This window comes from Collinsella acetigenes (assembly GCF_012844445.1).
Taxonomy (GTDB): domain Bacteria; phylum Actinomycetota; class Coriobacteriia; order Coriobacteriales; family Coriobacteriaceae; genus Collinsella; species Collinsella acetigenes.
On record NZ_JABBCP010000002.1, the window covers coordinates 1 to 57671 of the forward strand.

42 protein-coding genes and 6 tRNA genes are annotated in these 57671 nt (G+C 58.2%); 41 read left to right on the forward strand and 7 right to left on the reverse strand.

Annotated elements, in window-relative coordinates; genetic code table 11:
- Nucleotides 1-1083 precede the first annotated feature (1083 nt).
- The 8 genes from HF320_RS03035 to HF320_RS03070 all read left to right on the forward strand — a co-directional run bounded on the left by HF320_RS03035 (nt 1084) and on the right by HF320_RS03070 (nt 10502).
- The gene (locus HF320_RS03035; RefSeq protein ID WP_169277018.1) at nt 1084-2352 is read left to right on the forward strand and encodes a CD0519/CD1768 family membrane protein; all 1269 of its coding nucleotides are present in this window, start codon (nt 1084-1086) and stop codon (nt 2350-2352) included.
- An 18-nt stretch (nt 2353-2370) separates the two neighbouring features.
- Nucleotides 2371-3288, forward strand: coding sequence for a glycyl-radical enzyme activating protein (locus HF320_RS03040; protein WP_169277019.1), 918 nt, complete (start codon nt 2371-2373; stop codon nt 3286-3288).
- 26 nt (nt 3289-3314) lie between these two features.
- Entirely contained in the window at nt 3315-5783 is a 2469-nt protein-coding gene (hypD, locus tag HF320_RS03045) for a trans-4-hydroxy-L-proline dehydratase (protein WP_211158933.1), read from the forward strand.
- A 102-nt stretch (nt 5784-5885) separates the two neighbouring features.
- Nucleotides 5886-6689, forward strand: a complete 804-nt coding sequence (gene proC / locus HF320_RS03050) for a pyrroline-5-carboxylate reductase (RefSeq protein ID WP_169277020.1) — start codon at nt 5886-5888, stop codon at nt 6687-6689.
- Between the two features lie 93 nt (nt 6690-6782).
- Nucleotides 6783-7415: a dephospho-CoA kinase gene (gene coaE, locus HF320_RS03055; protein WP_169277021.1), complete on the forward strand. Its 633-nt coding sequence runs from the start codon at nt 6783-6785 to the stop codon at nt 7413-7415.
- Nucleotides 7408-7992, forward strand: a complete 585-nt coding sequence (locus HF320_RS03060; RefSeq protein WP_169277022.1) for a lytic transglycosylase domain-containing protein — start codon at nt 7408-7410, stop codon at nt 7990-7992. The genes coaE and HF320_RS03060 overlap by 8 nt, the downstream gene beginning before the upstream one ends.
- A gap of 22 nt (nt 7993-8014) precedes the next feature.
- Nucleotides 8015-10255: an excinuclease ABC subunit UvrB gene (gene uvrB / locus HF320_RS03065; RefSeq protein ID WP_169277023.1), complete on the forward strand. Its 2241-nt coding sequence runs from the start codon at nt 8015-8017 to the stop codon at nt 10253-10255.
- 22 nt (nt 10256-10277) lie between these two features.
- A complete protein-coding gene (locus tag HF320_RS03070) occupies nt 10278-10502 on the forward strand; it encodes an AIR carboxylase family protein (RefSeq protein ID WP_248276589.1) in 225 nt (74 codons plus the stop codon).
- A gap of 3 nt (nt 10503-10505) precedes the next feature.
- Here HF320_RS03070 and HF320_RS03075 read toward each other — a convergent pair whose 3' ends face one another.
- From HF320_RS03075 to HF320_RS03090, 4 genes are all read right to left on the reverse strand, one after another.
- Entirely contained in the window at nt 10506-12164 is a 1659-nt protein-coding gene (locus HF320_RS03075) for an NAD(P)/FAD-dependent oxidoreductase (protein WP_169277024.1), read from the reverse strand.
- A 14-nt stretch (nt 12165-12178) separates the two neighbouring features.
- Nucleotides 12179-13474, reverse strand: coding sequence for an NAD(P)/FAD-dependent oxidoreductase (locus HF320_RS03080; protein ID WP_349290693.1), 1296 nt, complete (start codon nt 13472-13474; stop codon nt 12179-12181).
- Nucleotides 13475-14059: 585 nt separating this feature from the next.
- Complete coding sequence (locus HF320_RS03085) at nt 14060-14878, reverse strand: Mrp/NBP35 family ATP-binding protein (RefSeq protein ID WP_169277025.1); 819 nt, start codon at nt 14876-14878, stop codon at nt 14060-14062.
- Between the two features lie 109 nt (nt 14879-14987).
- The gene (locus HF320_RS03090) at nt 14988-17120 is read right to left on the reverse strand and encodes an LTA synthase family protein (RefSeq protein ID WP_169277026.1); all 2133 of its coding nucleotides are present in this window, start codon (nt 17118-17120) and stop codon (nt 14988-14990) included.
- A gap of 205 nt (nt 17121-17325) precedes the next feature.
- Between HF320_RS03090 and uvrA the strand changes: the two genes are divergently transcribed.
- The 14 genes from uvrA to gpmI all read left to right on the forward strand — a co-directional run bounded on the left by uvrA (nt 17326) and on the right by gpmI (nt 36469).
- The gene (uvrA, locus tag HF320_RS03095; RefSeq protein WP_169277027.1) at nt 17326-20202 is read left to right on the forward strand and encodes an excinuclease ABC subunit UvrA; all 2877 of its coding nucleotides are present in this window, start codon (nt 17326-17328) and stop codon (nt 20200-20202) included.
- Nucleotides 20203-20446: 244 nt separating this feature from the next.
- Complete coding sequence (locus HF320_RS03100) at nt 20447-21715, forward strand: coiled-coil domain-containing protein (protein ID WP_169277028.1); 1269 nt, start codon at nt 20447-20449, stop codon at nt 21713-21715.
- Nucleotides 21716-21794: 79 nt separating this feature from the next.
- Complete coding sequence (ybaK, locus tag HF320_RS03105) at nt 21795-22295, forward strand: Cys-tRNA(Pro) deacylase (RefSeq protein ID WP_169277029.1); 501 nt, start codon at nt 21795-21797, stop codon at nt 22293-22295.
- A gap of 6 nt (nt 22296-22301) precedes the next feature.
- Nucleotides 22302-24023, forward strand: coding sequence for a murein biosynthesis integral membrane protein MurJ (gene murJ / locus HF320_RS03110; RefSeq protein ID WP_169277030.1), 1722 nt, complete (start codon nt 22302-22304; stop codon nt 24021-24023).
- A gap of 11 nt (nt 24024-24034) precedes the next feature.
- Nucleotides 24035-25213: a DegT/DnrJ/EryC1/StrS family aminotransferase gene (locus HF320_RS03115; RefSeq protein WP_169277031.1), complete on the forward strand. Its 1179-nt coding sequence runs from the start codon at nt 24035-24037 to the stop codon at nt 25211-25213.
- Between the two features lie 86 nt (nt 25214-25299).
- Nucleotides 25300-26301: a lipid II:glycine glycyltransferase FemX gene (locus HF320_RS03120; protein ID WP_169277032.1), complete on the forward strand. Its 1002-nt coding sequence runs from the start codon at nt 25300-25302 to the stop codon at nt 26299-26301.
- Between the two features lie 40 nt (nt 26302-26341).
- The gene (locus HF320_RS03125) at nt 26342-27604 is read left to right on the forward strand and encodes a carboxylate--amine ligase (protein ID WP_169277033.1); all 1263 of its coding nucleotides are present in this window, start codon (nt 26342-26344) and stop codon (nt 27602-27604) included.
- A gap of 3 nt (nt 27605-27607) precedes the next feature.
- The gene (gene uvrC, locus HF320_RS03130) at nt 27608-29611 is read left to right on the forward strand and encodes an excinuclease ABC subunit UvrC (protein WP_169277034.1); all 2004 of its coding nucleotides are present in this window, start codon (nt 27608-27610) and stop codon (nt 29609-29611) included.
- Nucleotides 29612-29692: 81 nt separating this feature from the next.
- Nucleotides 29693-30613: an RNase adapter RapZ gene (gene rapZ, locus HF320_RS03135; protein WP_022387113.1), complete on the forward strand. Its 921-nt coding sequence runs from the start codon at nt 29693-29695 to the stop codon at nt 30611-30613.
- 69 nt (nt 30614-30682) lie between these two features.
- On the forward strand, nt 30683-31621 hold the full coding sequence (whiA, locus tag HF320_RS03140; protein WP_169277035.1) for a DNA-binding protein WhiA: 939 nt from the start codon (nt 30683-30685) through the stop codon (nt 31619-31621).
- Nucleotides 31622-31799: 178 nt separating this feature from the next.
- Complete coding sequence (gene gap, locus HF320_RS03145) at nt 31800-32825, forward strand: type I glyceraldehyde-3-phosphate dehydrogenase (RefSeq protein ID WP_169277036.1); 1026 nt, start codon at nt 31800-31802, stop codon at nt 32823-32825.
- Nucleotides 32826-32950: 125 nt separating this feature from the next.
- Nucleotides 32951-34147: a phosphoglycerate kinase gene (locus tag HF320_RS03150; protein ID WP_040219393.1), complete on the forward strand. Its 1197-nt coding sequence runs from the start codon at nt 32951-32953 to the stop codon at nt 34145-34147.
- Nucleotides 34137-34907 carry a triose-phosphate isomerase gene (gene tpiA / locus HF320_RS03155; protein ID WP_169277037.1) on the forward strand — a complete coding sequence of 257 codons (771 nt, stop codon included), beginning with the start codon at nt 34137-34139 and terminating at the stop codon, nt 34905-34907. The genes HF320_RS03150 and tpiA overlap by 11 nt, the downstream gene beginning before the upstream one ends.
- A gap of 5 nt (nt 34908-34912) precedes the next feature.
- Entirely contained in the window at nt 34913-36469 is a 1557-nt protein-coding gene (gene gpmI, locus HF320_RS03160; protein ID WP_169277038.1) for a 2,3-bisphosphoglycerate-independent phosphoglycerate mutase, read from the forward strand.
- A gap of 229 nt (nt 36470-36698) precedes the next feature.
- Here the strand turns inward: gpmI and HF320_RS03165 are convergent, their stop codons facing one another.
- Nucleotides 36699-37910, reverse strand: a complete 1212-nt coding sequence (locus tag HF320_RS03165; protein WP_211158935.1) for a pyridoxal phosphate-dependent aminotransferase — start codon at nt 37908-37910, stop codon at nt 36699-36701.
- Between the two features lie 260 nt (nt 37911-38170).
- Here HF320_RS03165 and secG point away from each other — a divergent pair, with 260 nt between their 5' ends.
- From secG to HF320_RS03240, 15 genes are all read left to right on the forward strand, one after another.
- Nucleotides 38171-38425, forward strand: a complete 255-nt coding sequence (gene secG / locus HF320_RS03170) for a preprotein translocase subunit SecG (protein ID WP_022387120.1) — start codon at nt 38171-38173, stop codon at nt 38423-38425.
- Between the two features lie 248 nt (nt 38426-38673).
- Nucleotides 38674-39012: a TIGR04076 family protein gene (locus HF320_RS03175; RefSeq protein ID WP_022387121.1), complete on the forward strand. Its 339-nt coding sequence runs from the start codon at nt 38674-38676 to the stop codon at nt 39010-39012.
- Nucleotides 39013-39025: 13 nt separating this feature from the next.
- Nucleotides 39026-40108, forward strand: coding sequence for an aldo/keto reductase (locus tag HF320_RS03180; RefSeq protein ID WP_169277039.1), 1083 nt, complete (start codon nt 39026-39028; stop codon nt 40106-40108).
- A 175-nt stretch (nt 40109-40283) separates the two neighbouring features.
- A complete protein-coding gene (locus HF320_RS03185) occupies nt 40284-41945 on the forward strand; it encodes a peptide ABC transporter substrate-binding protein (RefSeq protein WP_169277040.1) in 1662 nt (553 codons plus the stop codon).
- A gap of 96 nt (nt 41946-42041) precedes the next feature.
- A complete protein-coding gene (locus HF320_RS03190) occupies nt 42042-43277 on the forward strand; it encodes a M24 family metallopeptidase (RefSeq protein ID WP_169277041.1) in 1236 nt (411 codons plus the stop codon).
- Between the two features lie 331 nt (nt 43278-43608).
- Entirely contained in the window at nt 43609-45312 is a 1704-nt protein-coding gene (locus HF320_RS03195; protein ID WP_169277042.1) for a peptide ABC transporter substrate-binding protein, read from the forward strand.
- Between the two features lie 148 nt (nt 45313-45460).
- Nucleotides 45461-46477 (forward strand): ABC transporter permease, encoded by a 1017-nt coding sequence (locus HF320_RS03200; protein WP_169277043.1) that lies wholly within the window; start codon nt 45461-45463, stop codon nt 46475-46477.
- Between the two features lie 13 nt (nt 46478-46490).
- Entirely contained in the window at nt 46491-47453 is a 963-nt protein-coding gene (locus HF320_RS03205) for an ABC transporter permease (RefSeq protein ID WP_169277044.1), read from the forward strand.
- Between the two features lie 4 nt (nt 47454-47457).
- Nucleotides 47458-48579: an ABC transporter ATP-binding protein gene (locus tag HF320_RS03210; RefSeq protein ID WP_169277045.1), complete on the forward strand. Its 1122-nt coding sequence runs from the start codon at nt 47458-47460 to the stop codon at nt 48577-48579.
- A 3-nt stretch (nt 48580-48582) separates the two neighbouring features.
- Entirely contained in the window at nt 48583-49602 is a 1020-nt protein-coding gene (locus HF320_RS03215) for an ABC transporter ATP-binding protein (protein WP_169277046.1), read from the forward strand.
- 359 nt (nt 49603-49961) lie between these two features.
- Nucleotides 49962-51605 carry a vWA domain-containing protein gene (locus HF320_RS03220; protein ID WP_169277047.1) on the forward strand — a complete coding sequence of 548 codons (1644 nt, stop codon included), beginning with the start codon at nt 49962-49964 and terminating at the stop codon, nt 51603-51605.
- Between the two features lie 384 nt (nt 51606-51989).
- A tRNA-Leu gene (locus tag HF320_RS03225) sits at nt 51990-52079 on the forward strand.
- Between the two features lie 116 nt (nt 52080-52195).
- On the forward strand, nt 52196-54559 hold the full coding sequence (locus HF320_RS03230) for a SpoIIE family protein phosphatase (RefSeq protein ID WP_169277048.1): 2364 nt from the start codon (nt 52196-52198) through the stop codon (nt 54557-54559).
- 71 nt (nt 54560-54630) lie between these two features.
- Entirely contained in the window at nt 54631-55371 is a 741-nt protein-coding gene (locus HF320_RS03235; protein WP_169277049.1) for an anti-sigma factor antagonist, read from the forward strand.
- Nucleotides 55317-55598, forward strand: a complete 282-nt coding sequence (locus HF320_RS03240; RefSeq protein WP_169277050.1) for a hypothetical protein — start codon at nt 55317-55319, stop codon at nt 55596-55598. The genes HF320_RS03235 and HF320_RS03240 overlap by 55 nt, the downstream gene beginning before the upstream one ends.
- Before the next feature lie 124 nt (nt 55599-55722).
- Here the strand turns inward: HF320_RS03240 and HF320_RS03245 are convergent.
- Together HF320_RS03245 and HF320_RS03250 are read right to left on the reverse strand one after the other, a co-directional pair.
- Nucleotides 55723-55797, reverse strand: a tRNA-Val gene (locus HF320_RS03245).
- 133 nt (nt 55798-55930) lie between these two features.
- On the reverse strand, nt 55931-56854 hold the full coding sequence (locus HF320_RS03250) for a putative ABC transporter permease (RefSeq protein ID WP_169277051.1): 924 nt from the start codon (nt 56852-56854) through the stop codon (nt 55931-55933).
- 130 nt (nt 56855-56984) lie between these two features.
- On the opposite strand from HF320_RS03250, the gene HF320_RS03255 reads away from it, so the two are divergent.
- The 4 genes from HF320_RS03255 to HF320_RS03270 all read left to right on the forward strand — a co-directional run bounded on the left by HF320_RS03255 (nt 56985) and on the right by HF320_RS03270 (nt 57661).
- Nucleotides 56985-57060: transfer RNA gene (locus tag HF320_RS03255), tRNA-Gly, on the forward strand.
- A gap of 46 nt (nt 57061-57106) precedes the next feature.
- Nucleotides 57107-57180: transfer RNA gene (locus tag HF320_RS03260), tRNA-Cys, on the forward strand.
- Between the two features lie 285 nt (nt 57181-57465).
- Nucleotides 57466-57541 (forward strand) — tRNA-Gly (locus HF320_RS03265).
- A gap of 46 nt (nt 57542-57587) precedes the next feature.
- Nucleotides 57588-57661, forward strand: a tRNA-Cys gene (locus HF320_RS03270).
- The last annotated feature ends 10 nt before the right edge of the window (nt 57662-57671 follow it).

Sequence of the window (57671 nt, forward strand, 5' to 3'; positions counted from 1 at the left end):
CGGAAGCTAAGCCGCCGAGCGCCGATGGTACTGCGGGGCCAGCCCGTGGGAGAGCAGGGCGCCGCTGACCGGTGGACGGCGCTCGACCCGTATGTAGCGGGCTCGGGCGCGGGGGCGCCGCGGGGGATTCCCTGCGGCGCCCCCCTCTTTTTTCTCCATATCGTTCAGCCGAGGGCCCCGTGGGGCCCTTTTCCATGCCGGCATTCTGCCTTGTCTGCAGGTCGGCGTGGACGAGCCGCGCGCCCTCCCGGCCCCGCGGCTCTCCTGCTTTGCGGCCGATCCGCCCGGCTTGGGCGCTGGCGGTCCTTTCGGGACCCGGCCCCTTCCTCCTGCTATCGGGCCCCGTCCCGTCCGGTGGGCCCCCGCGCGCTTTCCCTCGCCCGCTGGGAGGGTCATGAGGTTATAGAGCCTCAAAGAGGGGCCTGCTGCCCTTAGAGCGGCTGTGGTCAATCTGGCTTAACTTTGATATAGCTTTTTAACTTCTTTTAGTATTTTGTTTTGTGCACTTGGTTGGCACCTATTTTGGTTAGGAAACGATTTCGTCATCGTTACTGTGGCCACTAAGCCCGCTCCTGGCTTTGATGGCACGTTTTCGGCTATCGGTGCTTGACCATTTATGGAAACGCTTAGGGCTTTTTTCAGAAGCTTCTCCGCAATCCGGCTATTCGTCGTTATGACCTTCGTTTGTTTGATATGAAAGGCAATGCTTTACTTCATAAGATGGCTCGCTTTCGTTAATACCGTTTATCTTATAATTCCTACCTTTAACAGCCTTTGATACGTTTCAATTCTGTTTCGTCTCTCATTTCATCGAAAATAGGCTTGCGAAACAACGAATTTGTTTTTGCCTGCTACCGAGCGCAATAGCGCCCATAGATGGTCACTCTATGGGTGGAGAAGTGCATAAAACAGCACGTACGGACGGTATTGCAGTTTGACTTGGGAGTTTCCATGTCTGCTGCGATACCGTTTTTTTGTTTTTATGCCTACGGACGGTACCGCGTTTTGGCCCAGGTTTCTGGACGTCACTGCGATGCTGTCCGTTTTCTGTCTGTTCGTTTGTCGTGCTCGGAAGGGGTTTAAATGTCCAAGAGCGTGCTAGTTGAAGAGAATATAGCTACTGAAACGCTTCAAAATCTATCGGTAGTCGAGGGTGGATCCTCAGATCAGGGCGTGGCGCCCACGCCCCGCTTTACGAAAGAGTTGAGCCCGGAGTGGATTGGCTGCCTTGTTGGCCTGTGCGTGCTGTTCGTTCCCATGGCTATGGTTATGGGCACCACCAACATGATCTCTACTCTCATGAAGACAGCGTACGCGCTGCTCCTGGACACCTGCTTCTATATTATGGCGATTGCCGTCGTGTGCGGAGCCCTGGGTTCTCTGTTCACTGAGTTTGGCGTCGTCGCTATGCTCAATAAGTTGATCACCCCGCTGATGAAACCGCTTTTTGGTTTGCCTGGTGCAGCTTCCGTAGGTGCTATCGCGACTTTCCTGTCCGATAATCCCGCGATCTGCACCCTTATCCATAACCGCGGTTTTATGCGTTACTTCAAGCGCTATCAGATTCCTGCTCTCGTTAACTTCGGTACCTGTTTTGGCATCGGCATGATTGTTGTGGGTGCTGTCCTGGGTCTTTCTGGTACCAATGGCGTCGACACTATCGTTCCCGCCGGTATTGGCAGCCTCTGTGCCATTCTGGGCGGCGTTCTTTCGACCCGCCTGCTGCTTATCCCTTGCGCCCGTAAGTTGGGTAAAGAGGAGGATGCGGTTGACGCCTATGAGATGGATGACGACGGTGTCGAGCTTCCTGAGGGCAAGCGCGCAATCCGTGAGGGCGGCGTTGCCATGCGCGCGATGTCTTCTTTGATCGATGGCGGTAAGGACGGCGTTCAGCTGGGCCTCGCCATCATTCCGGGTGTTCTTATTATCTGTACGATCGTCATGATGCTTTCTAACGGTGCGGGCGAGGGCGGCGTCTATACGGGTGCTGCCTACGAGGGTGTGTACTTCCTTCCCTGGTTGGCCGGAAAGATTGATTTCATCATCACCCCGCTCTTTGGTTTTACGCACATGGAGGCCTTGAGTGTTGTGGCTACCTCACTGGCCTCTGCCGGCGCTTCTATGAGCCTTGTTGCCGGCCTGCTTCAGGGCGGGCTGCTCGGCGCCAAGGACATCGCGGTACTCACGGCAATCTGCTTTTGCTGGAGCGGCTTCCTCTCCACGCACGTTCCGATGCTCGATGACCTGAAGGGCACCGAGTTCACCGGTTTCGCGATTGTGACGCATCTGGTAGGCGGCCTTGCTGCAGGCGTCTTGGCAAACGTGATCTGCATGCTCATCGGCATTGCGTAGGAACGGGACTGATCTGAGATGAAGTTGCCAGCTGTCATAAATGTTCAGAAGTTCTCGGTGCATGATGGCCATGGAATTCGCACGTCGATCTTTTTTAAGGGCTGTTTGCTGTCATGCTGGTGGTGCCATAACCCCGAGAGCCAGAGCTTTGATCGCGAGCTGATGTTTGATCCCGGCAAGTGCACAGGGTGCGGGCTGTGCGTTAAGGCGTGCCCGCATGACGCGGTGACTGTTGGGGAAGATGGGCATGCGCACACGAGCAAGGGTACCTGTGTAACCTGCGGAGCCTGTCTGGATTGGTGCCCCAACGAATGCCGTGAAATCGTGGGCACCCAGCGCTATGCGGTGGACGAGCTTGTCCAGAAGGCTCTGGAGGACCAGCAGTTCTACGAGCGCTCGGGAGGCGGCGTTACGCTTTCGGGCGGCGAATGCATGATCCAGGACTCCGATTTCATGGAGGAGCTTTGCCGCAAGCTTCACTTTGAGGGCATCGACATCGCCATCGACACGTGCGGCTATGCGCCTTTGGGCACCTATCGTCGTCTGCTTCCTTATGTTGATACTTGGCTGTACGACATTAAGATGATCGACGAAGAGAGGCACATCAAATATATTGGCCGTTCAAACGATGTCGTTCTTCGAAATCTCGAGTTTTTGGCCCATAACGGCGCATCGCTCAACATTCGCATTCCGACCATTGGAACGGTAAACGATGACGATGAGAGTATGCTCGCCATCATTGAGTACCTCAAAAGCCATGTGGGAATGCCGCCGGTGAATCTGCTTCCTTACCACACAACGGGAAGCAGCAAATATACGCGTCTGGGAAGGCCGTATTTAGCTCGTGACTTGCAAGTTCCAAGCGAAGAACGCATGGAGCATCTGAAAGATCTGTTTTTGCAGCATGGGTTCGATAACGTTCAAATTGGAGGGTAACGATGGAAAACGTAAAGGAATTGGAATTGGCAGAGTTCGCCGCGATTGAAGAGGCTCTGAAGGCAGTGTCCTCTCATGCGGCGCCCACGCGTGAGACCAGCCACGCCACATGGCAGGAGGATCGCGGCATGAACGACCGTGTCAAGATGCTCCGTCATCAGAGCGAGACCACGCAGCCGTACATCGATATGGAGCGCGCGCTCATCGAAACCGAGACATACAAGCGCTATGAGGGCTCTCTTTCGATCCCCGAGCTTCGCGGCCAGGTGCTCCATGACTACTTTGAGCGCAAGACCATTCGCATTGAGCCCGGCGAGCTGATTGTGGGCGAGAAGGGTCGCGGTCCCCAGGCTGCCCCGACCTTCCCCGAGCTTTGCTGCCATACGTTCGAGGACATGCACAACATGAACGATCGTGAGCAGGTCAACTTCAAGGTTACCGAGGACGACCTGCGCGTCCAAGAGCAGATCATCATTCCGTATTGGAAGAACCGCGCTTTTCGCGAGAAGATTATGGCTGCCCAGACCGAGCAGTGGCACCTCGCTTTCGAGGCCGGCATCTTCACTGAGTTCTATGAGCAGCGCGCCGGTGGTCATACCTGCCTGGGCTCCGAGCGCGGCGTGACCCATGGCTTTGCCGAGATCAAGCAGGAGATCCAGGATGCCCTTGATGCCATTGACTATCTGAACGACAATCAGGCTCTCGAGAAGCGTGACGAGCTGCGCGGTATGCTCATCGCCGTCGACGCAACCACCGTGCTTGCCAACCGCTATGCCAACCTTGCTGCCAAGATGGCTGAGGAGGAGAGCGATTCCAAGCGTGCTGAGGAGCTGCGCCAGGTCTCTGAGAACTGCCGCGTTGTGGCCAATGAGCGTCCCAAGACCTACTGGCAGTGGATTCAACGCTACTGGTTTATCCACCTCGCTGTCACCAGCGAGACGAACCCGTGGGACGCTTACACCCCGGGCCGTCTCGACCAGCATCTGAACCCGTACTATCAGGCCGACGTTGCCGCTGGCCGTCTTGACCGCGAGCACGCCCTTGAGCTTCTTGAGTGCCTGTGGGTCAAGTTCAACAGCCAGCCCGCACCTCCCAAGGTGGGTGTGACTCTCAAGGAGTCCGGCACCTATTCCGACTTCGCCAACATCAATACCGGCGGTGTCACCCCGGACGGCAAGAATGGCGTGAACGACGTCTCCTACATCATTCTCGACTGCATGGGCGAGATGATGTTCATCCAGCCCAACTCTAACGTGCAGATCAGCCGCAAGACCCCGCGCAAGTTCCTGAAGCGCGCTTGTGAGGTCGCTCGCGCCGGTTGGGGTCAGCCCGCCTTCTACAATACCGAGGAGATCATCGACGAGCAGCTCAATGCCGGCAAGAGCCTGGCCGATGCCCGTCATGGCGGTTCTTCGGGTTTCGTTGAGACCGGCTGCTGGGGCTATGAGGCCTATCCTCTGACCGGTTACTTCAACCTGCCTAAGATTCTCGAGGTTACGCTTAACAACGGTGTTGACCCTCGTTCTGGCAAGATGATTGGTATCGAGACTGGCGACCCGCGCGATTTCGAGACCTTCGAGGAGCTCTTCGACGCCTACAAGAAGCAGGTCAAGTACTTCGAGGATGTTAAGGTCAACGGCTCGAACATCAACACCCAGCTGACCGCCAAGTACAATCCCGTGCCCTACATGTCGCTTCTGACCGAGGACTGCATCGCCCGCGGCGAGGATTACAACGCCGGTGGCGCTCGCTACAACACCACGTACCTCCAGGGCGTGGGCATCGGCTCCATCACCGACGCTCTCTCCTCGCTCAAGTACAACGTCTATGACAAGAAGCGCTTCACCATGGATGAGCTGCTTGAGGCTATCGACCACAACTTTGAGGGCGAGAAGTATCAGCTGATCCGCAATCTCGTGAGCCGCAAGACGCCTAAGTTTGGTAACGACGACGATTACGCCGACGACATCATGCGCGCGGTGTTCCAGTACTTCCACGACACCGTCACCGGTAGGCCCAACATGCGTCGCGGCGAGTGGCGTATCGACATGCTGCCCACCACCTGCCATATCTACTTTGGCGAGGTTACGGGCGCATCTCCTTCTGGCCGTCTCGCTGGCGAGCCTGTTTCCGACGGCATCTCTCCCGAGCGTTCCGCCGACGTCAACGGCCCTACGGCAGTTATCAAGTCTTGCGCCAAGATGGATCACGCGGCAACAGGCGGCACCCTGCTCAACCAGAAGTTCACGCCAAGCTCCATTGCCGGCGACAAGGGTATCGAGAACCTGGCCGACCTGGTGCGCAGCTACTTTGACATGGACGGCCATCACATCCAGTTCAACATCATCGACAAGGAAACGCTGCTGGATGCTCAAAAGCATCCGGAGAACTACAAGGACCTTATCGTCCGCGTGGCGGGCTTCTCCGAGAAGTGGTGCAACCTGGGTACGGAGCTTCAAAACGAAATCATCAATCGTACCGAGCAGTCGTTCTAGATTGTGTTTTAGATTGCTTTGAGGATTCTATAGGTAACGATGCGATGTGACAGAATGGTCCGGTGGACATCTGTCACATCGCCGAATTGAGAGGATAGAGATATGGCTAAGGAACTGGCACTTATCGGTTGCGGGAACATGGGAACTGCGATGCTCAAGGGCATCGTGGGCTCCGGCCTCGTGGCCGCTCAGGACGTTACGGTCGCAGATGTGAGCGAGACGTCGCAGCAGAGGCTCGCAGGCGAGCTTGGCTGCCAGGGAACTTGTGACAACAGCGAGGCCGTGGCTGGCGCCAAGAGCATCATCATCGCTGTGAAGCCGCAGTATCTCGATGGCGTCGTCAAAGCGTTTGCCCCGTCCGTCGATAAGGATGCCGTTATCATCTCCATTGCTGCCGGCGTTTCCCTTGAGCGCCTCGAGGGCCTTTTGGGTGCCGACCATAAGATCGTGCGCGTTATGCCCAACCTGGCCGCAATGGTGGGCGAGTCGATGAGCGCCCTGTGCCCGAACGATAACGTGACCGAGGCGGAGCGCGAGGGCGTTCACGAGCTGTTCTGCGCTTTTGGCAAAGCTGAGTTTATCCCCGAGCATCTGATGGACGCGGTTGTTGCCGTTTCTGGCTCTGCTCCTGCCTATGTGTGCCTCTTCATCGAGGCTATGGCAGACGCTGCGGTCATCGAAGGCATGCCGCGCGCTCAGGCTTACGCTATGGCCGAGCAGGCGGTTTTGGGCACTGCCAAGTATCTGCAGGAGACCGGCACGCATCCCGCTGTGCTCAAGGACATGGTGAGCTCGCCCGCCGGCACGACGATTGCTGCCGTGGCCGAGCTCGAGCGCGGTGGTCTGCGCGCGACCGTGGTCGATGCGATGCTCGCATGCGCCGAGCGCAACCGCGAGTTGGCCTAGCATATAGCGCCTAACGCGAAGATTCGGCATAGGTTTGCCTGAGAGCCAAAGGGACTGTCCCTTTGGCTCTTTATTTATGTTTCAATAAGGCTCATGTTTACGTTATTTCTTTTAGGCAACATAGCATCGGGCAAGTCGTATGCGGCACGCTATCTTGAGCGTGCGGGCGGTTTACGTATCGATTTGGACCAGATGGCAAAAGACCTGTACCAGCCGGGTTCTGCCGTTGTGGCGGAACTTGCCGATTGTTTTGGCTGGGATATTCTGGACGAAACCGGCGGCGTCGTAACGGCTCGCCTGGCAAGCCGTGCGTTTGCGGATGATGAGCAGACGGCAAAACTCAACGGTATCGTGCATCCGGTGCTTGTCGAACGCCTGGCCGATCGTTTGTTGCCCTATGGCTGCTGCGTGGCAACGCAGCCAAATGTTCCTTTTGCCGTGGTCGAGGTTTCTGCCCCTGCATCTTTTTTGGATGCTTTTTCGCTTGCCGACGAGGTGGCGACTGTTTGGGCACCGCTCGATGTGCGTCGTGGGCGCGCCATCGCGCGCGGTATGGCTCCCGACGATTTTGAACGTCGCGCAGCTCTGCAGCCGAGCGACGAACAGCTTAAGGCATGGTCTTCGATTGTCTTTGACAATGCGGCTGCTGATGGCCGCCTCGAGGCGGCGCTTGACGAGTGGCTTGCGTGCCATGGTTTTGATCGGGCGGGAGAGACTGATGACTAAAATCAGAGCCCCTCGTTTGCTTGCGTGGTACCGCGTCGTTCCCTTTTTGTGCATGATGGCCTTTGGCATCGCCGCGCTCGCCTACGCGGCGGCACCCGCACCTTTGCTTCGCTTGTTCTATCCGCTTTCTCACGAGGAGCAGATTGTCGATTCGGCGACGCGGCACGGGGTCGACCCCTATCTTGTTGCAGCGGTGATCGAGACCGAGTCGGGGTGGGATGAAGATGCAAGGTCCGATCGGGGTGCGGAGGGCCTTATGCAGCTCATGCCCGAGACGGCGAGCGATATGATCAGCCTGGGCCTCGTTGATTCTTCCTATGATGTTTCGAACCTGAGCGACCCGGCTACGAATATCGAGTTTGGCTGCGCCTATCTTTCGTATCTTATTTCCTACTTCAACGGTTCGACCGATAAGGCCATTGCCGCGTACAATGCGGGAATGGGCAATGTGGAGCAGTGGGCCCAAGGGGAGACATCGCTGCAGGATGCGATTGCGTTTCCCGAAACTCAGGCCTATCTGGCGCGCGTGACCAATGCGCGCGAGCGCTATCAAGACTTGTATCCTCATAGTTTTTAACGATTGATCGAGGTGATGCACGATGACCGCATTCGAGGTCGAACGTGTGGGCGGAGAGCTCAAACGATTCGGAGTTGCGGGCGAGGACGTGCACTTTAAGGTTGTGGCGCCCTACGAGCCTTCGGGCGACCAGCCGCAGGCAATCGAGTCGCTTAGGGCTGGGGTGGAGGCGGGAGACCGCTACCAAGTCCTTCTGGGCGTAACGGGTTCGGGCAAGACGTTCACCATGGCAAAGACCATCGAGGCGGTGGGCAAGCCGACGCTTGTCATGGCGCCCAATAAGACACTTGCTGCGCAGCTGGCCTCTGAGCTACGCGAGTTTTTCCCTAATAATGCCGTGGTCTACTTTGTGTCGTACTACGACTACTATCAGCCAGAAGCGTATGTTCCGCAAAGCGACACGTATATCGAGAAGGACTCTTCCATTAACGAAGAGGTTGAGATGCTGCGCCATCAGGCGACGGCGTCGCTGCTCTCGCGCCGCGATGTGATTGTGGTTGCGAGCGTCTCGTGCATCTACGGTATCGGCAGCCCGGAGGATTATGCGGGCTTGGCTCCCAATGTGGACAAGAAGGTGCCCCTTGAGCGCGATGATTTTATCCACGCGCTGATTGATATCCAATACGATCGCAATGACTATGACCTTGCACGCGGTACGTTTCGCGTGCGTGGCGATGTGGTTGATGTCTATCCTCCGTATGCGGAGCACCCCTTGCGTTTTGAGTTCTTTGGTGACGAGGTGGAACTCATTGCCGAGATCGATGAGGTCACAGGCGAGCTGCTGCGTGAGTACGACGCCATCCCTGTGTGGCCCGCTTCGCACTACGTGACCGAGAAACCCAAGGTGACGGCTGCTCTCAAGACCATCGAGGAGGAGTGTGAGCAGCGCGTGGCCGAGCTCAAGGCCGAGGACAAGTTGCTCGAGGCGCAGCGCTTGCAGCAACGAACCGATTACGACCTTGAGCTGCTCGAGACGATGGGTTTTTGCACGGGCATCGAGAACTATTCGCGTCACCTCGATGGGCGCCGCCCCGGAGAGCCGCCTTTTACGCTTATCGATTACTTCCCCAAGGACATGCTTTGCATTATCGACGAGAGCCATGTCACGGTGCCGCAGATTCGCGGCATGCACGAGGGCGACCGCTCCCGCAAGGTGACGCTGGTGGAGCACGGCTTTCGTCTGCCCTCGGCGCTCGACAACCGACCCTTGCGTTTCGATGAGTTTGAGGCGCGTATCCCGCAGTTTATCTATGTTTCGGCAACGCCTGGTGATTACGAGCTTCGCGTGTCTCAAAACAACGTGGAGCAGATCATTCGTCCTACGGGTTTGCTCGACCCCAAGATCGACGTGCGACCCGTGCGCGGCCAGATCGACGACCTGCTAGATGAGATTCGCGAGCGCACGGCGCGCCACGAGCGCGTGCTTGTGACCACGCTCACCAAGCGCATGGCGGAGGACCTGACGGACTATCTGCTTGATGCGGGCGTGAAGGTCAACTATATGCACTCGGATACGGCCACGATGGATCGCGTCGAGATCCTGCGCGACCTACGCCGCGGAAAGATCGACGTGCTTGTGGGCATCAACCTGCTGCGCGAGGGTTTGGATTTGCCCGAGGTGTCGCTTGTGGCGATACTCGATGCAGATAAAGAGGGCTTTCTGCGCAATCGCCGCTCCCTTATCCAAACAATCGGTCGCGCGGCGCGAAATGCCGAGGGCGAGGTCATCATGTACGCCGATACCGTCACCGATTCTATGCGCGAAGCCATTGACGAGACGCAACGCCGCCGCGAGATTCAGATGGCGTACAACGAGGAGCACCATATCGAGCCTAAGACGGTGCGCAAGGCCATCAACGACATTTCGAGTTTTATCGCCGAGGCTACGGAGAACGTGGGCAAGCGCGACCGCAGCCGCGGGGATACGCTGGGTCACGGCGAGTTTTTCACGCCGGCGGGCGGGGAGAGCGCTACTGGCGATACGCCCGAACAAACGGGTTCCGAGTTGGTGCAGGAAATGGCCAAGCTGCCCCGCAACGAGTTGCTGCGCGTGATCGCCGCGATGGAAGAGGACATGCGCGCCGCATCCGAAGCGATGGATTTCGAACAGGCGGCTAACCTGCGCGATGCGCTCGTGCAGCTCAAAGCGGTTGCCGAGGGCGGCACCGAGGAAGAGATTATCGAGCGTCTGCGTGCGGGCGCTCGTAAGGGTTCGGCCTTTGGCGGCGGTCGCCGCCGTACCGGGTTCAAGGGAAAGAAGTAACGGGTCCGTGAAGGTGCGATAGATGGAGCGTGGCGAGTTGAACTTAGTGAGCTGCCCGGTGATTGCGATTCCCACAAGCGTGGGATATGGGGCGAGCTTCGAGGGGCTCACGGCTCTGCTGGCTATGCTCAACTCGTGCGCGAGCGGCGTTTCGGCGGTCAACATCGACAACGGCTTTGGTGCCGCTTATCAGGCGAGCCTCATCAATCGCTTGGGACCGCGTGACGACGCGGCCATCGATGTATAAGGTTTAACGAAGGTCTGCGATGAGTGCCTGTGCGCAGCGGATGCCGTCGGTGGCGGCGCTCATGATGCCGCCGGCGTAGCCTGCCCCCTCGCCACAGGGGTAGAGGCCCTCTGCGCCGAGTGCGCGGCATGAGGAGTCGCGCATAATGGTCACGGGCGAGCTCGAGCGCGATTCGATGGCAGTGAGCGCGGCGTCTGGATGGTCGTATCCGCGCAGTTTGCGCCCGAGCGCAGGTATGCCCAGGCGCAGCGTCTCTGCAACGTGGGCGGGAAGACACGGATCGATTTCGGTCCAAGTCACGCCGCGCGGATAGGTGGGGGCGACCGTCGCCGCGCCCGTGCTGGGGCGATGCGCCATGAAGTCGCCGACAAGCTGCGCGGGTGCCCGGTATGCGCCGCCTCCGATCTCGAATGCGCGGCGTTCGCATGAGCGCTGAAGATCGATGCCGGCAAGGGGGTCGTCTCCGGGGAGATCCTGCGGATTGATGTTGACGAGCAGCGCCGCGTTGGCGTTTGCGCCGTCGCGGGCATGCAGACTTGCGCCGTTGGTGACCACGCCGTGTGCCTCAGATGCCGCCGCGACCACTTGGCCTCCGGGGCACATGCAGAACGAAAAGAGGCTGCGACCGTTTTTGGTGTGGGCGACAAGCTTGTAGGGGGCGGCCCCCAGGGCGGGATGCCCTGCGGCGCTTCCGTATTGAGCACGGTCGATATCGCATTGGAGATGCTCGATACGAACGCCCATGGCAAAGGTCTTGCGCTGGAGGGAAAAATCACGCTGGGACAGCAGGGCAAAGACATCGCGGGCAGAATGGCCGCAGGCCAAGATGAGCTGCGAGGTCGCGATGACTTCTTCATGCTTTTGGCCATCTGCGTCCTGGCTGCTTATGGTGATGGACGAGATGGCGCCCGCTGTGGTGCGTGCGATATCGACCATCTGGGTATTGAAGCACACTTCGCCCCCAAGGTTTTCGATCTGGGCGACGATATCGGTGACGACGGCAGGCAGGATATCGGAGCCGATGTGCGGCTTGGCGTCCCAAAGAATCTCGCGCGGGGCTCCGGCTTCCACAAAAGTTTGCAGGATGAGACGATGCAGCGGATTTTTGGTTCCCGTCGTGAGCTTGCCGTCGGAAAACGTTCCAGCGCCGCCCAGGCCAAACTGGATGTTACTGCTCTCGTTGAGCTCGCCTGTGCGATTGAAGTGCTCGACGTCGCGCGTCCGACGTGTGGCATCGGCGCCGCGCTCGATAAGGAGCGGCTCGAGACCGGCATGGGCCAGAGTGAGGGCAGCAAAGAGGCCCGCGCAGCCCGCGCCTACGACGACTGGTCGCAATGCGGGACGGCGGCCGATTGTGTCGGGCTGCGGGAAGTGCGGCTCGTCACTATCGATGAGATGGATGTTCTTGCGAGCGGACTCATTGAGCGTCTCCACGCATGCGAGCTCTTGGGCGTGGTCACATAACTCAATGCGTGCGCTTAGAATGAAATGAACGTTGCTCTTCTTGCGCGCATCGATCGACTTTCGATGCAGCGCGATGTGGGCGATGTCCTGCGACTGGATATTCAGGAGGCGTGTCGCTTCGCGCTTGCAGGCTTTGAGGCACGATTCTTCCGTCGAGCCTTGCTTGAGGCTGGCCTTGATGTTGGTGATCTCGATCATGATGACCTTTCGGGTTATCGAGTCTCTTGGGCTGCACGCACCGCTGCCCTGCCGGCACGGATGCCGGACAGCCACGCCCAGGCAAGGTTGAAGCCGCCGCAATCGGCGTCCATGTCGAGCACCTCACCGCAGGCAAATAATTGTGGTGACTGCGGCAGGTCGATGCCGAGCGTGGCCAGGTTGACGACGTCGAGGGAAATCCCGCCGCGGTGCACTTGAGCGGACTGCTCGTCGGCGGTCCCGGTAACGGCAAGGGGGGCATGCTTGATGGCATGTCCGAGGCTCTCGAGGTCTGCTTGTTCTTGGGCAACTGCGAAGACAAGCGAGGCGACGGGACGTGCGAGTAGGCCGTCGAACCAGCTGGGATTATGTGCGGGGGACGCCGCACACATGGATGCCCGACGTTCGAGTTCCGTATGCAGCGCGGCGTCGGGCAGCTCGGGCAGAAGGTCCAATTCGAGCGTGTCGCCTGCGTGTGCACGGCGAGAGGCGTTGAAAGCGACGATGCCGGAAATGCCGTAAGCGCGAAAAAGTACCTCGCCCGTTTCCGCCCATCCACAGCCGGAAAGCGAGAGCGTTGCATGGATGCGTTGACCGTCAAGCGCCTTAAGAGCGCTGCTTTCGAGCGGTAGCCCCGCGGTATCGCATGGCGTTGCCGCGAGGGGGCACAGGACCGGGCTTGCGGCGAGGTGCGGTAGAGAAAAGATATCGGCAGTGGAGGAGCTTTTGCCGCCGGCGGCGATGATGACGGCACGCGCTTGGAACGCGACGTGTGTCATTCTGGCATCGTGCAAGGCTCTTCGGAGGGCGCGAAGCTTGGCTTTGGCGTCTACGCCCGCCTTGGCCTTGAGCGGTTGGGCGGGGCGCTGGCATTCGAGCGACCAGGTGCGCGCCGTCTTGTCGTATCGTGCGACCACGGGCGCGCACGCGCACTCTATAGCAACGTTCTCGCGTGTGCAGGTACCGAGCAGTACGTCGCGAACCGATTCGGCGCGCCGTGTGATGGGGTAGAGGCGGCCATCGATGGATGTCCTGATGAGGCCGAGGGAGTCAAAGAAGTCGGCGATGCTGCGCTCCGGTGTGGGCCCCATTACGCGAGACGCGATACCGGGATGCAGGTAATGTGCAGGATCCAGGCTCTCGTTGCTCAGGTTGCAACGGCCGTTTCCCGTGGCGAGAAGGGGAAGCCCCGCTTCGACGTCGTGCTCGATTATGAGAACGCGTGCGCCTTCGCGAGCGGCGACGATGGCAGCGGCAAGCCCAGAGGCTCCGCCGCCGATGATGGCGATGTCGTAGATGCTGGAGGGCACAAAAGGGCCTTTCAATGAAACTGAAGTGATTCTGATTGAGTGTGACTATAGCACGCGGCTGACGTTTGCCGACGTTTTGTGGCTCGAGGCGTATTGGCATGAATGCGGGGTATAGGTTTTCGCCGCTCATTCGACGAATGGGTTCTGGACGGATGTCGAGGCGGGCACCGGGAGATTGCCGGAAAACCGCACGCTGTTGTCGACGGCAACCTGGACGGATGTCGAGACAGGTGCCGGTAGATCACTGGCGGGTTTACATACGTTTTGCGTTGCTGTAACGAACGACTGGCGGTTTTCGAACGTTTTCGGAGCTCGTCGCCGTGAATGAGCGGCGGCTTTTCAATCGTTTGCGAATGACTGGCGGCTCGGCATTCGTTTCTTGGATGGATTCGGCCGCAAAACCTGCGAGATTCCGCCAGTCATTTCGATTCGGCTGCAAAACGCGCGGCTTTCCGCCAGTCATTTTGGGAGCGCACAATTACTTGCATTTTAATTGGACGGATATTTGGATGCCCATCTTGGGATGCGCATTGAAAGCCCGACTGAAGGCGCCGCAGGAGACCTCAGTCGGGCTTCGTCTCGGCTCTATGCACGCGCCTCGACTGCCTCGCAGGCGGCTAACGCTTGGGACAGGAACTCTGCGGGGAGGCTCTCCTCAATCTTGCCGGCGTCACATGCGGCAGCAAGGGCGGGATCGATGGGAAGACGGCCCAAGACATCGAGGCTGTATTGTGCGGCGACCTCGTCGAGCTTGCTCTTGCCAAAGACCTCGATTTTCTTGCCGCAGTCGGGGCACTCGATGTAGCTCATGTTCTCGACGACGCCCAGCACGGGCACGTCCATCTTCTGGGCCATGTTGACGGCCTTGGCGACGATCATCGACACGAGGTCCTGCGGACTCGTGACGATCACGATGCCTTCGACCGGCAGGGACTGAAACACGGTGAGTGCCACGTCGCTTGTGCCCGGAGGCATGTCGACCAGCAGGTAGTCGAGCGGGCCCCAGGAGGTCTCACTCCAAAACTGGCGGATGGCGCCGGCGATAACGGGTCCGCGCCAAAGCACGGGGTCGGTCTCGTTTTGCAACACGAGATTGGATGACATGACATGGATGCCGCTCTCGGTGACCTCGGGCAGCAGCAGCTTACCGAGGGCATGTGCGTGGCGGCCGCTCAGGCCGAACATCTTGGGGATAGAGGGGCCGGTGATATCGGCGTCGAGGATGCCTACCTTATAGCCGGCGCGTGTGAGCTGCGTGGCGATGCCGCCGCAGACGAGCGACTTGCCCACGCCTCCCTTGCCGGACAAAACGGCGATGACGTGCTTGACCTCGGAGAGGGCGTTCTCCTCAAACTCCTGCGGCGCGGTTTTCCCGCCGGCTTCGTTAGCGTGTTCGCAACCCATGTGCGCATGCTCCTTTCGTTGTGTACACCCGCCTTTGGGCGGACGCGTCGTGTTCGATTCAACAAGCTTCATTGTACCCGCCTCTTCGAGGGGCGCGCGGCTGTTGTGCCTACAGCTTTCGTGCGAAGTTGAGGTACTGCATACGGCGGATGTGATCGATGGCGGCGGCGTAGGGAGAGTCGCCGTCGAGGACATAAAGCTGGCCGTCGGCGCCTATGTAGCAGACGCCGGAGAATGCTGGCACATCTTGGCGCGTGGCGAGCAAGGCCTTTTGATAGTCGGTAAGTGGGGCGCCGATCAGATCGAACACGCGGGCGGAAAGCTCGCTTGCGCCGATGGCCTCTTGCTGGCTGATTTGCTCTGCGCCCGCGACGTCGTAATTGGCCCAGACGAAATAGTTCGAGCTGTAGATGCGCGCAGTGTGCTCCAGGCTGTTTTCGCCCGCATAGAGCTCGTCGTTCATCGCTGTTGAGACCGTGGGCTGGTGATCGCCAAAGAAGATGAGTACGACGGGCCGGTCGAGTTCGCGCAGCTGCTCCATGAACGCGGACAGTTCCTGATCGGATTTTTCGATGCAGGTGAGGTAGACGTTCATCCGTGCGCAGGTGTCGTCATCAAGTCCCGCGGGCACATAGTGCGTCAAGTCCTCGTCCGGTACGGTTCCGGCATCGTAGCCGCCGTGGTTTTGCATGGTGACATCCAGAATGAACTGAGGGTCGTCGCTTTTGTTCAGCTCCTCAAGGATCTTGTCGTAGGTGGCAGCGTCGGTAACGCCGGAGTGATAGCTCGGAGCCCCCTGGAAATCATCGATGGAGAGGAACTTCGAGAATCCGAGGCTTTGATAGGCGGTGCGACGGTTCCAGTTGTCGGGAAGGTTGGGGTGCATGGCGAGCGTGCGATATCCGGCGTCGCCGAGCTGCTTGGCAAGACTGTCGACATGTTTAAGGCTGTAAAGGCTGTAGGGGTATTTTCCTGAACCGATAAAGCCCAAAGAATTATTGGTGAGATATTCGAACTCGGTGTTTGCCGTTCCTCCGCCGGTGATCGAGGTCATGAGCGAGCCACGAATCAGGGCGTCAGGAATCGAGTTGAAGTACTGCGGTCCGGCGTAGCCCGCATCGCGCAGCGCGGCGAAGAAGGACAGATCGCTGAACGTTTCGTTCATGACTGTGATGACGGTGGGCTTGAGCTCGTTGTACTGGGCTACGGCGGCCTGGCGCTCGGGGCTCGAACCGCGGCCAGCATCGTACTGGGCGGCAAGTTGCGCCTGGATATCCTGCACTTCGATATCGGAGTAATTGTCCGGTCGCTCGATCTCGAAGTTTTGAGCGGTCGCGGTGAAGACGGGGATAAAGCCATACGTCTGATAGCTGCTGATGGGCCACCAACGGTCATAGCTAAAGTCGAGCGCATCCTCGAGTTTGACATTGGCAAATGCACTCGAGACGCATGACCAGGTGATGAGTGCGCACATGATGTTGACACCCACGTTGGCGATGACGTGCGAACGCTTGCTCAACCGTGGCGGGCTTATCAGTGAGAGCATCGCACAAGCGACGGCTGCCCAGGTGAGCGAGGCGACGATGTTGGTGTCGAATGTAAAGTGGTAGCCCTCGCTCACGGCCATGGCAGTTCCCATGGCAAGAAGGTCGCTGGGAAGCAGGGCTGCTCCCTTGAACTCGATGACAAAATGCTCCGCGATGCCAAAGCCGCAACAGATGACGACTGCGATGCAGCACGCACCTCCGTGCCTCTGTCCCGCAAAGTAGAGGATGAGTGTGATGAGGAAGATGATGAGCGCAGAAACATAGAAAAAAGCGCTTGGGATGCTTGCAAGATGCGCGCTGTTGCAGGCGGTTTCAAGCGCGATTACCGATATGACGGATGCTGCCGCCATGAGGAGGGCGTCTCGACCGATGCTGATGACATGCGGCATGATTCCATCTTGCTTGTCGAGCCAATCGAGAAACGGGCGCCGCAGGATGGGTATGACGCCACAGATGAGCGTGGTGACCGCGTGGATGCAGATAGAAGATGCATCCGCCCGACAGATGCCCATGATGCCCCAAGTGGCAACGAGGACCTCGGAAGCGAGGAAGGGGAGAGGCCAAAGGATGGTCGAAGGGTGGATGCGATGTTTCGTCTTCCATTCGTACCAGACGGCTGCTGCTATGGCGGAGACAAGTAGTATGGCGGCAACAATCGGACCGGTTGCGGGGTGCTGAGGGGTGTTTTGAATCATGGCTGCGTGGTTTCTTGAAGGGACTGCAAATCCTGGTTTTATTGGTACCGACTATATCGTAGCTTGACGGCGGATATACCGGCGGGTGTTGAATCGAGGTGCGAATATCGCATGCAAAACACGAACATTTGTCCGAGCGGTACGCTACACTGAGAAGCGAAAGAGGCGCCGAGCGTCAGTATCTATCGTAAGAGGAGCTCGATACATGTCCGATTCGTCCATCGTTATCCGTGGCGCGCGAGAGCATAATCTCCAAAACGTCGATGTCACCATCCCGCGCGATAAGCTTGTGGTCATCACTGGCCTTTCCGGTTCGGGCAAATCGAGCCTCGCGTTCGATACCATCTATGCCGAGGGACAGCGCCGTTACGTGGAGAGCCTGTCGAGCTACGCGCGCCAGTTCCTGGGACAGATGGATAAACCGGATCTCGATTCCATCGACGGCCTATCGCCCGCAGTGTCCATCGATCAGAAAACGACTTCCAAAAACCCGCGTTCAACAGTGGGAACGGTAACAGAGATCTACGACTACCTGCGTTTGCTGTTTGCGCGTATCGGCGTGCCCCACTGCCCCGAGTGCGGGCGCGTGATTGAGCGCCAGACTACCGACCAGGTGGCGGACAAGATTCTGGAGGCGGGACAGGGGCGCCGTGCCTTTATCATGGCGCCGGTGGTTCGCGGCCGTAAGGGTGAGTTTGCCAAGCTGTTTGAAGACCTGCGCCGCGAGGGTTTCTCGCGCGTGCGCGTGGACGGTGAGGTCCGCTCGCTCGACGATTCGATTGAGCTGGACAAAAAATATAAGCATGATATCCAGGTGGTCGTGGACCGCATCGTGATTCGCGAGAACAGCCTGGGCCGTATCGCCGAGGGCGTAGAGCAGGCGACCAAGCTCGCGCATGATAACGTCGAGGTCTACCTGCTGCCCGATCGCGACGCGCCTGAGGGAACAGAAGGGGACCTGTTTTCCTACTCCCTGGCGCTCGCCTGTCCGGAGCACGGCCATTCCATCGACGACCTGCAGCCGCGCGATTTTTCCTTCAATGCTCCCTACGGTGCGTGTCCCGAGTGCGATGGCCTGGGCTTCAAGAAGGTCGTCGATGCCGAGGCCCTTATCGAGGATCCTTCGCTTTCGGTGGATGAGGGCGTGTTCGGCAGCGTCTTTGGCAACGGCAATTACTATCCGCAGATTCTGCATGCGCTATGCTTGCACCTCAAGGTCGATCCCAAGACGCCTTGGAGGGATTTGCCGCCGCGCGTGAAGAAGGTCTTTTTGGATGGCCTGGGAACCAAAAAGATGCGTGTCGATTACCGCAAGCTCAACGGTGACGAGACGCATTGGGATACCACGTTCTCGGGCGTGCGCAACATCCTGTACGAACGCTACATCGAGACGACGAACGAGAACACCAAAGCTCGTTTGGAGAAATATATTCGCGAGGAGCCGTGCCTGACCTGTCATGGTGCGCGTCTGCGCCCCGAGATGCTTGCGGTTACAGTGGGGGACAAGTCCATCTACGACGTCTGCTGCCTGTCTTGCAAGGATTCACTCGAGTTCTTTGAGCAGCTGCAGTTAACAGAGCGTCAGCAGTTCATTGGCGGCCGCATCGTGAAAGAAATCATGGAGCGCCTGCGCTTTCTGGTGGACGTGGGTCTCGATTACCTGACGCTCGACCGTGCTTCCGCCACGCTTTCGGGCGGCGAAGCCCAACGCATCCGTCTGGCGACGCAAATCGGTGCCGGCCTTATGGGCGTGCTCTACATTTTGGACGAGCCTTCGATTGGCCTGCACCAGCGCGATAACGAGCGCTTGATCGCCACGCTGGAGCGTCTGCGCGACATTGGCAATACCGTGATCGTGGTCGAGCATGACGAGGATACGATTCGCGCCGCAGACTACGTGATCGATATGGGCCCTGGTGCTGGCGAGAACGGTGGCAAGGTGGTCTGCGCGGGCACGCCCGAGGAGATCATGGCCTGTCCCGACTCGCTGACCGGCGCTTATCTTACGGGAAGGCGCATGATCTGCCTGCCCCGCGAGCGTCGCCATCCCGAACGCGGCGCGCTTCGCATCACGGGGGCATCCGCCAACAATCTTAAAAAGGTGAATGCCGAGGTCGAGTTTGGCACCCTAACTGTGGTGACGGGCGTCTCGGGCTCGGGCAAGAGCTCTTTGGTTACCGATACCATTGCACCCGCCCTCACCAACGCGGTGCATCATTCGACTCGCCCCGTTGGCCCCTATATGAGCATCGAGGGCATCGATCAGATCGATAAGGTAATCGATATCGACCAATCTCCTATCGGGCGCACGCCGCGTTCGAATCCGGCGACGTATATCGGCCTGTGGGATGATTTGCGTGCCCTCTTTGCTTCCACGCCAGAATCTAAGGCGCGCGGCTATTCGCCCGGGCGCTTCTCGTTCAACGTGAGCGGTGGACGCTGCGAAGCCTGCCGTGGCGACGGACAGATCAAGATCGAGATGCACTTCCTGCCCGATATCTACGTGCCGTGCGAGGTCTGCGGTGGCAAGCGCTATAACCGCGAGACCCTCGAAGTCACCTATCGCGGCAAGTCCATCTCCGATGTGCTCGATATGAGCGTGACGGAGGCGCTGGCGTTCTTTGGGAACATCCCGCAGATCAAGCGCAAGCTTCAGACTTTGTATGACGTGGGCTTAGGGTACGTGCGCTTGGGCCAGCCTGCGACGACCCTTTCGGGCGGCGAGGCGCAGCGCGTGAAACTGGCCAAGGAGCTGCATCGTCGTCAGACGGGCAAGACCTTTTATATCTTGGACGAGCCCACGACGGGTCTTCATTTTGAGGATGTGCGCCAGCTGATTGACGTCTTGCAGCGTTTGGTCGACGCGGGCAATACCGTGCTGGTAATCGAGCATAACCTCGACGTGATCAAGGTGGCCGACCGCCTGATCGACCTAGGCCCCGAGGGTGGCTCGGGCGGCGGGCGCATCGTGGCGACAGGTACACCCGAGCAAGTTGCTAGCTGCAAGAAGAGCTATACAGGCAGGTTCTTAAAGCCTCTCCTCGAGCGAGACCGCGCACGGATGGCGCAGCAGAAGGATTAGCGGCTCTTCTTATGCCGCGAGGGGCGAACAATGAGAGACGGGCGGGCGCGGAGGTGATTATCCCACCGAGCCCGTCTCATATTTTCCTTACCTATGGAGTACGGGTGGAACCTTTTGCGACGCTATCGTGAGGCTGGTACTATGGTGTCTACGCGTTTTGCCGGGCGGGCCTTGTGCCTTCTTGGCATGGTGACCGACACGAGTGGTGGGTATCGCCCTCCACGCCGTTAGGAGATGTTTATACATGGCGCACCTTAAACGTAGCCTTTACGCCATTCCCGCCGTTGGGCTGAGTTTTGTACTCGCCTTAGGGGGTTGTCCCGTTCCTGCCACCGCGGCAACGTCTGCTGAGCTGCAGACGCAACTCGAAGCCGCAACAAAGCAGCTCAATACGCTTGGCGCTGCAGCCGAGCAAGCTGGTAACGACCTTGCTACCGTTACTTCCGAGCTCGAGGATACCAAAGCTCAGATCGAGCAGACGCAAAGCGATATCGAAGAGGAGCAAAAGCAGCTCGAGGTCAATCAAAGTGAGCTCGGTGTCCTTGTTTCCGATCAGTACAAGACGGGCGGTGCGAGCGTAGTCACACTGCTGTTGAGCTCCGGTAGCTTTAGCAGCTTGATTTCCAATGTGCATTACGCCGACAAGGCTGCAGAGCATCAGCAGAATATGATTACGGAGACCCGTGCACTCAAGGAGTCTCTTGAGCAGAAGAAGACCGATCTTGAGGAGCAACAGAAAAAGCAGGAGGAGCTCGTTTCCGAGCAGCAGAAGAAGAGCGACGCTGCAAATGCTGCCGTAGCTGAGGCTCAGAGCTATTACGATCAGCTTTCCACCGAGGTCAAACAGAAGATCGCCGAGGAAGAAGAGGCTGCTCGTAAGAAGGCCGAGGAGGAGGCTCGTGCTCAGGCTGCCGCTATCCAACAGCAGGCTCAGCAATCCGGTAATAACGGCGGCTCCTCTGGCGGCAATGGCGGTTCGACCGGAAATGGCGGAAGCTCTTCTGGAAACAGTTCCTCGGGCAACAACGGATCCGGCGGGAGCTCGAGTGGGTCCGGCAGCAGCACGAGTGGCGGCTCTTCGAGTGGCGGCAGCAGCTCCGGCGGCGGCGCGTCTGTTGCTCCAAGCGGGTCTGCGTCCGCGATGGTTCAGCGTGCTTATAGCGTAATCGGTTCCGGCTATTCGTACACCGGCTATAAGTGGACTGGCAGCACGAGCACCTCTTGGTTTACCTGCTCCGGCCTGGTTGACTATGCGATGGGCTATGGTCCCTGGTCTAACAGCCCCGCGACCTTCCGCAGCAAGGTGCGCTACCTTACGTATGATGTGAACAGCCTCTCTTACGGCGACTTGGTATTTTTTAAGTCCGGCAGCCGCATTTCGCACGTTGGCATCTACATTGGGTCGGGTCGGATGATCGATTCCATCCCTGGTGGCGGCGTCGGTATTCGTAGCATTACGTATATCGCCGGTTCTGACTATAGAGATTTTGCGGGCGGCGGCCCCATCTACTAAGCGCGCGCTTACACGATGCAATTGACCCCAAAGCGCCCCGGGTGGTGCTTTGGGGTTGTTTTATGTCAGGAGCTAACACGTGGCGAAGAAAGAAAAGATCCAGAAGACCAACGCGATGCGCGAGCTTGAGCGGGCGGGCGTCGACTATACCGTTAATACGTACGAGATCGATGTCGAAGGCGACCGTGAGCTGGGCGTGCATATCGCCGAACAGCTTGGAGAAGATCCCGATCAAGGGTTCAAGACGTTGGTGACCACGACGCCGACGGGCGACCATGTGGTCTGCTGCATTCCCGTTGCAGAGGAGCTTGATCTTAAGGCGGCGGCGCTTGCGGCGGGGGAGAAGTCTCTCACTATGATGCACGTTCGCGAGCTCTTGGCCGCTACGGGCTATGTGCGCGGCGGTTGCTCCCCTGTGGGTATGAAGAAGAAGTTCCCAACGCTGATAGACGATACGTGCCTGCTCTATGATGAGATGTTCATCTCGGGAGGCAAGTGTGGCATCCAGCTCAAACTCGCGCCCCAAGATCTTATAGCTCATACCGATGCCATCGTGGCCCCTATCTGTAGGAAAGGCTAAGACCATATGACTAACGCTGATACCGAGATTGCCGACGAGCTTGCTTCGTCCGATTCGGTCGATCTGAATACTCCGTTTGTCGAGCCCGATGTCGTTTCGCCCGCTCTTTCGGAAGAGGGCGCGGCGGCCGATGACGATGAGGCATCTGCTGAGGATGTGGGCAAGTCGGCTGCCCTTATGAGCGGCCTTGTGATCGTGAGCCGCATCACCGGCTTCTTCCGCACGTGGGCTCAGGCGTTTGGCATGGGCACCACGATCACTGCGAGTGCGTTCACCATTGCGAATAACCTTCCCAATGCACTTTACGAACTCGTTATGGGCGGCATGCTCGTTACGGCATTTTTGCCTGTCTACGTTTCAACAAAAAAGAAGGCAGGGCGTGAGGGGGCGAGCGCCTATGCGTCCAATCTTCTCTCGCTCGTCACCCTGCTTATGGGCGTCCTGGCACTGCTTTCCTTTATTTTTGCGGGCCAGATTATCTGGACACAGGCGTTCAATGCATCCTCCGAATTCGATTTTGACCTGGCGACATTCTTCTTCAGGTTCTTTGCGATCGAGATAGTGCTCTATGCGCTCTCGTCGGTTATCTCCAGTGTGCTCAACGCCGAGCGCGATTACCTGTGGAGCACCGCAGCGCCCATTGCAAACAACATCGTGATCACTGCCGCCTTCTTCATCTATGGCGTGCTCGTCGAGACGCAGCCCTTCGCAGCCATCATGGTCCTTGCCATTTCTAACCCTCTTGGCGTGCTCGTTCAGGTGGTCATGCAGATTCCGGCGCTTAGGCGCCATGGCGTAAAGCTCTCGCCGCGTATCGACATTCACGATCCGCTTATTCGCGAGACGCTCTCTATCGGCATTCCTACGCTCATCGTGACCTTTGTCTCGTTCGCCACTACTTCGGTGCAGAGCTCTTGCTCTCTTTCGGTGAATCCGAACGGTGCCTCCATCACGTATTACGCGCGCATCTGGTACATCCTGCCATATTCGGTTTTTGCCATTCCCATTACGACTGCTATGTTTACGGAGCTTTCGTCGTTTGTGGCAAGCGGCAAGATCGCCAAATTCATCGATGGCATCGCCAATGGCTGTGGGCAGATTCTTTTCCTGCTCATCCCGTTCGCCATGTACCTCATCGCCTTCTCTCCATGCTTGTCCAACATGCTCAAGAGCGCGCGCATGTCGAGCGAAGATGTCCAGATGCTTTCGACCTACATCGCCTGGCTCTCGGTTTCGCTTCCGTTTTACGGCGTGTGCACCTATTTGCAAAAGGCGTGCTCCTCGCTTCGCAAGATGTCGCTGTTCGCTATCGCCGAATGCATCGCCGGCGCGATTCAGATCGTTATCTGCCTCGTGTTCACTCCGATCTTTGGCTTCAATATCGTCGGCATCAGCTCGACCTTCTTTTTTGTGGCAATCGATGCGGTGACCTTTGCGATCCTTCGCCACGAGCTTGGCCGTATTGGTTTTAAGTCCATTTTTGCTTCCGGCGTGCGTGCGCTGGTGCTGGGCGCTGCCGGCGCGCTTGTGGGTGCCGGCATCCTGATGCTTCTTCAGATGCTGGTTGGTCCCATCGCGGGCGGCGGTATGATGAGGTCGTTGCTGTATTGCATCGTTGGCGGCGTGCCGGCGCTCATCGTGACGTTTGGCTTTGCCATCTCGCGCCAGATGCCCGAGGTCGCTGTTCTTTCCGCTATGGTCAAGCGCTTTATTCCGCGACGCGCGTAAAGGAGGCCCCGATGGCACGCTCTCAACAGGAAGCATCGATTGCTCAAATCATGGCTTCGCGCACCGGCACCGATCCTGCCGACTGGTTCTTGGTGTTCAAGGCCCGCTATGGCATGCAGGTCGCGTTTGAGGAGATTTACGCCGAGATGGGTCCAGGCGAGGTAGCGACTCAGCTGCTCACCTGCTGCACAGCGGTCGATCCCGTCCTGGTGGCAGGCCTTGTGCCTCGTTATTGCGAGGTGTCTTTTGACACGGCCATGATCGACTCCGAAGCGCTTGATGCTTCGGGCGAGCTGCGCGCCGTGGTGGCCCAGCATACATATGGCATTGTGGACGATGCGGCGACTGCCCGGCTGGCGCAACGCGCTCACGATGCCGGCGCTCTCCTTGTCGAGGATTGCGCCCATTGCGTGGGCAGGATGGCAAAGAGCGAATCGGGCGAGCCGTTGGCAGACATCTCGTTTCACTCCTTTGGCATCGAGAAGATGCTCCATACCCTTTTGGGCGGTGCGGTCTGGGTGAATCCCGCGTCCCCCTTCTCGGCTGTTTTGCGCCGCGTGCGCGATCGTTTGTCCGCTCTGCCCGTATCGGGCGCCCGCCTTGATATGCTCGAGCGTCTTTTTGTAAATGAATGCCGTGTATTCAACCATGTGCCGCGTCCCGTGGCGCGCGGGCTTCGTCACGGTCTGGCGGCTTTGGGGCTTTTTGAGCCCGCGGTGAGCACTGCCGAACAGCGAGGCGAGCTTTCTTACGCGCCCATGCGCCCGAGCGACCATGTTTGTGAACAGGCTCGCGCTGCGTTCGACCGCCTTGATGGCGATGAGTGCCTGCGCATCGAGGCGACGCGGGCATACTGCCGCCTTTTTGCCGATATGCCTGGCGTGGAGGTTCCCGCCTCGACACGGCTCGGCCAGCCGCTCCTCAAGTTTCCCATCGTCGTGCGCGATACCGCCACGGCGGACCGGATTATCGAGGAGTGCTGCGCGGCGGGGCATTATACCAGCTGCTGGTACCGCCCCGAGTTAGGTCCCGGCGTTTTGGACGAGTCCGCCTACCATGTTCCCAGCGATCGCTCGAACCTTGCCGTGTGCGATCGCATGGTGGCCTGTCTGGCGACGCTTCCCACCAATGAGGGCGCGGCGCAGGCGACAGAGGTTGCCGAGGTGGTTAGGCACGTGGTCTCTTCGTAGAAGCTGGCGGGCACCAAGCCGGCGCATGCCGCCAACAGATATACTTAAGCGCTTGAGTATATGAATCCGGATTCAACGGAGCTGTGATGATGCAGGTTAAGAAGCTGTCCCGCGAAGCATATGAAGAGAAACTCGCCGCGCTTGGCGTGGCGATTCCCGTTGAACAGCTTCCCGTTTGGTTGGAATTCGAGTCGACGATTCCTGGCCGCAGTCCATGGGGTTATGCCGTCATCGAGGACGAGGGCATAACCATTGCTGCAATTTGTTTTGCTCAGTACGAGACCCATGGGTATCGCTACCTGCGTGCGCACCATGGCCCCATTTGGGTCGAAGAGCCCACGGCCGAGACGGAGGCAGCTGCGCTTGAAGCCCTGCGCGCGTTTGTTCATGCCGAGGATCGTCACCAGGTGTTTTGCCGTCTTGCGGTGAAGCACGATCTTCCCGCCACGCGACGCTGCCTTTCCACTCTCCCTTACGACACCACGGTGATCATCGACCTCACGGGAGGCGATGACGAGATTCTTGCGCGCATGAAGCCGCGCGGCCGTCGTGATGTGCGCAAGGCCTTGCGCGAGTGCACGCTTACCTTTAGCGATGAGACCGATCGCGCGCAGAAATCCTTTGATGAGTACTATGAGGTTATGGTCGAGACCGGCAAGCGCGACGGGTTCTCGCCCGCCCCAATCGATGATTACCGCAGCATGCTGCGCATCTTGGGCCCTGAGCACTGCCGTCTGTTCGCCGGTCGCGACGGAGACCAGGTCATTACCTGGACCATCGCCACTATTTCCGGCACGCGTGCAACGCGCTATTATGGCGCATCGCGCTCGTGCGACGCGCGTTTCCTCGCAACCGATCGCCTTATCTATTTTGAGTGCTGCGAGCTTTCCCGCATGGGGTGCACGGAGTACGATCAGATGGGCATTGGCAGCGAGTTTGCGCCCGAGACCCTCAATCTCAATACGTTCAAGACGAAGTTTGCCAAGGATGGCGTGCGCATGATCGCGCCCGACCGTGATCTTCCCGTGCGCGGCGGCTTCTATGGTGCGCTCGTCCGCCTTAAGGCGCTGCGTTCGCGCCTTCGCTAATCCTTTCTTGTTCCATCCCGCTCTTTTGATTGGTGCACTCATGATTGATACTTCCCAGCTCACCGAATCCGATCTTTCGGCTCGCCTGGTCCCCGTCGCCCTTGGCGGAGAGATTATGTCCTATGGCTTTGCCCGCTGCTTCCATGAGGCGTATGGCGTGAAGACGATGGTCGTCTCGGCTGTTGACGTCAAAGTCACCTCCTCGAGCAACCTGGTTGATTATCGCGTTGTTCCCGCCATGGGGCAGGGAGACGATGCGATCATGGACTTCCTGCGCAAGCTCGGTGCCGAACTCGCGGCGGCTGGCAAGGTCGCCATCATCTTTGGCAGCGCCGATTGGCATGCGCGCATTCTCTCCCAAAACAAGGAAGAGCTTTCCCAGTGGTTTGCTGTTCCGTATAACGATTTTGAGCTGCTCGACGACATCACGCAGAAGGAACGTTTCTATGCGATTTGCGAGGAGCTGGGTATCGACTACCCCAAAACCTGGACGTTCGATTGCGCAGACCCGGATGTTGTGATCGATGCCGAGTCCTTCACCTATCCGCTTATCGCGAAGCCTTCCAACTCCGCCCGCTATGACCTGATGGATTTCCCGGGCAAGGAGAAGGTCTATGAGGTTCAGACGCCCGATGACCTGCTGCGTATCTTTGACCTGCTGCGCGAAGCGGGCTACGACCGCGAGCTCGTTGTCCAAGATTTTATCCCCGGCGACGACGACGCCTTGCGCTCCCTTACGACTTTTTCCGATGCCTCGGGCGATGTGTGCGTCGTGTCCGGCGGTCGCGTGGTGCTTCAGGACCACTCCCCGGCGCGCATCGGCAACCCGATGTGCATCTTGCCCGAGCGCGTCGATCGCATCATCGAGGACGCCAAGCGCTTTTGCAAGCACGTTGGCTATCGCGGTTTTGGCAACTTCGATATTAAATACGATGCGCGCGACGGCTCCTACAAGTTCTTCGAAATCAATACGCGTCCCGGTCGCAACACGTACTACGTGGCCCAAGGCGGCGCGAACATCGCCCGTCTGCTTGTAGACGAGTACATTTTGCATCGTGAGATTCCTTATCAGGAAGCCTATGGCGATACCCTGTACACCTGCGTGCCCAAAAAGGTCATCGAGCGTCATGTTTCCAACCCGGAGCTGCGTGACAAGGTCTTGGACATGTATCGCAGCGGCCATGCCGGCTATCCGTACGATAATCCCCGCGACACCTTTGCCCATAAGCTCTATGCGCGCGTGACGTTTATGCACCAGGTGCAGAAGTTCGACCGTTTCATGGGTTCCGGCAAGAACGCGTAGCCCATGTCTGAGCCGGATGCCGGCGCGGCGCGTCCGCGTATCTCCTTCTCGCTTGATGTGCGAGCTGCGCATGAGCATGTGAGCGCGTCTGCCAACGGCGCGCCCTCGCTTGCCGAACAGGTGGCGCATGTCCCGACCGATCCAGGTTGCTATCTATGGAAAGATGCTGCTGGCGAAGTCATCTATGTGGGCAAGGCCAAAAACCTTCGCGCGCGCATGAAACAGTACGTGACGCTGAGCGATGATCGCCAGAAGATCCCCCTTATGATGCAGCTCGTAGCATCATTTGACTACGTGGTGGTCCAAAGCGGGCACGAGGCGCTCGTTTTGGAGCGCAACCTTATCGAGCAGTATCACCCGTATTTTAATGTCGACTTCAAGGACGACAAGAGCTACCCCTATATCGCCGTCACGCATGGCGATGTCTTTCCCGCTATCAAGTACACGCGTGAACGCCATCGGGCGGGCACGCGCTACTTTGGCCCCTATACAGATGCGCGTGCCGCACGCGAAATGATCGATACCCTGCGCAAGGTTGTGCCCATCTGCAATGCTTCCTGCGCGGGCTGGAAACATGTGCGCCGTCTGCTCGAGAAGCATCCCGCCGACAGCGATGTTATTGAGCTTGTTTGCGCCGAGAAGGGCCGTCCTTGCTTTGATTGCCATGTGGGCCGCGGCCCGGGTGTCTGCGCAGGCATGATTGGACGCGAGGAGTATGCCAAGAATGTTCGCCGCGTGGAGCGTTTTCTTTCCGGCAAGCGCCGTGAGCTGATCGATGAGCTCAAAGGCGACATGGCAGAAGCCGCTGCCGAGCTCGACTTCGAGCGCGCCGGACGTATCAAACGCCGCCTTGAGGTTATCAATGGCCTTGATGATCGTCAGCAGGTGGTGTTTCCCACAAGCGTGGACATCGACCTGATCGGTTTCTACCGTGAAGAGACTATCGCGGGCGCCTGCGTTTTTGTGGTGCGCGAGGGCCGTACGGTTCGTACGTGCGAATTCATTTTGGATAAGGGCCTTGACGTGGACGAGGAGGAGCTCGTCTCGGGATTCGTCAAGCGCTACTACGACGAGACCTCGGATATTCCCGCAGAGGTCGATGTTGCCTGCGATGTGGAAGACGCCCAGGTTATTAGCGAGTGGTTGAGCCAAAAGCGCGGCCGCAAATGCGCCCTCCATCGTCCTCAGCGTGGCGAGAAGCATCGGCTGATGGAGATGTGCGTGCGCAATGCCCGCCATGCCCTCATGCGCTATATGATGCGCACCGGATATTCCGATGACCGCACCAACCAAGCACTGCTGCAGCTGGAAAGCGCACTTGCGCTCGATGCGCCGCCGCTTCGTATCGAATGCTTCGATATCTCGACTATTCATGGCAAGTTCACGGTGGCATCAATGGTGGTGTTCACTAACGGACACGCCGACAAAAGCCAATATCGACGCTTCAAGATCCGGGCGGAGCTTGAAGAGGCAAACGACTTCGTGTCGATGTCCGAGGTGCTGGGGCGTCGCTACGCGCCCGAGCGTATGGCGGACGAACGCTTTGGGTCACGGCCCGATTTGCTTGTGGTCGACGGCGGAAAGCCGCAGCTCACGGCTGCTATGAATCAGCTCGAAGCGCTGGGTCTCGACATTCCTGTTTGCGGCCTTGCTAAGGCCGACGAAGAGGTCTTCGTGCCTTGGGACGATACGCCGGTGGTGCTTCCCACGGGCTCTGCCTCGCTCTATCTCATTAAGCAGGTGCGCGATGAATCCCATCGCTTTGCCATCACCTTCCATCGCGAGTTGCGCGACAAAGCGATGACGGTTTCGATTCTTGATGAGGTGGAAGGCGTGGGGCCTACGCGCAAAAAGGCCATCATGCGTCACTTTGGCTCCATGAAGCGGCTGCGTGCCGCGAGTGTCGACGAGATTGCCCAGGTGCGAGGCATTCCCGCTGACGTCGCTCAGGCGGTCTATGACACGCTGCGCGCGTGGGGGAGAGACGAGCAAGAACGAGAGGCATAAGCCCGCCGTGCGTAAGCGCCGTTGCTTTTGTGGCACCTTGCTATACTGGTCGATAGTTGGAATCAACAGGGAGGCGCTCTTATGCCCGCGAGAGATGATATTACCGCGCAAGAACTTGCCGATCGCATACCGGACATTGTGATTATCACCGGCATGGCAGGGTCTGGCCGCACGCAGGCGATGCATGTCTTTGAGGATATGGGCTATTTCTGCATCGACAATTTGCCCCCGCGCCTCATTTTGCAATTGGCGGAGCTCGTGGGCATCAACGCGGGCATCGGGCGTCATCTGGCGGTCACCTGCGACCTGCGAAGCCAGGGCTTGTTCGACGAGCTGCTGGATACGATCCGCACGCTCGAGGATCATGAGATGAGCTGCAAGATTGTATTCCTCGACGCTTCCGATGAGGTGCTGATTCGTCGTTACAGCGAGAATCGTCGTCGCCATCCTCTCGTTATGCCCGGCGAATCGACCGTCGACGCCATTCAACGCGAGCGCGTGCAGCTCGAGAGCATCAAAGACCGTGCCGATATGGTGATCGATACAAGCCGCATGCGTACCTCCAGCCTGCGTAACAAGCTGCGCATGGCCTTCTCGGAGATTCCCGACCAGCAGCTTATGGACGTGCATGTCTTTTCCTTTGGGTTCAAGCACGGCCTGCCGGTTGAGGCCGATCTTATGATCGATGTCCGCTTCCTGCCCAACCCCTATTACGATCCCGAGATGCGCACGATGACGGGCCTGGATTCCAAGGTATCTTCCTTCGTGCTCGAGCATCCTAAGACCAAAGAATTTTTAGATGCATGGTTTCGCCTGCTGGATGCCGTGATGCCAGGCTACGTTGCAGAAGGAAAGCCTCAGCTTTCCATCGCCGTCGGCTGCACGGGCGGGCAGCACCGTTCCGTGGCGATTGCCGAGGCGACGGCGCGCTATCTTGAGCGTCAGCAATATCACGTGAGCATTTCCCACCGCGATCTTCCGCGTGCGAACACAGCAAGTTAGGTGTAAGTATCACGATGCACTGTCAAATGGATAGCCCCTGTGTCCCCTCTCTTTTCCAGAGGAGGCACCATGTCGTTTACCGCTGAGGTAAGAGATGAGCTCGCGCGCTGCGAGCCTTCCTGCGAATACTGCGATTTAGCGACGCTTGCCGCGCTTTCGCGCGTGTGCGGAACGCTCGTTGCCGGCTCCGGGGGCTATCGTTTGCAGGTGGCAACCGAAACCGGCGCTGTCGCTCGCACCATGATCGGCCTTACCCATAAGATTTTGAAGCTCAAGACCGAGTTCACGGTGCGTAAGTCCGTTTTGCATCGCGTGCGCAACTACCTCATTGTCCTGCCCGATCAGCCTGATCTAGAAAAGGCCCTCGTTTTGTTGGGTATCCTCGATCGCCAGGGAAATCTTGTGGCGGGCATTCCGCATCATGCGGTGGCGCGCGATTGCTGCCGCCTTGCCTATATTCGCGGTGCACTGATTGCGGGCGGCTTCGTGGCCGATCCTCGCGGTGATTTTCATCTTGAGATCGCCGTGACGGGCGAGCAGTTCGCCCGTGCCCTGGCCGATCTGATCTGCCAGGTGGGTATCCATGCGCGTGTGAACCGTCGCCGATCGAGCTACGCCGTGTATGTCAAGAGCGCCGAGGACGTACGCAACCTTTTGCATATCGTTGGCGCGCGCCGATGCGTCGAGGATATCGAGGACGTACGCGCTATGAAGTCGGTTAAAAACGATGTGAATCGGCTGGTGAATGCCGAGCTTGCCAACCAGGGCAGGAGTGCCGGCGCGGCGCAGCGCCAGCTTGAGCTCATCGAAGACCTTAAGCGACTGGGGCTTCGAGACAATTTGCCGCGCGCGCTTGCCGATTTCTGCGACTTGCGCGAGGCTCATCCCGATCTGTCTCTCCGCGACCTCGGGCAGGCCGCTCGGCCGCCGCTTTCAAAATCGGCGCTGTATCATCGTGTGCTTCGTTTGGAGAAGCTTGTTGCCGATTCATCAGGCAAAACACAGTAGATAGGCGTGCTCTGTATGGATTTCGCGATGTTGAAACGCTTCAAAGTAATGAAAAAAGCGGAATCTCGCCAATGACGCTACTACCGTGATTGAAAAAAGGTATATTCAGTGAGTGGTTAGTTTGTGGGCCCGAGCGGCAGGCAAAAGAGCCTGCGGGGCCTAACGAAAGGAGACACGCATGGCAGTAAAGGTTGCTATCAACGGCTTCGGTCGCATCGGTCGTCTGGCATTCCGTCAGATGTTCGGTCATGAGGGCTCCGAGATCGTTGCTATCAACGACCTCACCTCTCCCGATATGCTCGCTTACCTGCTGAAGTACGATTCCACGCAGGGCAACTACAGCCGCGATCACGAGGTTGTCGCCGGTGAGGATTCCATCACCGTCGATGGCAAGACCATCAAGATCTACAAGGAGGCCGACGCCAACAACCTGCCTTGGGGCGACCTCGACGTCGACGTCGTGCTCGAGTGCACCGGCTTCTACACCAGCAAGGAGAAGGCTCAGGCCCACATCAACGCTGGCGCCAAGAAGGTCGTCATCTCCGCTCCGGCCGGCAAGGACCTTCCCACTATCGTTTACAACGTCAACCATGAGCAGCTCACCGCTGATGACAACATCATCTCCGCTGCTTCCTGCACCACCAACTGCCTCGCTCCGATGGCCAAGGGTCTGAACGACTTCGCTCCCATCGTCTCCGGCATCATGACCACCATCCACGCCTACACCGGCGACCAGATGCCGCTCGACGGTCCGCAGCGCAAGGGCAACAAGCGTCGTTCCCGCGCCTGCGCCGAGAACATCGTTCCTAACTCCACCGGTGCTGCTAAGGCTATCGGCCTGGTTCTCCCCGAGCTCAACGGCAAGCTGATCGGTGCCGCCCAGCGCGTTCCGACCCCGACGGGCTCCCTCACCAACCTCTACGCTGTCGTCGACAAGACCGTCACCGTCGAGGAGGTCAACGCTGCTATGAAGGCTTACGCTGAGACCATCCCCGAGACCTTCGGCTACAACGAGGACGATATCGTCTCCCGCGACATCGTCGGTGAGACCCACGGTTCCATCTTCGACGCCACCCAGACCATGGTTCAGGACCTTGGCAACGGCCAGTCCCTCGTCCAGGTCACCTCTTGGTACGACAACGAGAACTCCTACACCTCTCAGATGGTCCGCACCATCAAGTACTTCGAGAAGTTCGTTGCTTAAGTTGAGCTTCGATACTTTGCGTAAGTAGCGTCAGGTGAGGCGCGGCCCTGTGGCGTCATGCCTCGAGGCCGCGCCTTTTTGCATCGTGCCGACCGGCACGCTTTTAAGAGAAAGGTAGAAGGCACATGGCTTTCACCAAGAAGACTGTTCGCGACGTCGAGGTCGACGGCAAGCGCGTTTTGTGCCGCGTTGACTTCAACGTGCCCCTGAAGGACGGCGTTGTTGGCGACACCACTCGTATCGTCGCTGCTCTGCCCACCATTAAATACCTCGTTGAGCACAACGCCCGCGTTATCCTCATGAGCCACCTCGGTCGTCCCAAGGGCGACGGCCCTCAGCCCGAGCTTTCGCTCGCTCCGGTTGCCGCCAAGCTCGCCGAGCTCTCCGGCTTCGATGTCGCCTTTGTTGACGACACCTATGGCCAGAAGGCCGCCGACGCCGTTGCCGCTCTTGAGCCGGGCAAGATCCTCGTGCTCGAGAACGTCCGCTTCGACAAGCGCGAGAAGAAGAACGATCCCGAGATCGCCAAGACTCTCGCTTCCTATGGCGACATCTTTGTCCTCGACGCCTTTGGCACTGCTCACCGCGCCCAGGGTTCCGTCGTGGGCCCGGCTGCCTACATCCCGGCAGTCGCTGGTTTCCTGCTGGAGAAGGAGGTCTCCACGCTTGGTGGCCTGTTCTCCGAGCCCAAGCGCCCCTTCGTCGCCATCCTCGGCGGCTCCAAGGTTTCCGATAAGATCGGCGTGATCGATCGTCTGCTCGACTCCGCTGACACCGTCATCGTCGGCGGCGGCATGGCTTACACCTTCTCCAAGGCTCAGGGTGGCCACATCGGCAACTCCCTGTGCGAGGACGACTGGTGCGACCGCGCTCTCGAGATGCTCGACAAGGCCAAGAAGAACGGCGTAGAGTTCCTGCTTCCCGTTGACAACGTGACCGCTGACGCCTTCTCCGAGGACGCAAACACCCAGGTTGCCAAGACCGGCGAGATCGCTGACGGCTGGGAGGGCCTTGACATCGGCCCCGAGACCGAGAAGCTCTTTGCAGACGCTATCGCTAAGGCCAAGACGGTCTTCTGGAACGGCCCCTGCGGCGTGTTCGAGATGGACAAGTTCGCCCATGGTACCAAGGCTATTGCCGAGGCCATCGCTGCGAACCAGGACTGCGACTCCGTTATCGGTGGCGGCGACTCCGTGGCTGCTGTCAACAAGTTTGGCCTGGCCGACAAGATGACCTTTATTTCCACCGGCGGCGGTGCTTCCATGCAGCTCGTCGAGGGCAAGCCCCTTCCTGGAGTGGAGGCGCTGAACGATGCCGAGTAACCGTACCACCCTTATCGCCGGCAACTGGAAAATGAATAACGACGTTGCCGCTGCCGCCAAGCTCGCCGACGAGCTGGCCCAGGCTCTGCCCGAGGTTCCCGCTGGCGTCGAGGTCCTCGTCTGCCCGCCGACCATCGACATCACCACCGTGCACGACCGTATCCAGGCCGCTCCGATCGCCCTGGGCGCTCAGAACGTGTACTGGGAGGAGAAGGGCGCCTACACCGGCGAGTCCTCCTGTGACATGCTCAAGTCCGCTGGCTGCACCTACTGCATCATCGGTCACTCCGAGCGTCGCGACTATTTCCACGAGACCGACGAGGACGAGAACAAGAAGGCCAAGGCCCTCGTTGCCGCTGGCATCGTTCCCGTCTTCTGCTGCGGCGAGTCCCTTGAGGTTCGCGAGGCCGGCACCTATGTCGAGCACGTTGTGAACCAGGTCAAGGCCGGTCTCGATGGCCTCGATATCACCGATCCCGCTCAGCTCGTCGTTGCCTATGAGCCCATCTGGGCCATCGGTACCGGCAAGACTGCCACGGCCGACGACGCCCAGGAAGTCTGCGGCGCTATCCGTGAGACTCTCGTCGAGATGTTCGGTGCCGAGCTTGCCGACGGCATCCGCGTGCTGTATGGCGGCTCCGCTAAGCCCGGCAACATTGCCGAGCTTGTGGCAAAGTCCGACGTTGACGGCGCCCTCGTGGGCGGGGCTTCGCTCAAGGCCGAGGATTTCTCCCAGATGGTCATTAAGGCAGGCGAGTAGTGAACATGGCAAATCGTCATCTTCCTGCACTGTTGGTTATCATGGACGGCTGCGGTCTGGCTCCCGCGAACGACGAGAACGCCGTTTCGTGCGCCAAGCATCCCTTCCTCGATTCCCTGTACGAGAAGTACCCTCACACCACACTTGGTGCATCTGGCGAGGACGTGGGTCTTCCCGATGGACAGATGGGTAACTCCGAGGTGGGCCACCTCAACATCGGTGCCGGTCGCATCGTGTTCCAGGAGCTCTCTCGCATTAATAACGCTTGCAAGGACGGCTCGCTCGAGCACAACGAGGTTCTCGTCGCCGCAATGGACGATGTGAAAGCCTCCGGCAAGACCCTGCACCTCATGGGCCTTGTTTCCCCGGGTGGCGTTCACTCCTCTATGGCTCATGCCGAGGCTCTTGTTAAGATGGCCGCCAAGCGCGGTGTCAAGTGCATTCGCGTTCATGCCTTCATGGACGGTCGCGATGTCGACCCCAAGAGCGGTCTGGGCTACATCGATGAGTTCTCCGCTTTCCTGGCCGACGTCTCCGAGAACAACGGCTGCGATGCCCGCGTCGCTACTGTTTCCGGTCGTTATTATGCCATGGACCGCGATAACCGCTGGGAGCGCATCCAGCTCGCCTACGACGTCATCACCAAGCCGTTCGACGGTGAGGCTAGCGCCCATGCTGGCATCGAGGCCTCTTACGCCGCCGACGACCGCGGTGACGAGTTCGTCAAGCCGTTTGCCTGCAAGAACGAGGGCGTGGCCGATGGCGACGCCGTCATCTTCTTCAACTTCCGTCCCGATCGCGCTCGTCAGATGACCCGCGCGTTCACGGAAGCCGACTTCGACGGCTTCACGCGTGAGGTTGCCCCGAAGCTTTCCCACTTCGTGACCCTCACCGAGTACGACCCCACCTTTAACGTCGAGGTCGCATTCCCCAAGACCTTCCCGCAGGAGGTTTTGGCCGATGTCATCGCCGAGAACGGCTTGAAGCAGCTTCATACCGCCGAGACCGAGAAGTACGCTCATGTGACGTTCTTCTTGAACGGCGGCATCGAGGAGCCCAAGTCCGGCGAGGAGCGCGTGCTCGTGCCGAGCCCCAAGGTCGCTACCTACGACCTCAAGCCCGAGATGAGCGCCCCCGAGGTCACCGAGAAGCTCGTCGCTGCCATTAACGAGGATCGCGCTGATTTCTACATCGTGAACTTCGCCAACTGCGACATGGTGGGCCATACCGGTGTCTTTGAGGCTGCTGTCAAGGCTGTCGAGGCTGTTGACGACGCTCTTTCCAAGGTGATTCCGGCAATTCTCGCCAAGGGCGGTTTTGCTCTGATTACCGCCGACCACGGCAACGCCGACCATATGTTTGACGTCGCCGCCGATGGCACCAAGCATCCTTTCACGGCGCACACCACGAACCGCGTGCCGTTCATCATCGTTGATGAGAAGGCTAAGCTTACCGGCATCGAGGATGGCCGTCTTTCCGACATCGCCCCCACGATGCTCACCATGGCCGGTCTCGAGCCCTCCAAGGAGATGACGGGCCGCGTGCTCGCCTGCGAGGAGTAGCTTATAGAACGCGCCTGGTACATGGTGCAACAAGGACCGTCGTTGGATTTCCAGCGGCGGTCCTTTTGCGTTGTGAATCGCGAACACGCGCCTGCGCGCGCATTCCGCAAAAGAGAAAACCCGCGCACAAACGTCTTCTTTTTGCTAAAAATAAGAAAAAGTGAACGTTTGTGCGCGGGTTTTCGTTGAGGTGCGTGCAGGCTTTTTGGGTAGCCGCTGTGCTTGTGGGCTACTTCTTGTAGCGAAGCAGCGCGTCGCGGATGGACTCAAGGGCTGCAAAGACACGTTCGTCGTCGCGGTAGACGCCAAGGACGATGCGCAGATGTCCGGCGCCGCCCTGACCGTAGTTCTTGCCGTCATTGACCGACACGCGCGCCTCGGCGGTGAGATAGGCTGCAATCTCGGTCGAATCGCCAAGTTCGGAGACGTCAACCCAGCACAGGAAGCCAGACTCGGGAAGTATGACATGCACACCGGGCACGCTGTTCAAGATTTCGACGGCGCGATGGCGGCGCTTGTCGTAGGCGGTTTCGAACTGTTTCATGAAGCCGGGGTTTTGAAGTGCGACCGTCGCTGCCTGCTGGGCTGCAGTGGAGGTGGCTCCCACCACGGCTACAGCGGTGGCGAACAGTGGGTCCATAATGCTGTCGCAGCACACGATATAGCCCACGCGCAAGCCCGAGAAGCCCATGCCCTTCGAGAAGGAAAAGACCGTTACCGTGCGCTCGAACATACCGGGCAGTGCGGCGGGTGTGATCATCTCGTTTTCGTATGTGAAGTCCTCAAACGCCTGGTCGCACACGAGCACGAGGTCGTTGTCGATAATGATTTTGGAGAGAGCTTCGAGCGAGGCACGGTTGAAGACCGTGGTGGTGGGGTTATTGGGGTGCGTGAGGAGCACCATCTTGGTTTTGGGCGTAATCGCCGCCTGGAGTGCTTCCGGGTCGAGCTGATAGCCGTTTTCGGCCTTGAGCTCGACGGCCACGGGCACGCCGCCGGCAATGCGGACGTCGAGGAAGTTATTGGGGTAGCTAGGGGAGGGGATGATGACCTCGTCTCCCGGCTGGATGAACGGCAGGATGGCAAAAAACAGACCCGAGTCGGAGCCAGGGGTGATGAGGATGTTGCGCTCGGGATCGACATCGAGCCCGTTTTGACGGCGGAGCTTCTTGGCGATCTCTGCTTTGAGCTCGGGGGAGCCGATGGGGGCGGTGTAGTGCGCGGCAGACTCGCGGCGAGCCGCCTTTGCGTAAGCATCTTCCACAAAATCGGGCATGGAATGGTCGGGCATGAACGGGTCGGCCCAGCCCATGAGAGCGACGCCCTGGCGTTCGAGCTCTTGATAAGAGGCTCCAACGTCGGCTTTTTCGACGCATGAGAACAGGCCTCCCTCGGCGGCGCGGAACACGGGCGCCATCTTTTTCTTTACCGGATGCTGCATGGGAAATCCTTACGTTGCGATGCTTAATCATCAAACCGATGTTTCATTGTATCTGAGTGCGTGTTGCTTGGTGCAAAGGAGTTCTCGGACGAATCGGTAAGCGTTGTGAAGCCGTTGTCCAAGACAAGACGTTTTCGGGTTGTGCGAAGGCGCGGTGAAAATGTGGCACAGATGAGCCTGTCTGTAATGTTTTGAGGGGAAAAGGATGATTTGTGGTAGCATAGCAGACTGTAGTTTTAGCATCTCTAAAGGAGAACCTCGTGGGTCCGTTCCAGATCATCCTCTTCATCGTTTGGGCTATCTCCACTGTTGCCCTTATCGCGCTCGTCCTTATGCATTCCGGCAAGGGCACCGGCGTTTCCGATATGATTGCCAGCTCGCTGTACAATTCCAGCGCTGCAACCGGTGTCATGGAGCAAAACCTTGACAAGCTCACGGTTATCGTCGCTGTGGTCTTTGCAATCTGCGTCGTGCTCGCCATGTTCTTCTTCCCTCAGGGCATCTACGGCATGTAGGCCATCACTTATATAAAATGCGCAAGCGGCCGCTCGGATTTGTCCGGGCGGCCGCTTTTTTATTTCACGGTTCTGCCGGGCCCAGGGGTCGCGGTGCTAAATGCATGCCCGCATCGGGGTCTGAAGGCAAGTCGAGACTCATTTTGTCTCGCTGCCAGGTCGTGCAGAAGACTGCATCGTGCTAAAGTTGCTGCCATACGGTGTGCTGCCGCAAAGCAGTGTCAAAGATGCGTCTGATAGGAGTTGACGTGGCCGACGAGTTTGAGCTGTACGACCTTAAGGTTGAGGTCGTGGCCGGTGAAAAACCCTTTGTCTGTTCGCATCATGTGGGAGACAGCTTCTTGGTAGAAGGGGAGAACCTCGTTTTTCCGCAAGGTGCGTCGTTTTCTATGTATGCCCTTGCGGCGCTTTTGCCCTTGCTGCCGGCAAAGCAACGTCCGCTGCAGGAAGCTGATTGGATGGGAACCGACGCCCTGATAGCCTGTCCCGACCCCAATTGCGGCGCGCAGTTCAAGATTTCGCGCGTGGGCAAGCGCACGCTTCGTCATGGTGACTGCACCGTGGTACCCCTGGATTCAAAACGTTAGGAGTGGGTGGATTATGGACCTCGATTCATTTGAAGGACCCGAACGCGTCGAGTTGGCGCCCGGCTATACCGTAAGCCGCGTGATCAACGGTTGCTGGCAGCTCTCGGAGGGCCACTCCCTGACAAGCCCCATCGATTTTGACGATGTGACGCGGGCTTTTTTCGAGCTTACGGAGCGTGGCTTCACAACCTTCGATTGCGGCGATATCTACACCGGTGTAGAGGAGTTTTTGGGCACTTTCGTCGAGAAGCTCAAGGCGGGGCAAGGAGCTGTTTCTGCCGATGAGATCCAGATCCATACCAAATACGTGCCCGATCTTGATATTCTGGCCGATGTCGACTTTGCGCACACCGAAGCGATCATCGATCGAAGCCTGCGCCGCCTGCATCGTGACACCCTCGACCTTGTGCAGTTCCATTGGTGGGACTATGACGTGCCCGGCTATGTAGAGACTGCGCTGGACCTGGCCGAACTCCAGCGGCGCGGTAAGATTCGCAACATCGGCGTCACCAATTTCGATGCTTCGCACCTCAAAGAGATTGTTGATGCAGGCGTGAATGTCGTTTCGTGCCAAAGCCAGTATTCGATGTTCGATCGTAGGCCCGAAAACGGCTTGTCTGCCTATTGCGAAGGCGCCGGTATTTCGCATGTGTGCTACGGCACGCTTGCGGGTGGTCTTTTGGGATCAAAGTGGCGTGGCATCAAGCGTGCTGTTCCCGAGACGCGTTCGCAGGTTAAATACTTGCAGGTGCTGGAGGACTCCGTGGGCTGGGAGGGGTACCAGAAGCTGCTCGCGCTGCTTACCGAGATTGCCGGTCACTACGGCGTGCAGCCGAGTCATATCGCCACGAAATATATCCTTGGGCAGCCTTCCGTTGCCTGCGCCATTATCGGTGTGCGCAACAGCCGTCATGTAGACGACAACTGTATGATTTTTGAGTTTGAGCTCACTGCCGAGGACGAGGCCGCTATCACGGCATTTTTGAATGAATACCCGCGTCTTGAAGGCGATTGCTACACCCTTGAGCGCACGAGTCCGCGCTATCGCGGCATCATTCACATGAATGTGAATGAAGAGGAGCAGGGGGAGAAATAAATCGCTCACAAAAGAGCCTTCTGCCGAATATGAGACGCCGTTTGTTGGGCAGAAGGCATATACTCTGACTCATTGCGAGCACAGGATGGCAAACCGCGCCCGCGATGCGTGTGCGCCCTTTGGGGCGATTTGGTTTTTGGCTCTTTGGGGCCTTGTTCGAAAGGATTGCAGTCTTATGGCTACCAATCACGTGATGATGGGCCGTCGCGCATTTGTCGGCGGTACGCTTGCAACCGGCGCTCTCGCTGCTCTTGCCGCTTGTGGCAAGAAGGGCGGTTCTGATGCCGGTTCCGGTGCTGCTGGTGACGCCACCATCAACTTCTACATCAACAACCCCGTCTGCATCGACCCCTACAACACGCAGGAGTCCGAGGGCACGCAGGTTGAGTACCAGCTGTTTGACTCGCTGACCACCTACGACTTCGAGGCCAAGGAGCTCAAGGGCCTCGTCGCCGATTCCTGGGAGGCCAACGACGATGCCACCCAGTACACCTTCCACCTCAAGAGCGGCACCAAGTTCCATAACGGCGAGACCGTTACCTCCAAGAGTTTCAAGTATGGCTGGGAACGTATCTGCAATCCCGAGACCAACCCCGGTTCCCCTTCTGTCATCTCCTATCACCTGTCCTTTGTTAAGGGCTACGACGAGATGCTCGATGGCTCCGCAACTGAGCTCTCCGGCGTGACCTGCCCGGACGACGATACCCTCGTGGTCGAGCTCACCTCTGCTCTCGCAGACTTCCCCTATGTGTGCTCGCATCCCGCGCTGGCTCCTGTTCCCGAGGCTGCCAAGGACGACTTCAAGAGCTTCTTCCTGGCGCCGATCGGTAACGGCCCGTTCAAGATGGATGGCAAGTGGGAGGACGGCCAGGAGATTAACCTCACCCGCTTTGACGACTACTATGGTGAGAAGGCAAAGATCTCCGCTGTCCACTTTGCTATCCAGAAGGATATGGAGACGGCATACAAGGAGTTCCAGGGCGGCAACCTCGACGTCTGTGACGTCCCGGTGGCTCAGGTCGACTCCGCCGTGGCCGATCGCGGCAAGTCCGAGGACGGCTACACCATGTCCGATGGCCAGCACATGCTGCTGGGCGAGGAGCTCTCCACGTACTATCTCATCGTCAACAACACGATCGAGCCGTACAACAACCCCGACTTCCGTCGCGCACTCTCCCTGGCCATCAACCGTGAGGCCATTTGCAAAACTCTCTTCAAGGGCACCCGCACCCCTGCCGACGGCATCGTGCCTCCCGCAATCGCCGGTTACGAGAAGAACTCTTGGGCCGACTGCCGCTACGACAAGGACGCTGCTGTCGAGATTCTCGACAAGCTCTATCCTGCGGGCAACGACGGCTCGCGCGGTCTGAAGCTCAAGCTTTCCTACAACCAGGACGGAGGCCACAAGGAGATCATGGAGTCCGTGATCGGTGACCTGAACGCCGTTGGCATCGATGTCGAGTCCGACACCCCCGAGTGGGCTGCCTTCATCAGCTCCCTGGATTCCAAGAGCTATGAGTTTGGCCGCATGGGCTGGAGCGCCGACTATCCTATCCTGGATAACTTCCTGTACCCGATGTTCAACTCCAAGAGCGCCGACAACAAGACCGGCTATGCCGATCCCGAGGTCGACGAGGCTCTCGTGGCTGCTCGCGCCACCGTCGATGACGCAGAGCGCATCAAGGCCCTGCAGGCTATCAACCGCAAGGTTGGCGATGCTATGCCCATCATCCCGCTGATGTTCTACACGCACCAGATCGCCGGTTCCGATCGCGTGAAGCACCTGTACATCGATCCGTCCAAGCACGCTGAACTTGGCACCGCTGAGCTCGCTTAATTCCGAGCTTGACGTATCTATATAGCTTGAAGAGGGGATGCGCTGCCGTGTACGCACCGGTGCGCATCCCTTTTTATGACAAGAAGGGACAAGCACATGATCAAGGTCAGAAGCGTGCGCGAGCGCTATGAGATTCAGGAGCGCTGTCTCAAGGAGCGCCTGGAGCGAATCGTTCCGCAGGCTATGGAGCAAAGTGGCGCCGATATCTGGCTTCATGTATCTCGCGAGTACAACGAGGACCCTACGTTCCGCGCGTTGTTTCCGCCCATGTATCCCACGGCACGCCGCTTGACAATCCTCGCTTTCGTGAAGACGGAGGAGGGCGTGCGCCGTTTTCATGTGGCGATGCCCGACGAGGACCTCGAGCGCTTCTACGAGCGCTATTGGGTTGATTGGCGTGAAGAACCCCAGATGGCTGCCCTTCAGCGTCTCTTTGAGGAATATCAGCCCCGCACGATCGCCGTCGACCGCTCGAAGAACTTTGCCGTGGCCGACGGCCTTTCTGCCGGCTGCGAAGCGCTGCTACTCGAGGGCCTCGATGAAACATGGACGAGCCGGATGTATGCCGATGACGTTTTTCCCATTAAGGTGATGGAGCTGCGCACTCCTACCGAGATGGAGCTTATGCCCGAGGTGGCAGACGTCTCGTACTCGATTCTCGAGGAGATGTATACGTCCGAGGTCGTGAAGCCCGGTATCACCACTACGCAGGACCTCGAGTTCTTCATGCGTCAGCGTGCCGTTGACTTGGGCCTGGAGTATTGGTTCGAGCCCACGATGGATATCGAACGCGCGGGTGTCGACGAATCGCGCATCACCGGTGTGATCGAGCCGGGAGACCTTCTGCACTGCGATTTTGGCATCCGCTACATGAACATGATGACTGACAGCCAGCGCTTGGCCTATGTGGCGCGCCCCGGCGAGACTGAGATTCCCTCCGAGCTTGTGGATGCGCTTGCCGTGAACAATCGCTTCCAGGATATCGTTTGCGAGAACATGTTGCCCGGCCGTACGGGTAACGAGGTTTTCGAAGCCTCGCTTGCCGCTGCGCGCGAGGAGGGCATTGACGCCATGCTGTACTCGCATCCCTGCAATATGTACGGACATGGTCCTGGCCCCACCATCGGCCTGTGGTCAAACCAGGGTTCAATCCCCGTGGTGGGAGATGTGCGCGTGGACGAGAACACCTGCTGGGCGCTGGAGCTCAACGTCAAAGCGCCGGCTCAGGGTCGCGACAAGTGCTTTATCTATACCGAGGAGACCATCATGCTCGACAGCGAGGGCGTTCACTATCTGCATGAAGGCCGCGACAAGATTACGTTCATCGGCTAGAACCCGCCACTTATTGTTTCGCTTTCGTTAACGAAAAAATGGCTTTCGGAAACGAATGGAAAGCGCGGCTGTGCCTGCATGTGTGGCGCGGCCGCGTTTTTTTGCAGCTTTAACCTGCGGTTCTTTTGGCGGCAAAGGTGCAATAACTTTTGCTGACTAAAGAAATACCTGTTGTTTTAATCAAAAACAACAAACGACACTTTTCCAAAATAGAGTAAAGTACATCCAATCGCGCATACGCCCATACAGCCAACGGGCGTGTAGCTCGAATGGGATGCACTGCAGCTCTCGCGCAATGTATCGCCCATGTTCTGCATTTAAGGAGGATGGCATGGCTGATTTCAAATTCCATGAGCCCGTTATGGGTCGTCGCGCTTTCGTGGGCGGCTCCCTCGCTGCGAGCTCTCTCGCATTCCTGGCCGCCTGCGGCAAGAAGGGCGGCTCCAGCACCGCTGGTTCCGCTTCCGGTGCCACCTCGGGCGCTACCGTCAACTACTACATCAACAACCCCGTTTGCATCGATCCCTATAACGTCCGGGAAGACCAGGGTACGCAGGTTTCCTTCCAGCTGTTCGATGCACTGACCAACTTCGACTACGACAAGAACGAGATCGTCGGTCTTGCTGCTGAGTCCTGGGATGCCAGCGACGACGCTACCGAGTTCACCTTCCATCTGCGCAAGGGTGCCAAGTTCCACAACGGTGACGCTGTGGATGCCGAGGCCTTCAAGCGCGCATGGACCCGTGTCGTGTACCCCAAGAGCGCCGTTGCGATGGAGTACAGCCCGTCTGAGGTCTCCTACCACCTTTCGTTCGTCGAGGGCTATGACGAGCTCGCCGCTGGCGATGCCGACGAGTTTGCCGGTCTTTCCTGCCCAGACGACCTTACGTTTGTGGTCAAGCTGTCTGCCCCTTACGCCGACTTCCCCTATGTTGCTTCGCACCCGGCACTGGCTCCCGTGCCTGCTGCTGCCGAGGATGACGCCAAGAACTTCTACCTGGCCCCCATCGGCAACGGCCCGTTCCAGATGGACGGTAAGTGGGAGGATGGTCAGGAGATCAACCTCAAGAAGTTCGACGACTACTATGGCAAGAACAAGGCCAAGGTAGACGGCGTTCACTTTACCGTTCAGAAGGACGTCGAGACCGCTTGGAAAGAGTTCCAGGCCGGCAACCTCGACATCTGCGACGTGCCCGTGCCGCAGATCGACTCTGCCATCAAGGACCGCGGCGAGTCCAAGGACGGCTACACCATGTCCGACGGCCAGCACATGCTGCTCGGCGGCGAGTCTTCCGTCTACTATCTGGTCGTCAACAACACCGCAGAGCCCTTCAACAACGCTGACGTACGCCGCGGCGTGTCCATGGCCATCAACCGCGAGGCTATCTGCAAGACTCTCTTCAAGGGTACCCGTACCCCTGCCGACGGTATCATCCCGCCGGGTATCGACGGCTACCAGGAGGGCGCATGGGAGTACTGCAAGTACGACGTTGACGCTGCCAAGGAGTGCCTGGACAAGGCTGGTTATCCCGCAGGTTCCGACGGCTCTCGTGGTCTGAAGCTCACGCTTTCCTACAACCAGGACGGTGGCCACAAGGAGATCATGGAATCCGTGATCGGCGACCTGGAGAAGGTCGGTCTCGAGGTCGTGTCCGATACCCCCGAGTGGAGCGCTCTGCTTGACCAGTATCAGCAGCTTGACTATCAGTTTGGCCGCCTGGGCTGGATTGCCGACTATCCCATCATGGATAACTTCCTGTATCCGCTGTTCCACTCCGACTCTCTCGGTGGCGATAACCGTTCTGGCTACAGCAACGCCGAGGTTGACAAGGACATCACCGAGGCTCGCGCCACGGTTGATGACAAGGAGCGCATCGAGAAGATGCACGCAGCCGACAAGATCATCGCTGCCGACTGCCCGGTCATCCCGCTGATGTTCTATTCGCATGTCACTGCCGGTTCCGATCGCATCAAGTCCTTCTATCTGGACCCGCAGAAGCATGCTTATCTGAACCGCACGGAGCTCAGCGCTTAATAGAGCTCAAACGGCCAAAATCTGCATGTTATTACACCTATAGCGCAGACGGCGGCAAAACGATATACTGAGTGTTTGTTTGACGGGGTGTCAATCTTCATCGGTTGACATCCCGTTTAGGTGTATCCACGGTAGGGGAGTTTTTTGTATGGGAAAGTACATCCTCAAGCGTGTGCTCCAATTCATCCCGGTTTTTCTGGGCGTAACGCTTATCCTGTTTGCGCTTCAGAACATCGTTCCGGGAGATCCGATCAAGTTGATTGGTGGCGAAAAGGCGCTCACCCCCGAGGTTGAGCTGCAGCTTCGCGTCAAGTATCACCTTGTTCAGGTTGACGATGAGGGCAACGCAATTCTGGACGAGAACGGCGACCCCGTTCCCGAGACCTTGTGGAACCGCTACGTGTTCTACATGACCGGCCTGCTTCAGGGCGACCTTGGCAGCTCGTATCAGCGCAAGCTGCCGGTGACGGACATCTTCGCTGCCAAGTATCCGTATACAGCGAAGCTTGCCCTTTGCGCTATCGTCCTCGAGGCGATTATGGGTATTGGCGCCGGCATCATCTCGGCGGTTAAGAGATATTCCTTTTGGGATATCTTGGTCACGTTGGTGACCTCGGTGCTCGTCGCTGTGCCCGCTTTTTGGCTGGGCATGCTGCTCCAGCTGTTCTTTGGCGTGCAGCTGCACGTTCTGCCCATCTCCGGTGCGGGTGGTACGGCATCTCAGTATCAGGATTGGGTGCATTACATCCTTCCCGCGGTGACGCTCGCTTCTGTTTCCACCGCATACTGTGCACGCATCATGCGTTCGCAGCTTCTGGACGTTATGAACCAGGACTACATTCGTACCGCTAAGGCAAAGGGTCTTTCCAATCGTGCCATCATCTGGAGGCACGCGCTCAAGAACGCCCTTATTCCGGTTGTTACGTATATTGGTGTCGACTTCGGTGCCATGCTCTCCGGCGCCATCCTCACCGAGACGGTCTTTAACTGGCCCGGTATCGGTTACGAGATGTTCCGTGCCATTAGCAGCCGCGACTGGCCCATCGTTATGGGTGGCGTCACTCTTATCGTGCTCGTGGTTATGGTCATCAACTTGCTGGTCGATGTGAGCTACGCTTTCCTCGACCCGCGCATTCGCTTCGATTCGTCCAACAAGAACGCCTAAGGGGAGGTACTTCATGAACGACAACAAGACCCCTCAGACGATCGAGGAGGAAAACGAGGCGCTGCTGGAGGAGATTCACCAGAAGTCCGATTCCTCTTCCCCCGCCGCCTCACGTACCCTTTGGGGCGACGCTTTCAAGCGTCTGCGTAAGAACAAGCTCGCCGTTATCTCGGTGATTTGGATTATCTTCGTCATCATCGTGGCTCTTTCGGCCGACCTGTGGGCCAAGCAGTGGCTCGGCTCGCCGACGGCTGCCGACTCCACCACGATGGCACAGAACTCGACGCTTCCGCCTTCGGGCGAGCATCCCTTCGGCACCGACGCCCTCGGTCGCGACATTCTTGTACGTGTTATCTACGGCGCGCGCATCTCGCTTTCCGTTGGCGTTATGGCAACCGCCATCTCCACGATCCTCGGTTTGATCATGGGCGCTCTGGCCGGCTTCTACGGAGGCATCTGGGATACGATCATCATGCGACTGGCCGATATCTTCTTGGCCTTCCCGTATGTTCTGTTCGTGGTCTCGCTCATCGCCGTCCTCGGCCGTTCGTTGACGAACGTGTTCGTGGCCATCGGCATTTTGGGCTGGCCTTCCATCGCCCGTGTGTTCCGATCCGCAATCCTTACGGTCAAAGAGAACGACTACGTGGACGCGGCTCGCTCCATGGGCGCATCTGACATTCGCATCATTGCGCGTCACATCTTCCCGAACTCCGTTGCTTCCATCGTCGTGTACGCCACGATGAACATCGGTGGCGCCATCCTTACCGAGTCTTCGCTGTCCTTCTTGGGCATGGGCGTCGTTCCGCCCACGCCTTCCTGGGGTTCGATGATTCAGGACGGTCAGGCCTACCTGCAGACCGCTCCCTGGATGATGATCATGCCTGGTCTCGCCATTCTTTCGACCGTGCTCGCCTTCACCCTGTTGGGCGACGGTCTGCGCGATGCGCTCGACGTCAAGATGAAGGATGCATAAAGTCATGAAGAAGGATACGAAAAACTACGTCGACCTCAAGACGCAGCCCATTCCTGAGGGGCAGCATCTTCTGGAAGTCGATAACCTCAAGATGTACTTTCATACCGAGGACGGTATCGTCCACGCGGTCGATGGCGTTTCCTATACGCTCGACCGTGGCGAGACCCTCGGCGTGGTAGGCGAGTCTGGTTCGGGCAAGTCCGTGACGGCCATGACCATCATGGGCCTCATCCCTATGCCTCCCGGAAAGATTCATGGCGGTTCCGTGACGTATCGCGGCAAGTCCCTGCTCGATATGAGCGAAGAGGAGATGCAGCACGTTCGCGGTAACGACATCGCCATGATCTTCCAGGATCCCATGACGTCGCTCAACCCGGTTTACAAGATTGGCAAGCAGGTGGGCGAGGGTCTTCGCTTGCACCGTGGCTACAGCAAGGAGCAGGCGCTTAAGCGTGCTACCGAGCTGCTTGACCTGGTGGGCATCCCCGAGCCCGAGAAGCGCGTGAACGAGTACCCGCATCAGTTCTCGGGCGGTATGCGCCAGCGCGTTATGATCGCTATGGCACTTGCCTGCGACCCCGACATCCTGATTGCCGACGAGCCCACCACGGCTCTCGACGTGACCATTCAGGCACAGATTATCGAGCTTATGCAGGAGATGCAGGAGAAGAACGGCAACGCTATCGTCATGATTACCCATGACCTGGGTGTCGTCGCCGATATCGCCGATAAGATCATGGTTATGTATGCTGGCCGCCCTGTGGAGTTCGGTACTGCCGATCAGATTTTCTACGAGAGCCGCCACCCCTATACCTGGGGTCTTATTCGCTCCATCCCCGAGCAGGTTATCGACGAGAAGAAGCCGCTTACGCCCATTCACGGCAACCCGCCTTCACTCGTCAATCTTCCCACCGGTTGCGCCTTTGCACCCCGTTGCCCCTATGCTACCGAGCTGTGCCACACCAAGCGTCCCGAGCGCGTGGAGCTCTCCAAGGGTCACTATGCGGCGTGCCATTACGCCTCCGATTCGGAGTTTGCGAAGAAGAATGCTCCTGCCACGTCGCGTACCAGCAAGGATGCTATCGCTACGGGCATGGACGATACGATGACGGGAGGCGAGGAGTAGACCATGGCAGATATCACACCGTTGCTCAAGGTCGAGCACCTCTCCAAGGAATTCCCCGCCAATTCCGGCGTGTTTTCCAGCCGCTTTTCCAAGCGCGTTGTTTCGGCTGTCAATGATGTTTCGTTCGAGATTATGCCTGGCGAGACTTTTGGTCTGGTAGGCGAGTCCGGCTGCGGTAAGTCCACGACGGGCCGTACCATCATGCGCCTCAACAAGCCTACGGCTGGCAAGGTGTTCTTCCAGGGTCGTGACATTGCATCCATGAGCAAAAAAGAGCTCAAGGACATGCGTCGCGATATGCAGTTCATCTTCCAAGATCCGTACGCGAGTTTGAATCCGCGTATGACCATCGGCGAGATTGTCTCCGAGCCCATGACCATCCATGGCATTGGTACCAAGGAAGAGCGTCTTGAGCGCGTTCGCGAGTTGCTTGACGTGGTTGGCCTTAACCCCGAGCATATCAACCGCTACCCGCACGAGTTCTCCGGTGGCCAGCGCCAGCGTGTTGGCATTGCGCGTGCGTTCATTTTGCGTCCGAAGCTCATCATCTGCGACGAGCCCGTTTCTGCACTCGACGTGTCCATTCAGGCACAGGTACTCAACCTTCTCAAGGACCTGCAGAATAAGTTTGGTACCGCCTATCTGTTCATTGCTCATGACCTTTCCGTTGTGCAGCACATCTCCGATCGCGTGGGCGTTATGTACCTAGGTAAGCTTGTCGAGCTTTCCGACTGGAAGCGCCTCTATGCGCAGCCGTGCCATCCGTACACGCAGTCGCTGCTCTCCGCAGTGCCCGTTCCGGATCCGGATATCCAGAAGACACGCAAGCGCATCATTCTTGCCGGCGATCCTCCTTCACCGCTGGATCCGCCTTCGGGTTGCCGTTTCCATACGCGCTGCCCGATTGCTCAGGAGATTTGCTCGCGTGAACAGCCCGAGTTCAAGGAGCTTGAGCCTGGTCACTTCTGCGCATGCCACTTTGGTCAGCCGTTCCCCATCAAGGAATCGCACATCGACCTGTAAGCGCCCCTTTTGGCCCGCATGGAGTTTTCCATGCGAGCCTTTTTATTTGAGCATGCTGAGATTAAAGATTGCTATCTCATCTATAGCCATGGGACGAGAACGCTTGTTTACAGAATTGGGCCAAAGGTCTCTCGTCTTAAGTCGTATTTTGTGAGTGTGACAGACCGTGTTACATGTGTGATAGGAATGTTCCGAAGTCAACGGTTCCCGGCTTTTGCGTACAAGGCGAGCTTGTCCAGCCATTGGGCTTCGGTAAAAGTATGGTGGGAAGAAGCACATATGAAAACAGTGGATTTGATAAAGCGAAGTTTGACTGCCGTTGTTGCATTGGGGGGGTTGCTGCCGTACTAACGCTCGGCATGCCTGCTCCCGCGGCGCCTGCGTTTGCCGAAGATGCGCCGGCGACTGATCAAGCGGCTGTCCTTGAGCAGAATCAAAAGACGGCCACCGAGCTCGATGAGAACCTGGAGACGAAGGTCACGCTTTCGTTCCCGGGCAAGCGCGAGGCGGAACCTGCCGACGTCGTGTTTGTTCTTGATAAGTCTGGCGCTTCTGCAGAGAAGGACATCTATAACCAGGCTAAGTCCTTCCTCGAGGAGGTTAAGGCAAAGGCTCAGGCCGATGGCCTCGACATTAGGGTGGGTGTTGTCCTCTTTGAAAAAGCGGGAAATATCAAGCAACAGCTGACCGATGTTGTTACGGGTTACGACGACATTCTGGCGGCGATGAACTCGAGTCTTGACTCGGGCACCAACATGGACGCGGGCCTTCTTGCTGCCAAGAGCATGCTTGATGCGGATACGTCCGTTAAGGCTGAGAACAAGCACGTTATCCTCATTAGCGATGGAGCTACGTACCTGTATTGCAAGAATGGCGATTACACCACGCCGTATACCAGGTCGTTTGGCGATCCGACCAAGCAAACGAACCCTGAGACCGGCGTTGCATACACAGGAACGAACGGAATGGGCGGCATATGGGAATCCGTGCGTCGCGAGTACAACACCAACAACGCCTGGAAGAAGTTTTCCGACGGCTCTAACTTTATTTTCTCGCAGGCCATGACGAGCCCCCAGAAGCTTGGGGAGTACCTTGCGTACTACAGGGATCAATATCAGAACTCCGATAAGAATTGGGCTCAGTACGACTACGAGTACACCGTCGAGGCGGCTGCCACCGGAACTACCAACCCCATTCCTATTGACGTTAACGCGCCATGCAACATCGATGTGGCGTATTGGAGTACGGACGACACGTTCCAGTCGATGGTCAAGGCCGGCTACGACATGAACGTCTACTACAAGAACAAAGCCGACTTCAATGGCCAGGTTTTCCTGGAGTATCTCGCGAGAAACTCCAATAACGGCCAACTCAACACTGACTTCGATAAGCTCAAGGCCAAGCTTATCGACAAGATCGCCGCTGGATCGACCGTTGAAGACACGATCGGCAACAACTTTGACTTTGTGAACGATGCCAGCAAGATCAGTCTGAACGTTGCGGGCGAGGACCTTGCGCCCGAGAAGATCGACGAGACCACGTATGGCTTTGGCAAGCGTGCGGATGGCACCTATCGTTTCACCCTCAAGTACACGGCAGGGGAGAACGAGAAGCTCGTCTTCACACTCAATGAGGCCGCGGTGCCCGCTAAACCGGTTGCCCTTACGTACAGCGAGGTATTAGTTAATAAGCCCACCGAGGCCGGCGCCCATAGCCTCAAGGTCAACGAGAGTGCAACCCTGTACCCCGTTGACGGCAACGGCGACAAGGGCACCGCAAGCGATTTCCCCGTTCCGACGGTTTCCTACACGGTTGCCGCTCCCGAGCAAAAGCCCGAGCCTAAACCAGAAGAGCCCACGGATACGAAGAAACCGGCTAAAACGGACAAGAAGGGCAACCTCCCCAAGACGGGCGATAATGCCCTTGCCGCTACCGTAGCGGCCCTCGCTCTCGGTTCCGTCATCTGCGCCGCCGGAGTACATCTCAATCGTCGACGCAGCTAAGTTTTAGATTTGCACGACTAGAATCCCTGCGTTTTGAGCCCGTCCTCAAATCTGAAGACGGGCTCTTTGTTTTTTGCGGTCGCTGCAGGGTGAAGCAACTGAAGATTGATGATCGATGCGCATACCACTTCAACGCAGGTCTGGCCCGGGGATTACCCCCTGAGCGATTCCGCAGCCGCGAAGCGGCGAGGACCAGCGAGGGGGGGGTAATCCCCGGGCCAGACCGGACGAGAAGAGACAATTTGCGACGCTTCCAACCCGTCATTCGTCATTATCCGAACTAAAATAAGCCATCTGACCTGCGTAAATCGACTTAGCAAAAAACTTTTTAAAAAAGTTCTTGCATCGGCTCCTGGGTCTGGGCTATTATCTTCCTTGTCGCAAGTCGGAGTGGCGGAATTGGCAGACGCGCTAGCTTGAGGTGCTAGTGACCACTTTTCGGTCATGCGGGTTCAAGTCCCGCCTCCGACACCATCAAATCTTCTGAGCCTCCTCGCGGGGCTTTTATTTTACCTATTGGGCGCGTTGCCCATCATGCTGCGGTATCGTGTGTGCCAATGTGTGGCTGCGAAGGATGCGAGGTGCGTCCGATGGAATCACTGGGAAAAGACGATCTTGCCGAGCTGGCTCGACTGGTCGAGGTGACGAGTGACGCCGTTGCCCTTTGCGCTAAGGATGGCACCATCTTGCGCGTCAATCGCCAGATGGTCTCGCTGACGCTCGACGATCGAGAGCATATTGTGGGGACCGACATCAAGGATCTCCTCTTTAGCAATGCTTTTGAACGTGCGGGGCGACACCAGATGCCGTTTACGCTCGATACGCGCGATTGCAGCCTCATGCTCAAGCTGCCCGATGGTTCCTTTGTTCCCGTGAACGTCCGTGCACTGGAGATCGGGCACGATCTTTTGCCCCTGGGCGCCCGCCGCGCCGGTCGCATTCTTGTCGTGATAAAGAGCATGGAGGAGCAAACGGCTCACGATCGCCAGACGCAGCGCCTTCTCTCGGAGCTTCAGGCGGCGAATAAGCGCCTTTCGGGCACGCTTTCGGTCATCTTGTCCGCCGTGGGCTCCAAAGACCTTCCAACGCTTCTTGATACCGTGCTCAACAAGCTCTCCGGCGCACTCGATGCGGGCGGTTCCACTATCTACATCGCCGAGAACGGTGGCTTCAAGCTCCGCGGTTTCTCGAAGTCGCTCGCAAATTGCTATGTGCCCGATTTTATTCCCTACGGCGCCGGTATCCCCACCTATGTGCTGCGCCAGTCACGCGCGTGCCGTTTTTACGTTTTGCCTGCTACGAGCGACGACGAGGACCTTGGGCCTGCATCCGGAACCTTTTATGACATGGATGCGCGAACAAACATGCGCTTGAATGTCGAGAACATGCCGGCGTTTAAGACGCTTATCGCCGTGCCGGTCTTTTTTGGTACACAGGTGCTGGGCGTCATCGAGCTTGGTTGGATGCGCCCGTGTTTCCCGCGCGATTACGACATGCATGTGCTCGAGGTTGTGAGCGATTACCTGTCCATTGAGCTCATGGGGCTGGTGACGAATGCTCGCTCCAAGAGATCGGATGAACTGACGCGCTCGCTTAATCGTCTGCGCGACATGGTGTATACGGGTTCGGGAGACCTGCACGGTATGTGGCCTCGTCTGACGTCCGAGATGACGCGCGTGCTCAAGTGCCGCCTCTGCCCGCTGTTCTTCGATCACATACGCGGCCGCTATGTACTCGATTTTGATGGCGGGAGCAAAGTGAATTTGCCCGGCGGTATCGATGAGCTCTTTTTCTCGACCGTGGCGCCGGCGGCGTATGTCGATCCGTTGGCCGAGGTCGATGCAAAGATTCACCGAGGTGCCTGGACGTATACGGCAGACGACTTGGTCGATGTCCGTGTAGTCCGCGTGGATGCGAACTCGCGCGCTGGTCGCTGGCTCGCACTCCATGGCCTTCCCAGCCAGGGCGTTTTCTTCGATGCTGGTGCAGATTTTGGCGCCGAGGACGGCGCTTCGGCCGATGATGCCGATGGAGCCGAGGGGTTGATGCTTGTTGAAGAGCGTCCTCACCGCATGTTTTTGCTCTTACGCAGCGCCTCGCAAGAGCCAATTGACGACCTTGAGTACGATTACCTGGTGCATTTGGCGCATGATTTTGAGATGTACGTTCAGGGCGCGCGCAAGAAGGAATCCGAGCATCGCATCGCACAGACCCTTCAGGCGGGGATGAGGAGCTCTCTTGCCTCCGTACCGGGGATCACCTCGGACTGCCTGTATTCCTCGGCAACCAAGCAGGCGCTGGTGGGCGGAGATTTCTATACGCTTATCCGTCTTCCCGACGATCGCGTGGTCATGATTTTGGGCGATGTATCGGGTAAAGGCGTCGAGGCGGCTTCGATGTCTGCCTTGGTCAAAACGGCGCTTTCCGCCTATGCCTGGGAGGGCATGGGGCCGCAGCGCATGGCGCGCTCGCTCAACAGCATGCTTATGGGGTTCTCGCGCCTCGAGACGTTTGCGACGATGTTCATTGCAAAGATTGATTTGCGCCAGGGCTACGCAACCTATTGCTCGGCAGGACATCCGCCCTCAATGCTCGTGCATGCTCCGCGCAATGGTGTCCAAGGAGACGTTTCTACCGCCGAGATTGAGCTCATGAGCGTGCAGTCTGGTGTTGTCGGTGCATTTGAGACCATGAGCTATGAAGCCGGCTCGTTCGAATTCTCGCCGGGGGACATCCTGTTCATGTACACCGATGGCGCTATCGAGGCGCGCGATCCTGCGGGTGATTTCTTTGGCGAGCAACGCTTGCGCGATGCGCTTTTACGCGAGGCGTCCTCTGGTGTGGATGGGCTGTGCGGGCGCATGCTTTCGACGCTCGATACATTTACCGCCTCGGCGCTGGAGGATGATGTTGCGATGGTGGCGCTGCGCTTCGATACGGGGCGATCTCGCTAGCTGGCTTCTTTTGGGCGGCTCTCTTTCAGATTGATTGTTTAGGGGGTCGATAACCGGGGAACCATGACCGTATGAATGGTTGGAATGACATAACGGTGTTGGCGCCCGCAGGGGATATCGATATCTCCACCGCGCCGGGGCTGCGCAGCCGCATCGATACGCTCATCGCACTGGGTTCTCCGCGCGTCATCATCAATTGCGAGAATGTCTCGTTTGTCGATTCTACGGGCATCGCCTGCCTGGTTTCGAGTGCGCGGGCGCTTAGCCGTTGCGCAGGCATGCTCTCGATGGTCAACGTGTCGTCGAATGTCATGCGCTTCTTGCAGATTGGGCGTCTGACCGAGGCGCTTCACGCCACCCCTTCCGAGCGTCCCGCGGTGCCGGTCCTTGCACCCGATGCGAGCCCTTGGTGGAGTAAGAGCCTACCCATTGTCGAAGGCGCCGAAAACCTGTCTTATTATCGTCACCGAATCGTCGAGATGCTCTCGACGCTTCCCATGTCAGAAGGCGACCGATTTGATTATGCCTTGGCGGTAGGGGAGGCCCTCTCCAATGCATATGATCATGCGGACGGTGCACATGGCTGCACGATGACGGTTGCTGCTTACGATGACCGCGTGGTGACGATCCTGCGCGACTGCGGTTGCGGCTATGAGATTTCCGACGACGACGCCCCGGAGGTTTCCGAGCTGCGCGGACGCGGCATCAGGCTCATGCGCTTGCTGGTGGATAACGTCGAGGTAAGCCGTAGGTGCGATTGTCCCGGCACACAGGTGCGCCTGGTCAAACTATTCCGCGTGCATGGGCTGTAGAGCTCGAGGGGATTGACCATCTAAGGTATCCGAGCTATCCGCTCGATGTGCAGGCTGCCCTTATAGGCGACGACGGCAGCGCCGCGCTCGTGTGGACGCGCCTGACAGGTGTAGCGGAGGGCGGGCATCTGGTGGCTGAACTGCTTAACAATCCGTTTGACAAACCCGGGCGTGCCCCTGGCGATCTTATGGTGCTCGGCGTGATGGAAGACGATGCGGGGGCTTGAGGCTGTTTGCGCACGATGCCGTGGCAGTTGAGCCTTGGGACTAAAGGGCGTGGGTGAGTGCTTTATCTCAATGCCGATTCGCAAAGAAAAAGACCGAAGACAATGTCTCCGGTCTTGTCATTCTTGGTGGGCGTTACAAGATTTGAACTTGTGACCTCTTCCGTGTCAGGGAAGCGCTCTCCCCCTGAGCTAAACGCCCGAATTCAGGGTGCGCTGTTCAGCGCGAGGAATAATATACAAAAGGCTTTGGCTTGATGCAAGCGTTATTTTGAAAAAAGTTTTGTAATGTTGGAATAAAGTTCATCTATACCGCATCTACCTGCGCTTTTGATTTATCGAGGCGCAGGGGGAAGATCTTGTCCAATGCGCATGTTCTCGAATTTGTCTTTCATGAAGCTGTCGCCATAACGCGTATCCAGGTAGACATCGATGGGATTTGCGGGAGGAATGCCGTTTGCGCGTGCTCCGGCTCTCAGGAAACACGCGACGGTCATGCCGGCGTCAAGAGCGATGAAGGCGGCGAGCAAAGTGACAACGGCTGCCTGGCGCGTCGTTGTTGGTTCGCCGATGCGGTAGAGGAGCTCGGGCAAGATCGCGCGGCACCATACCAGGCCCACAATGCCCCACATGGCAAGAAAGCGCCAGGCAACCCATTGGGAGATGTGATCGGGGAGCCCCAAGTATGTCCATGATTGCGCATGGGCCAGATGTTCCATGGACCAGCCGGCAAATTGCTCGAGGACGCCGCCGATGGCTGCAGAGATGCAGAAGATCTTCCAAGCGGGCCAATCTCGCGCTTCCCAAAGCAGCGCCGTCAGCAGCACGGCACCGCATCCATAAAGAGGGGAGAATGGACCCCATATTAGTCCCACGCGGCTTTCGAGCACGCCAAAGACAACGAGGGTATAGACGGTCTCGAGCAGCAGTCCTAAGACGGAGGAGATCAGGAAGATGATGATGTATTGATACAAAGAGGGGGTGCAGGCGCTGAGGTAAGAGGCGCGAAGCTCGTTTTTGACTTTACGGATCAGCTTGCGCTGACGCTTGGCGATTTTTGAACGCAGGCGGCGCTTTCCAAATCGCTCGACTTCCGACCAGACGGCGTCGGCATAGACGCTTGCATCGAGTTTTCCTTCGCGCAGGAGATTTTTGAACGAAGATCCGCATCCGCGTGCGTCGTGGTAGCGTTGCGCAAGCCAGATGATGCCACGCGCTATGAGATAGACGGCGAGTATGAGGGTGAAGATTTGAAGCAAAGACGTGTCCTGAGCATCGAGTTTGTTTTCCCGCGGACATTTTACCGCTATCAAATTTCTGTATGCGCAAAACTTTTTTGAAAAACTCCTTGCGCCCGCCCGCGGCATCGCGTATATTAATAACCCGCAAGCGGACATGGCTCAGTTGGTAGAGCACAACCTTGCCAAGGTTGGGGTCGCGGGTTCGAGCCCCGTTGTCCGCTCCATCGCATGCATCGGGCCGGTTTTCGAATCGGCCCTTTTCATATCGACGGCGAAGTGGCCAAGTGGTAAGGCAGAGGCCTGCAAAGCCTTTACCCCCGGTTCGAATCCGGGCTTCGCCTCCAGACCGCCCAAGGGGCCCTCCGAAAGGAGGGCCCCTTTTCGTTCGCGGCACCCAGATTCGGGCGGTGCCGGCGGCGCGGTGCGCGCCGCCCCGTGCGGATCCGGGCGCTTTTCCAAATGGAGCAAGAAATCCCATTTGGCACGGGCCCAAGACGGTCCAAATGGGACTTTCTGCTCCATTTGGGATTCGAACCTTTGCTGAGGGCGGGCTTTCTCATCTAATTTCAACAATCTTTGAAAAACTCCTTGCGCCCGCCCGCGGCATCGCGTATATTAATAACCCGCAAGCGGACATGGCTCAGTTGGTAGAGCACAACCTTGCCAAGGTTGGGGTCGCGGGTTCGAGCCCCGTTGTCCGCTCCATCGCATGCATCGGGCCGGTTTTCGAATCGGCCCTTTTCATATCGACGGCGAAGTGGCCAAGTGGTAAGGCAGAGGCCTGCAAAGCCTTTACCCCCGGTTCGAATCCGGGCTTCGCCTCCAGACCGCCCAA

Bases quoted from the DNA above. Each gene is read 5' to 3' on its own strand.
- HF320_RS03035 (WP_169277018.1), top strand. From the start codon at position 1,084: ATGTCCAAGAGCGTGCTAGTTGAAGAGAATATAGCTACTGAAACGCTT.
- HF320_RS03040 (WP_169277019.1), top strand. From the start codon at position 2,371: ATGAAGTTGCCAGCTGTCATAAATGTTCAGAAGTTCTCGGTGCATGAT.
- proC (WP_169277020.1), top strand. From the start codon at position 5,886: ATGGCTAAGGAACTGGCACTTATCGGTTGCGGGAACATGGGAACTGCG.
- coaE (WP_169277021.1), top strand. From the start codon at position 6,783: ATGTTTACGTTATTTCTTTTAGGCAACATAGCATCGGGCAAGTCGTAT.
- HF320_RS03060 (WP_169277022.1), top strand. From the start codon at position 7,408: ATGACTAAAATCAGAGCCCCTCGTTTGCTTGCGTGGTACCGCGTCGTT.
- uvrB (WP_169277023.1), top strand. From the start codon at position 8,015: ATGACCGCATTCGAGGTCGAACGTGTGGGCGGAGAGCTCAAACGATTC.
- HF320_RS03070 (WP_248276589.1), top strand. From the start codon at position 10,278: ATGGAGCGTGGCGAGTTGAACTTAGTGAGCTGCCCGGTGATTGCGATT.
- HF320_RS03075 (WP_169277024.1), bottom strand. From the start codon at position 12,164: ATGATCGAGATCACCAACATCAAGGCCAGCCTCAAGCAAGGCTCGACG.
- HF320_RS03085 (WP_169277025.1), bottom strand. From the start codon at position 14,878: ATGGGTTGCGAACACGCTAACGAAGCCGGCGGGAAAACCGCGCCGCAG.
- HF320_RS03090 (WP_169277026.1), bottom strand. From the start codon at position 17,120: ATGATTCAAAACACCCCTCAGCACCCCGCAACCGGTCCGATTGTTGCC.
- uvrA (WP_169277027.1), top strand. From the start codon at position 17,326: ATGTCCGATTCGTCCATCGTTATCCGTGGCGCGCGAGAGCATAATCTC.
- HF320_RS03100 (WP_169277028.1), top strand. From the start codon at position 20,447: ATGGCGCACCTTAAACGTAGCCTTTACGCCATTCCCGCCGTTGGGCTG.
- murJ (WP_169277030.1), top strand. From the start codon at position 22,302: ATGACTAACGCTGATACCGAGATTGCCGACGAGCTTGCTTCGTCCGAT.
- HF320_RS03115 (WP_169277031.1), top strand. From the start codon at position 24,035: ATGGCACGCTCTCAACAGGAAGCATCGATTGCTCAAATCATGGCTTCG.
- HF320_RS03120 (WP_169277032.1), top strand. From the start codon at position 25,300: ATGATGCAGGTTAAGAAGCTGTCCCGCGAAGCATATGAAGAGAAACTC.
- HF320_RS03125 (WP_169277033.1), top strand. From the start codon at position 26,342: ATGATTGATACTTCCCAGCTCACCGAATCCGATCTTTCGGCTCGCCTG.
- uvrC (WP_169277034.1), top strand. From the start codon at position 27,608: ATGTCTGAGCCGGATGCCGGCGCGGCGCGTCCGCGTATCTCCTTCTCG.
- rapZ (WP_022387113.1), top strand. From the start codon at position 29,693: ATGCCCGCGAGAGATGATATTACCGCGCAAGAACTTGCCGATCGCATA.
- whiA (WP_169277035.1), top strand. From the start codon at position 30,683: ATGTCGTTTACCGCTGAGGTAAGAGATGAGCTCGCGCGCTGCGAGCCT.
- gap (WP_169277036.1), top strand. From the start codon at position 31,800: ATGGCAGTAAAGGTTGCTATCAACGGCTTCGGTCGCATCGGTCGTCTG.
- HF320_RS03150 (WP_040219393.1), top strand. From the start codon at position 32,951: ATGGCTTTCACCAAGAAGACTGTTCGCGACGTCGAGGTCGACGGCAAG.
- tpiA (WP_169277037.1), top strand. From the start codon at position 34,137: ATGCCGAGTAACCGTACCACCCTTATCGCCGGCAACTGGAAAATGAAT.
- gpmI (WP_169277038.1), top strand. From the start codon at position 34,913: ATGGCAAATCGTCATCTTCCTGCACTGTTGGTTATCATGGACGGCTGC.
- HF320_RS03165 (WP_211158935.1), bottom strand. From the start codon at position 37,910: ATGCAGCATCCGGTAAAGAAAAAGATGGCGCCCGTGTTCCGCGCCGCC.
- HF320_RS03180 (WP_169277039.1), top strand. From the start codon at position 39,026: ATGGACCTCGATTCATTTGAAGGACCCGAACGCGTCGAGTTGGCGCCC.
- HF320_RS03185 (WP_169277040.1), top strand. From the start codon at position 40,284: ATGGCTACCAATCACGTGATGATGGGCCGTCGCGCATTTGTCGGCGGT.
- HF320_RS03190 (WP_169277041.1), top strand. From the start codon at position 42,042: ATGATCAAGGTCAGAAGCGTGCGCGAGCGCTATGAGATTCAGGAGCGC.
- HF320_RS03195 (WP_169277042.1), top strand. From the start codon at position 43,609: ATGGCTGATTTCAAATTCCATGAGCCCGTTATGGGTCGTCGCGCTTTC.
- HF320_RS03200 (WP_169277043.1), top strand. From the start codon at position 45,461: ATGGGAAAGTACATCCTCAAGCGTGTGCTCCAATTCATCCCGGTTTTT.
- HF320_RS03205 (WP_169277044.1), top strand. From the start codon at position 46,491: ATGAACGACAACAAGACCCCTCAGACGATCGAGGAGGAAAACGAGGCG.
- HF320_RS03210 (WP_169277045.1), top strand. From the start codon at position 47,458: ATGAAGAAGGATACGAAAAACTACGTCGACCTCAAGACGCAGCCCATT.
- HF320_RS03215 (WP_169277046.1), top strand. From the start codon at position 48,583: ATGGCAGATATCACACCGTTGCTCAAGGTCGAGCACCTCTCCAAGGAA.
- HF320_RS03220 (WP_169277047.1), top strand. From the start codon at position 49,962: ATGCCTGCTCCCGCGGCGCCTGCGTTTGCCGAAGATGCGCCGGCGACT.
- HF320_RS03230 (WP_169277048.1), top strand. From the start codon at position 52,196: ATGGAATCACTGGGAAAAGACGATCTTGCCGAGCTGGCTCGACTGGTC.
- HF320_RS03235 (WP_169277049.1), top strand. From the start codon at position 54,631: ATGAATGGTTGGAATGACATAACGGTGTTGGCGCCCGCAGGGGATATC.